Raw genomic sequence first — 57,671 nt, 5'->3', positions numbered from 1 at the left:
TTTTGACCGCTTCCCGGTACAGCACCTCTTCGCGGACGTATTCGTCGATCAGACCCTGCAGTTCGTCGGGACCCGGGGGACGTTGCCAGCCGCGCTCGAAGACATTCGACAGGTGCTGGATGCGGTTCTGGGTGATGACGATTTCCTGCCCATCTCCGGGGGAGACAGTCTGGAACAGTCCATGGAGGGCGAAGAGTGCGGCGCCAACCGCGGCGAATTGAAGGCTGGGATCCTTGATCCAACGCAAGTCCATTCACGAACTCCGATTTATGCTCTTTTTTTGACGACGGCTCGTTGCACACGTATTCCTATGCCCATTGAGGATAGTTCAAGAATAGGAATTTGCTGTGGTGGTCCCTGAAGCCATCATCGTGCTTGGCAGGCATTTCTTTTTTTCTGATCTGGAATCCCCGGGGAAATTTGGATACCGCCGGTGCCGTGGTTATAGTTGTCCGTCATTGGCGGGCCAGTTTGGGCCGGCGCGCCAGCGTGGGCTGCCAGACTTACACTCGATGACTTACGCTCGATAGTGATTACCGATGGAGTAGGCGAATTTATGAAATCAATGATTCATACTGCGGTGTGCGGCATTTTTACGGCGTGTGTGGCGGGTTTTTCTGCCGTTGCCGTGTCGGAGACCATTGAGGAGAAGTATCAGCGGGCCTGTCATGTCTGCCACGCCAGTGGCGTTGCCAATGCACCCAAGGTACATGACCCCGAGGCGTGGAAGCCCCGTCTCGACAAGGGCATGGATGCGCTGGTGAGTTCCATTAAAAATGGGATGAATGCCATGCCTCCGGGCGGCCTGTGTGCGGACTGCACGGACGAGGAGTACAAGGCGCTGATCAAGTTTATGTCCGAGCCCAAACAGTAAGTGGGCACAGGCGGCCGCATTGGGGCTTCAGTGGTCCTGTAGCCCGAGCGCGGCCGGGCGTTTGAAAAGCTTGCAGGAACCTGTCTACAGACAAGGTGGTGACTGGGCTATTCGCCTGCAGAGCAGGTCCTGCAAGACTCAGTGTGGCCCAAGTGGCAGTGTTTGGCTTGCGTAAATCTAAAAAAATCTGACGGATTTTTACACTTCCTATTTACCCTTTCTTTTCATCCATCTCTTTCTCTACCTTCACACCCATCTCTTCACTCACGCAGGGTTTGCCCCGCTTTTGTATTCGACGCAACGGGTCGCTGGCGCGATGGCTGCTTCACTCGGGTAACTGTGCTCGCCGAAACTCGGTGGGCGTCTGGTTATGGCGGCGCTTGAAGGCCGCATTGAACGGGCTCAGTGAGCGATAACCAATATCCAGTGCAATCGAGAGTACCGGCAGGTGCGCCTCATTGGGGTCGCACAGGCGGCGGCTGGCTTCATCGATGCGGAATTGATTCAGGTACTCGTTGAAGTTGCGGAACCCCAGGTGCTGGTTGATCAGTGCGCGCAACGCATGTTCGCGGGTTGCCAGTTGATCCGCCAGCTCGCGGATGGTCAGGCCGGTATGGCGATAACCGCCCGCTTGCATGTGCTGTTGTAATTTTGTCAGCAAAACTTGCTGGTTTGCGTCCAGCGGCTCTGGCCGGGTGGGTGACTCCGCCGGTGCGGTTGGCTCCGAGTCCTCTGTGATGCTGGGAAGTGATTCTTCCAGGGCCCTGGGAGACAGGGCGAGCAACCACAAGCAGGCGGCGAAGGCGAGAGCGCTGGCCATGATAGCGTGCAGGGTGGCAACACCCGCTGGAATGGGAAAATAGGAAAATACAAATTCCGCGCACACCACAATCACCATGTAACTGCCGATCGCGATCAGCAGGCCAATGCGCAATTGCCGGCGCTCATTCACCAGGTCGGACTGCAGCTGTTGCATCAGTGTCGCAAGTCCCGCGCCGATCAGTCCCAATTTACAGGGCTGTGCCAGTAGATAAAAAAATGGGTGTAGGTGTAGTTGGCTGGCAAGGTCAATCGCAATTTCCACCCCGATCACGACCCAGCCCCAGCGGGGAAATGGTTCTTTGTCGTTGCACAGCTGGTAGGTAAAAACCCAGAAAGCACCGGGAATCAGGAGAGTGGGCAGGTTGATGAGCAGGCCTGTCAGCGCGCTTTGGTTATCCAGCAGTGGGCGCAGCAAATACAGGCTCGCGCCGAACATCAGAATCAGAAGCCACCAGCTGCCAACCCGGTGTCGGTGCCCGATCGCAATGCGTGCCGCGGCGAGCAGCAGCAGGCCGCAAGCAGCGCCGGTAAAAAAACGATAATCCATCGGCGACCTCGGGCTTATCTTGTATTACGTTTCCACGCTGTACAGACTCTAACGGACTGCGCACTCAGCGCCAGCGATCGACCCAGGCATCGAGCACCTTGCGGCTGTAAGTATGACGGCCGTAGCTGCCGTTGTAATAGGCCAGGGCGTTGGGCATGTTGCCTTTCGCTTTCTTGATGTAGTGCTTGAGGATGGTGCACCCGTAGCGGAGATTGGTGTCCATGTCGATCAGGTTGTCTTCGGGTCGACCGATTTCATTTTTCCAGAAGGGCATCACCTGCATCATGCCCTGGGCACCCACACGGGACACTGCGTAGGGGTTAAATGCGCTTTCGATCTGTATCACGGCCAGCACAATTTCCGGCTGCAGTCCCGCGCGTGTGGCTTCCCGGTGTATGGCCTTGAGCACCCGCATGCGTTCTTCCGGTTCCTTGATGTAGCGGGCCAGGGGTTGGGACTTTGACATCAGCCACACTTCGGCATCGAAGCGGTCGACGAAGGAGTCGGCTTCGGTCACGGCACCTTTGAGCGCGGCCAGTAGCTGGGGGTCCACCTGCTTGACCTGGGCGTAGCCCGCGGTGCTGAGCAGGCACAGCAGCAATGTGGAGAGAACTTTTCTTATCATGGGGTGAGATTTTACGGGAATGGGCTGGGGAAGGGCAGGGCCTTCCCCCAGTGCTTGGCCGCCACCGGGCTCGCTTACGAAGTCCCAAAGAACCTCGAAGCCGGCAGCTTAGTGGGCAATCTTCTCCAGCAGAATATCCAGAATCTGATCCGCAGAAAATTCCTGGTTCTCAGAATCGCGACGGCCCTTGTACTCGATATTGCCTTTTTCCAGTCCGCGGTCGCCGACGACGATGCGGTGGGGGATGCCCATCAGCTCGGTATCCGCCAGCATGCCGCCGAGACGGGCTTTCGGCTCGTCCATCAGCAGTACATCAATGCCTTTCGCCGAGAGCGCCTCGTAGATGTGCTCACACTTCTGCTGCACCGCCTCACTCTTATGCATGTTGATCGGCACAATCGCCAGCTGGAACGGCGCGATGGCTTCCGGCCAGATGATGCCCGCATCGTCGTGGTTCTGCTCGATGGCTGCGGCCACCACGCGGGAAACGCCGATACCGTAACAGCCCATGGCCATCACCTGCTCCTTGCCGTTCTCGTCCAGTACCGTGGCATTCATCGCCTCACTGTACTTGGTGCCCAGCTGGAAAATATGGCCAACCTCGATGCCGCGCTTGATCTCCAAAGTGCCTTTGCCATCCGGGCTGGCATCGCCCGGCACCACGTTGCGCAGGTCTTCGACCCGGCCCAGCGCCACATCGCGCTCCCAGTTCACACCGGTCAGGTGGTAGTCATCTTTGTTGGCACCACACACGAAATCCGCCAGGTGGGCCGCTGCACGGTCGACGACCACGTCAATGTTCATACCCACCGGGCCCAGGGAGCCGATACCACAGCCCAGCTCCGCGGCAATGCGCGCTTCCGGGGCAAATTGCAGCGGGCTGGCAATGCCCGGGAGTTTCTCTGCCTTCAGCTCGTTCAGGTCGTGGTCACCGCGCAGCACCAGCGCCACCAGTGGCGCCTCGTCGCCTTCTTCCGCAGTTTCACCCAATACAATCAGGGTTTTGACCGAGGTATTGGCGGCGATGCCGAATGCTTCCTCAAGCGCCGCAATGGTTTTGTGCCCCGGAGTGTGCAGTTCCTGCATGTCTTTGCTGGGCGCCGGGCGCTCGCCAGTGGGGGCCACGGCTTCGGCCAGTTCCACGTTCGCGGCGTAGCGGCTCTCGGAGGAAAACGCGATATCGTCCTCACCGCTTTGGGCCAGCACATGAAATTCGTGGGAGTGGGAACCGCCGATGGAGCCGGTATCTGCCAGTACCGGGCGGTAGTCGAGGCCGATGCGGTCGAAAATGCGGCAGTAGGCATCGTGCATGACGTCGTAGGTTTCCTGCAGGGAGTCCGCGTTCACATGGAAGGAGTAGGCGTCCTTCATGGTGAACTCGCGGGCGCGCATCACGCCGAAGCGGGGGCGGATCTCATCGCGGAACTTGGTCTGGATCTGGTAGAAGTTGGCCGGCAGCTGCTTGTAGCTGTTGACCTCGTTGCGAATCAGGTCGGTGATCACTTCTTCGTGGGTGGGGCCCAGGCAGAAGGGATTGTTGTGGCGGTCCTGAATGCGCAGCAGCTCCGGGCCGTATTGCTGCCAGCGGCCGGATTCTTCCCACAGCTCGGCCGGCTGCACCACCGGCATCAGTACTTCCAGTGCGCCGGCGTTGTTCATCTCCTCGCGCACAATGTTCTCGACCTTGCGCAGTACCCGCAGACCCGTGGGCAGCCAGGTATAGAGTCCGGAGGACAGGCGGCGGATCATGCCGGCGCGCAGCATCAGCTGGTGGCTGATGACCACTGCGTCATTAGGAGTTTCTTTCTGGGTGGCGATCAGATAGCGGGATGCGCGCATAGTGCTTTCTTTTTCTGTCGGTGGAATTTAGGGCAAGGTTAGAGGGCGGCCATTTTACGCCGGTGGGGGCGGGTTTTGGTAGGGGCCACCGAACTCGATGCGAAGGTGCAGGTGCCGCCAAGGAGCGCAATTCGCACAAAACTCGTGTTCCAAAAACAGAAAACCCCGCAAAAGCGGGGTTTTCGGGGCTGAACGCAGTGGGGATCAGGACTCGGCCATTTCCTTCAGCTTCTTCAGCGGGCGAATCTTCACCTGGATGCTCGCGGGCTTGGCCTTGAACACGGTCTCTTCACCGGTGAACGGGTTGATACCCTTACGAGCCTTTTTGGCCGGCTTTTTCACGGTGGTGATCTTCATCAGGCCGGGCAGGGCGAACTCGCCTACAGCGCGCTTCTTCACGTGGCCTTCGATCACGTCGGTCAGTTCGTCGAGTACAGACTGTACCTGCTTGCGGGACAGCTCGGTTTTCTCGGCGATCTGGTTCAGAATCTGGGTTTTGGTGTACTTCTCTTTGATCGCAGTCACTTTCTTCTTGGCCGGAGCGGCCTTGGCTGCGGCTTTCTTGGCTGGAGCCTTTTTGGCTGCAGTCTTCTTGGCGGGGGCTTTCTTAGCTGCGGCTTTCTTCTTTGCGGCCATCGTTAGCTTCCTTCTTTATATACGTGTTTTTCCAGTGAAAGTGTGTGTACAACAAGGCTTGCCGGGCTGCTGGGCCAGGGCTTACCCAAGTACTGAGCTGAAGTATATCCAGTTTTTGTCCGCGCGCACGGGGTAAAAACAGAAAAAAAGTGCTTTTTTACAGGGTTTTGCTCGAAAAATGGCCCTCAAATCCCGCTGCGCGCACGGCACCTGGACGGCGGGCGCCCTCAAATTACAGGCTTCTTCTTCCCTCGCAGGTGCTCATGTATAATCTGCGCCCCTTTATATTCAGTGAGATCCGGGTACATCACGATGCCTATCTACGAATACCAGTGCAAGGCCTGTGGCCACCATCTGGAAGCCCTGCAGCGTATGAGCGATGCTCCGCTGAAAGACTGCCCCGCCTGCAACAAGGCGGAACTGAGCAAACAGATCAGCGCGGCCGGCTTTCGCCTGAAGGGCGGCGGCTGGTACGAAACCGACTTCAAAACCGGCAGCAAGAAGAACCTTGCCGGTGATGCCGCCAAATCCAGCAGCGGAAGTGGCACCGAATCCAAAGCCAGCTGAGACATCTGGGCCAAGCTAAGACAGGCGGCATTCAGAACAACCAGCAGAATTGAAACATTACTAAGGGAATAAGACTCCATGCGCACCGACTACTGTGGCGCCCTGCGATCCGCCGATATTGACCGCGAAGTAACCCTGTGTGGCTGGGTAGACCGCCGCCGCGATCACGGGGGAGTCATTTTCATCGACCTGCGCGACCGTGATGGCATCGCACAGGTGGTATTCGATCCGGATGCCGCAGAGCATTTCGAGCTTGCCGACCGTGTGCGCAGTGAGTACGTCCTCAAGGTAACCGGCCGTGTGCGCGCCCGCGCACCGGAAGCGGTGAACCCCAACATGGTGACCGGCGAAATCGAGGTGTACGGCCTGCAGCTGGAAATCCTCAACAGTGCGGAAACCCCTCCTTTCCAGCTGGATGAGCACACCGCGGTGGGCGAAGACGTACGCCTCAAGTACCGCTACCTGGACCTGCGTCGCAACGAGATGCAGCACAACCTGCGCTTCCGCTCGCAGCTCACCACCGCTATCCGCAACTACCTCGATGGTGAAGGTTTCCTCGACATCGAGACCCCGATCCTCACCCGAGCCACCCCGGAAGGCGCGCGCGACTACCTGGTGCCGAGCCGCACCCACGGAGGCAAGTTCTTTGCCCTGCCGCAGTCGCCCCAGCTATTTAAACAGCTGCTGATGGTGTCTGGCTTTGATCGCTACTACCAGATCGCCAAGTGTTTCCGCGACGAAGACCTGCGTGCCGACCGCCAGCCGGAATTTACCCAGATCGATATCGAGACCGCATTCCTCGATGAAAACGCCATCATGTCCATCACTGAGAACATGATTCGCAAGCTGTTCAAAGAGCTGAAAGGGGTGGAGCTGGGTGAATTCCCGCGTATGCCATTCTCCGAAGCCATGGCCAAGTTTGGCTCCGACAAGCCGGACCTGCGTATTCCGCTGGAACTGGTGGACATCAAGGACCTGATGACGGAAGTGGACTTCAAGGTCTTCTCCGGCCCGGCCAACGACCCGAAAGGCCGTGTCACCGCCCTGAAGGTGCCCGGTGGCAACGACAAGCTGACCCGCAAGCAGATCGACGACTACACCAAGTATGTCTCCATCTACGGCGCCAAGGGTCTGGCGTATATCAAGGTGAACGACAAGGCGGATCTGGAAAACGGCCTGCAATCGCCGATCGTCAAGTTCCTGCCGAATGACGTGCGCGGGGCGATTCTCGACCGCCTGCAGGCGGAAAACGGCGACCTGATCTTCTTCGGCGCCGATAAAGGCAAGGTTGTTTCCGAAGCACTGGGCGCGCTGCGCTGCAAGCTGGGTGAAGACCTCAACCTGTACGTGGCCGAGTGGGCGCCGCTGTGGGTGGTGGACTTCCCGATGTTCGAAGAGAACGACGACGGCAGTATCACCGCACTGCACCACCCGTTTACCGCGCCCTCCTGTGCACCGGAAGAGCTGGAGAAAAACCCGCTGGAAGCCCTGTCCCGAGCCTATGACATGGTGCTGAACGGCACCGAGCTGGGTGGCGGCTCCATCCGTATTCACAATCAGGACATGCAGCAGACCGTATTCCGCGCACTGGGTATCAGTGCGGAAGAGCAGCGGGAGAAGTTTGGCTTCCTGCTGGATGCGCTGAAATACGGTGCGCCGCCCCACGGTGGCCTGGCCTTCGGTCTCGACCGGCTGGTGATGCTGATGACCGGCACCGATTCCATTCGCGACGTCATCGCCTTCCCGAAAACGCAGAGCGCGGCCTGTGTAATGACCGACGCACCGGGCGCCGTGGACGCCAGGCAGCTGCGTGAGCTGAGCATCCGTCTGCGCCAGAAAGAAGAGCAAGTGGGCTAAAGTTTCTGAACGTAAACCCCGGCGCGCGCCGGGGTGACCGTGAATTAAAGTAAGCCACCTTTAAGCCAACTTATTGGAGAAAGACCGGAGATTCATCGATGGCGGGACACAGTAAATGGGCCAACATCAAGCACCGCAAGGCGGCCCAGGACGCCAAGCGCGGTAAGATTTTCACCAAGATCATTCGCGAGCTGACCGTGGCCGCGAAGTCCGGGGGCAACCCGGATGACAACCCGACCCTGCGCGCCACCATTGACAAGGCCCTGGGCGCGAACATGAAGCGCGACACCATCGACAAGGCCATTGCCCGCGGCGCTGGTAATGCCGACGGTGACAACTACGAGGCGGTGACCTACGAGGGTTACGGTGTGGGCGGCGTGGCGGTACTGGTGGAGTGCCTGACCGACAACCGCAACCGTACCGTGGCCGAGGTACGCCACGCGTTCACCAAGCGTGGAGGCAACCTGGGCACCGATGGCTCCGTTGCTTATCTGTTTGCGCGCAAGGGCCAGATGTACTTTGAGCCGGGTACCGATGAAGACGCGCTGATGGAAGCCGCCCTGGAAGCCGGCGCCGAGGACATCGAAACCAACGACGATGGCAGCATCGAAGTCACCACCGAGTTTACCGACTACATGCCGGTGAAAGACGCGCTCACCGAAGCCGGTTTCAAGCCGGACAATGCGGAAATCGCCATGATTCCGGCCACCACCATCCCGCTGGACAAAGATGGCGCGGAGAAAGTAATGGCACTGGTGGATATGCTGGAAGATCTGGATGATGTGCAGAATGTGTACACCAATGCTGACATTCCGGAAGAGGTGATGGCGGAGCTCGCGTAGATTCGCCAGATGCCACCACCCAATGCCCCGAATTTCGGGGCATTTTTGTATCTGCCGCCGATATACCCGGCGGTCAGCCTTGACGCCCCGGCGTCGCCTTGGGACACTTCCGCAAACAATTGTATAAATGTACAGGGGGTGGCCCGTCGTGACCCGAATTCTGGGAATTGATCCCGGCTCGCGCAAAACCGGTTACGGCCTCATCGATGTCGAGCGCTCCAGCGCCCGCTATGTGGCGAGTGGGGTGATCAAACTCCCCGATGGCCCACTCCCGGAGCGCCTGAAGCTCATATTTGATGCCGTCAGCCAGATTGCCCAGCAGTATCAGCCGCAGCAGATGGCGATTGAGAATGTGTTTATGTCCAAGAGTGCCGGTTCGGCGCTTAAGCTGGGGCAGGCGAGGGGGGCGGCCATCGTTGCTGCCACCCATGCGGATCTGGCTGTCTCGGAGTACGAAGCACGCAAGGTGAAACAGGCAGTGGTGGGTAACGGTGGTGCGGACAAGCTGCAGGTGCAGCATATGGTCAAAACCCTTTTGAAACTGCCGGCTTCTCCACAGGAAGATGCTGCGGATGCGTTGGCCGTAGCGCTTTGTCATATGCATACGATGCAGACGTTGATTCAAACCTCTGCCGGGAGTCGCACTCGGTTTCGTCGGGGGCGGCTCAGTGTTACTTGAGTTTGGCTTCGGCGGTCCCGCGAAGGTGTCCCCGGTATCGAAGCCTTAGCACTTTAGCGCTGCTTGCTTGGCAATCACCGGGTGTGCTCGGTGGTGTGTGATGGCGAATGACCATGACTCGAAGGCGCTGCTGCCGGTAAAGGTTTGCCAGACCTTCTGCGAGAGGGACCTCGCAGAAGAGCCCCCATGGATGGGTTTACGGCGTGTCTGGCAAACCTTTACCGGCAGTGGCGCCGCCACAAGACTAAGAAAATAGGTGCCACTGGATTCAACCGTGTCATCAAGCCTGGAAAAAGAATGATAGGAAGACTCACCGGAAAACTGGCCGCCGTACAGCCCCCACAATTACTGGTAGACGTACAGGGCGTGGGCTACGAAGTGCTGGCCCCCATGACCACCATCTTTGAATTGCCGCAGTTGGGCGGTAGCGTGCAGCTGCATACTCATCTGGCAGTGTCGGAAACCTCCCAGCAATTGTTCGGGTTTATTCGTGAATCCGACCGGCAGCTGTTCCGTACCCTGATCAAGGTCAACGGCGTTGGTCCGAAAATGGCCCTGGCCATCCTGTCCGGCCTCGATGGCGCCGCACTGGCGCGCTGTGTGGCAGACGACAATATTGGCGCGCTGGTGAAAGTACCCGGCGTGGGCAAGAAGACCGCCGAGCGACTGATCATCGAGCTGCGTGGCAAGCTGACCCCGCAGAGCGGTGACCTGGGTGATATCCCGCTGATGGCTGCCAGCGCCGAGCCACAGGTCGACCATGCCGGTGAAGCGGAGAGCGCGCTGGCCGCGCTGGGTTACAAGCCCACCGACGCCAGCAAGATGGTCGCCCGCGCCGCCAAGGCGCAGCCCGAAGCCGATAGCGCGACCCTGATACGCCTCGCCCTGAAAAGCATGGCCCCTGCATAACGTATTGAGATGACCCTGTGATTGAAGCCGACCGCCTGATCGCCCCCGAACCCATCGGCCCTTCCGGGCAAGAGGAACAGTACGACCGCGCCGTGCGCCCGAAAACCCTGGCCGATTATGTGGGCCAGCCGGTGGTGCGCGAGCAGATGGAAATTTTTATCCAGGCCGCCAAGCTTCGGAAGGAAGCGCTGGACCACACGCTGGTATTTGGTCCGCCCGGGCTCGGTAAAACGACCCTGGCCAACATCATTGCGGCAGAAATGGGCGTGGCGATCAAGACCACGTCCGGGCCGGTGCTGGAGAAAGCCGGCGACCTCGCCGCCATTATGACCAACCTCGAGCCCGGCGATGTGTTGTTCATCGATGAGATCCACCGCCTCAGTCCCCATGTGGAAGAGGTGCTGTATCCGGCGATGGAGGACTACCAGCTGGATATCATGATTGGTGAAGGCCCGGCAGCGCGCTCCATCAAGCTGGATTTGCCGCCGTTTACCCTCGTGGGGGCCACCACCAGGGCGGGACTGCTCACTTCACCGCTGCGGGATCGCTTCGGTATCGTGCAGCGCCTGGAGTTCTACTCGGTAGAAGATCTCACCAGCATCGTCGCCCGCTCTGCCGGGTTGATGGGGGTGGCCATGGACCAGGGCGGGGCCCATGAGGTGGCGCGCCGCGCCCGCGGCACCCCGCGTATTGCCAACCGCCTGCTGCGTCGTGTACGGGATTACGCGGAAGTGAAGGGCAATGGCCACGTGTGCACCGAGACTGCTGACCGCGCACTGAACATGCTCAATGTGGATGCCAGTGGCTTCGATCAGCTCGACCGGCGCGTATTGCTGACCATGATCGAGAAATTCGATGGTGGTCCGGTGGGCGTGGACAGCCTGGCGGCGGCGGTCAGTGAAGAGCGGGATACCATTGAAGATGTACTGGAGCCCTATCTGATCCAGCAGGGTTACCTGGCGCGCACTCCCCGCGGGCGCGTGGTGACGGCACTGGCCTACGCGCATTTCGGTATTCCCGCCCCGGACCGTACCTGACGAACCGGTCGCGATCCTGTAGCATGTCCTGTTGTCGCCGCTGTGTGCCCTTGAAATTGCACCGGCGGCCCCCAAACCGCTATCAACAACAAAAACGCGTCTGCGGTCGGTCATTTAAGGACGGTGTGTGTCAGAACCTTTCTCTATTCCCATTCGCGTCTATATCGAGGATACGGACGCTGGCGGAATCGTCTATTACGTCAATTATTTAAAGTATATGGAGCGCGCGCGCACAGAATTGGTCCGCGCCCTCGGCTATGATAAGCCCGCCATGCCGCAGCAGGGGTTGCTGCTGGTGGTGCATTCCGCTGAGGTACAGTACCGCCGGTCTGCAATACTGGATGATGCGCTGAGAGCCTCTGCCCGTATTGGCAAGCTCGGCCGTGCTGCGATTACCTTCGAGCAGAAAATCTGGCGCGGCGATGAAATTATTTGCGAGGGCGTGGTCAAAGTGGCTTGTGTGGACGATGCCAGCCGCAAACCCTGTGCACTACCTGAAACCATCTATCAAGCATTGAAGGCAGCGAGTTAAGACATGAATGCCGGTGAACAACTTTCTCTTTGGGGCCTGATTTCCAGCGCCAGCCTGCTGGTGCAACTGGTGATGCTGATGCTGTTGCTGGCCTCAGTGATCTCCTGGGTGATGATCATCCAGCGGGGCAGCTATCTGTCGCGGGCGCGCAAGTCCATGATCAACTTCGAGCGCAAGTTCTGGTCGGGTGCAGACCTGAACCAGCTGTTTCGCGATGGCAACGCCGCCGCGGAGAAGGGCAGTATCGACGGGGTCGAGTCGCTATTCCGCGCCGGTTTCACCGAATTCACACGTCTGCGTCAGCAGGGCAAAAGCAGCCCTGCGGCCGTGATGGAGGGTACCGAGCGGGCGATGCGGGTTGCCATGTCGCGCGAGCAGGAGAAGGTAGAAATGAACCTGCCGTTCCTCGCCACTGTGGGTTCCGTCAGCCCCTATATCGGCCTGTTTGGCACCGTATGGGGCATCATGAACTCTTTCCGCGGTCTTGCCACTATGCACCAGGCCACTATTGCGACTGTCGCGCCGGGTATTTCCGAGGCGTTGGTGGCAACCGCCATGGGCCTGTTTGCCGCTATCCCTGCGGTCATGGCGTACAACCGTTACTCCGCCAGGGCGGAGTGGCTGCTGTCCAGCTATGAGACCTTCGCTGAGGAGTTTTCCTCCATCCTTCATCGCAAAGTACACGCTAGCTGAGGCGCGAGGACAGCGAAACCATGAGCAATTTTCGCAAGGCTCCGAAGCGCAAACTGGTCTCCGAGATCAACGTGGTGCCCTACATCGACGTGATGCTGGTGCTGTTGATCGTCTTTATGGTGACCGCGCCCCTGCTGATGCAGGGTGTGAAGGTTGACCTGCCGGATGCCCCCTCCGCACCAATTGAAGATACCGATGACGAGCCTCTGATCGTGTCGGTGAAAGCGGATGGCACCTATTACCTGAATCTCGGTGAGGACGAAAAAGTCGCCAAACCGCTGAAAGAGATCAAGGATACCGTGGCCAAAGTGTTGCGCCAGAAGCCGAAAACGCCGGTGCTGGTGTGGGGCGATACGGACGCCAAATACGGTTTGATCGTGGGGGCCATGACCCATCTCCAGCAGGCCGGGGCGCCAAGCGTCGGGCTGGTTACCGAACCGCCGTCAGAGTGATCCGGGGCAAGAGGCAAGTATGAAAGGCTCCTACGGCCCGGCTATCGTTATCAGTGTGGCTTTGCATGCGCTTTTGATCGCAGTGCTGACGTTTGGCTGGGAGGCGGAGCACAAGCGTGAGCTGAAGCCCATGCCAAAGTTCGTGCAGGCCAAGCTGGTGCAGCTGGAATCCAAATCGGACAAACCCAAAGCGCCGCCCAAGGTCGATTTGCGCGAGAAGCGCCGCCAGCAGGAGCTGGAGCGCCAGCGCAGGGCCGAGGCCGAGAAAAAACGCAAAGCCGCGGCCGAGCGCAAAAAGAAGCAGGAAGCAGAGAAAAAACGCAAGGCCGAAGCCGCCCGCAAGAAGCGTGAGGCAGAGGAAAAGGCCCGCAAAGAAAAAGAGCGCAAGGAGCGGTTGGAGCAGGAGCGCAAGAGTGCATTTGAGGACGCGCTGGAAGATGAAGAGGCGCTGCAGGAAGCCAGTGATGATTCCGCAGCAGTGATGTCCGTCGCCCAGGCCATTCAACAGCGCATCGAGGCAGTCTGGAGTCGGCCACCCAGTGCCCGCAATGGCATGGTGGTGGAAGTGCAGATCAATTTTGTGCCCACCGGCCGGGTAATTGCCTCAACCATTACCAAAGGCAGTGGCAATGCTGCCGTGGACAGATCGGTGCTCACCGCGGTCAAGAAGGTCGAGGTATTCCCCGAGGTGGCTGAGGTAGCCCGTGAGGAGCCATCGCTGTTTGAGCGCCAGATACGAACCACCAAACTGATATTCAGAGTCGAAGGCCTGCGCCAATGATGAAAAAAACAGTCTCACTTCTGCTCACCACGTTACTCGGCTGTGTGCTGGCGGTTTCCGCCCGGGCCCAGCTGGTGGTTGAAATTGTCGACGGTAACGATAATCCCACACCGGTTGCGGTAGTGCCGTTTGACTGGTCCGGCAGCGGCGTTCTGGCCGAGGATGTGTCGGCGATCATTGCGGCCGACCTGCGCCGCAGCGGCCTGATCGCACCGGTACCCCGCGAGGACATGCTCTCTTTTCCGAAGACCCCGGAGCAGGTGAGCTTTCGCGACTGGCGTATGCTGGGCACCGAGTATGTGGTGACCGGCCGCATGCAGCCCCAGGCCAATGGCTACCTGCTGAGCTTTGACCTGGTCAATATTTTTGGCCAGCGCAAGGTGTTCACCAAGCAGGTCACCGGTGGCGCACAACAGCTGCGGGATATTGCCCACCGCGCAGCGGATGAGGTTTTCGAGGCGATTACCGGTATTCGCGGGGCCTTTGGTACCCAGATGGTCTACGTGCAGGAGACCCAGCGCGGCGGTCAGCCCAGCTATGCGCTGATGCTGTCGGATATCGACGGCGCGCGCGCACGCCAGATCCGCCGCTTCAGTGCACCGGTGATGTCGCCGAGCTGGTCGCCCAATGGTCAGGAAGTGGCTTACGTGTCTTTCGAGACAGGACGTCCGGCGATTTTTCGCGAAAACCTGCGCACTGGTGCGCGTCAGCAGCTCACCAACTTCAAGGGACTGAACAGCTCGCCCACCTGGTCGCCGGATGGCTCCAAGTTGGCGATGGTGCTTTCCAAGGACGGCAACCCGGAAATTTACGTGCTGGATCTGGCCAGCGGTCGCTTTACCCGGCTGACCCGTCACTTCTCCATCGACACCGAACCAAACTGGATGCCCGATGGGAAATCGCTGGTTTTTACCTCGGATAGGGGAGGTAAGCCACAAATTTATCAATTGACTCTTGCCACGGGTCAAGTAGACCGCTTAACCTTCGACGGCGACTACAACGCGCGTCCGCGGGTATCCCCCGATGGCAAAACACTGGTTATGGTGCATCGTAGCAGGGGGGTTTTTACGATCGCTACGATGGACATCGTATCCGGACGAATGCGTGTCCTTACGGAGACGCGCCTGGACGAATCCCCGAGTATTGCGCCCAATGGCGCGATGCTGATGTACGCCACCAAGCGGGGGAGCAAGGGTATTCTAGCTGCGGTGTCGCTGGATGCCGGGGTGAAATACAGCCTGCCTTCTCAGCAGGGAAATGTCCGCGAGCCGGCGTGGTCGCCTTACTTTGATTGATGCAGTACCTGTCGTATATATTATCTTTTTGCGACAAGTGTGAGATCAAACAAATAAGAAGAAGCGAAACCCTGATTTAATACCGGGTTTTACCCCTTACAGGATTTCTCGATAACACTAAAGCGGAGTTGTTTATGTTCAAATCAGTTAAAACCGGCTTGGGCCTGGCTTGCGTACTGGCAGTAATGGCCGGTTGTTCCAGCACCGATACCGACGACAGCGCCAACCAGATGGTTGAGCAAACCCCACCTCCGGTAGTGGAAGATACCACTGCTACCGAAACTGTAGTGCCGCTGGACAACGTCGTTTACTTCGACTTCGACCAGAGCCTGCTGAAGCCTTCTACCCGTGAGCTGCTGATCAAGCACGCTGACCGTATGCGCGGCGCCACCACTGGTACCGTACGCCTGGAAGGCCACGCCGACGAGCTGGGCACCCGTGAATACAACCTGGCTCTGGGCGAGCGTCGTGCCAACGCCGTACGCGACTTCCTGGTGCTCCAGGGCGTAAACGCCGCTAACCTGGAAGTCATCAGCTACGGCGAAGAGCGTCCGGCTGTTGAAGGTTCCAGCGAGAGCGCTCGCGCTATGAACCGCCGCGTGGTAATCAACTAATCTGGAAGCATGACATTGTCTTTTCTGATTAGAAGTATCGCGGTAGCCGCAGCCTTTATGGCTGCGGTTCCGCCCGCATTCTCGCAGGCCCCGATTGTTGATCTGTCCAGTGACAGCAACGTCAATCGTGGTGCTGCAACCCCTCCTCCCCCCAGCTATCCGCAGCTCGCCAGCCGGACCGATACCTCGGCCGGAAACCTGCAGGCAAACCCGCAGGCGGATGCCTACTACCAGATGCAGCTTCTGCAGCAGGAAGTCCAGGAATTGCGCGGTTCGGTGGAGGAGCTTCGGCACGAGGTCAAGCGGTTGCGTCAACAGCGCACCGAAGACTATATGGATCTCGATCGCCGTATATCCAAGCTGACTGGTGATGCCCCCGCAACCGATGCTCCGGCGTCCGGTGGTGCCGGTGGGGCCAATTCCGCTGCCCAGGCGCCGGCCAATGATGCTGACGCCCCTGCAGCCAGTGAAAATGAGCGCGATCGCTACCAGGCCAGCTTCGGTTTGGCCCGAAATGGCGATTACGACGGTGCCAGCAAGGCCTTCAAAAGCCTGCTTGACGACTACCCCAACGGCCAGTATGCACCCAACGCCAACTATTGGCTGGGCGAGATTGCTCTGGTGCAGGGGAACATCGAAGAGGCGCGCACCTGGTTTGTGGCGCTGCTCGACGGCTACCCCAATTCCGGTAAGGTGTGGGATGGCCGTTACAAGCTGGGTACCGTGTACTACCAGCTGGGTGACAAAGCCAAGGCTAAAGAGCTATTGGAGCAGGTTGCGGCCAGTGACGCCCGTGCCTCTGGGCTCGCGAAGCAATACTTGAAGGAAAACTTCCAGTAAGCCCGCCGCCGCACCGCTCAAGTGCTGGTTTTGTGATCAAAAAAATTCTATGATCCCGCGCCCGGGTGGCATTGGCCTCCCGGGCGTTTTTATATGTGGTGTCCGGCTTTTGCCGCCGGGGTGACCTCCGATACTGTTGCAACGAACATATGGGCGAGATGAAAACCGTGCAAACCGGCACAGCGCAGCCTGCGGGTGATTTGACTGGTGAGTCGCTAAGAATCAGCGAGCTTTTTTATTCCCTGCAGGGGGAGGCGCGGGACTCTGGGCTGCCCACGGTGTTCGTCCGTCTGACCGGTTGCCCGCTGCGCTGCACCTACTGCGACTCCGAGTACGCCTTTTACGGCGGCGAGCGGATGACACTGGCGGAAATCTTGCAGAAGATTGAGCACTACCCGGCTCGCCACGTGTGTGTGACCGGGGGGGAACCCCTGGCACAACCCAACTGCCTGCCTCTTTTAACGCTGTTGTGCGACGCGGGCTACCGGGTCTCCCTGGAAACCAGTGGCGCTATGCCGGTGGATGCGGTCGATGAACGGGTGTCCCGGGTTGTGGACCTGAAAACACCGGCTTCCGGTGAGCAGGCGCGCAATCGCATGGAAAATATCCCACTGCTTGGCCGCCATGACCAAATCAAGTTCGTGATTTGCGACCGGGGGGATTACGACTGGGCCCGATTTACCCTGGACCAGTACCGGCTAACCGATCGAGTCGGTGAGGTACTCTTCTCCCCCAGTTACGAGCAGCTGGCGCCCCGACAGTTGGCCGAGTGGATACTGGAGGATGGATTGCCGGTGCGCATGCAGATGCAACTGCACAAATTGCTGTGGGGTGATGTGCCCGGCGTGTGATGGTTCGGGTAGCCGCCACCGAGACTGACTATGGATTGTGTTATGAGTGACAAGAAAGCCGTCGTTTTGCTATCTGGGGGGCTGGATTCTGCCACCGTGCTCGCCATGGCGCGCGCTGAGGGCTACCAGTGTTTCGCGCTGGGCTTTGACTATGGGCAGCGGCACAGTGCGGAGCTCATGGCCGCGCAGCGCGTGGCGGCAGACCTGGAAGCGCTCGAGCACAAGGTGGTGAAGCTCGACCTGCGGGTCATTGGTGGCTCCGCGCTCACCGACGACAGTATCGACGTACCGGAAGTAGAGACCTCCGGGATACCGGTGACTTATGTGCCGGCCCGTAACACCGTATTTCTGTCAATTGCCCTCGGCTGGGCCGAAGTGCTGGGTGCGCAGGATATTTTTGTGGGTGTGAATGCTGTTGACTACTCTGGTTACCCGGATTGTCGGCCCGAATACATTGATGCTTTCGAGAAAATGGCGAATCTGGCCACCCGCGCTGGTGTCGAAGGTAACAAGCTGCGCATCCGGGCGCCGCTGATGCGCATGAGCAAGGCGGATATCGTCAAGCGTGGCACTGAGCTGGGCGTTGATTACAGCCTAACCGTGAGCTGCTACCAGGCGCAGGCCGATGGTGCCGCCTGCGGCCGCTGCGACAGCTGTCGCCTGCGCGCTGCCGGCTTCGCCGAGGCAGGGCTGGACGACCCCACGGTGTATGCGTAACGCCTGGGTGTGAGGGCTTTCTTGCCTCGGCTGGAAGGCCCGGCTGTCCGGGATTGGGAGCCTCTAAGCCCTTATATTTTCAGGTAATTTTTTTTGTAATCGGGTCTTGTGTTTTCGGATTAGATCCGTAAGATACGCAGCTCCTCAGGTTGAGGGGTCAAGGGTCGTTAGCTCAGTTGGTAGAGCAGTTGGCTTTTAACCAATTGGTCGCTGGTTCGAATCCAGCACGACCCACCATCTTCCCTCCTGTTACTGGCTTTCCGAAGCGCTTCTTCGAGCCAGTAGCCATAAAAAACCCGCCGCAAGTCGGGTTATACAAGCAGTTAGCCAAGCGTCCGCTCAGCGAGTTGATGTCCGGCAGTCTTAAGGGTCGTTAGCTCAGTTGGTAGAGCAGTTGGCTTTTAACCAATTGGTCGCTGGTTCGAATCCAGCACGACCCACCATTTCCTCAAGATTTCCCAAGTCCAAAGTGTTTTAAAGCCTTTTCTCGGCGGCAGTGCGTGTAGACCCTAGACTGTCCTTTGATAATCTTCTGTGGTCAGTGGCAGCGGGCGCGGGGCACTCCTATGCTTAGCCCGGCGAAATTTTTCCGGATCGGTATAATGCGGGCTTTTCCCGGCAGTATCAGAGACTCATGACAGACAGCAGCGAAAAAATTGCCACCACTCCGGCACCCAATGCGATTGATGCGCGGGACTTTATCCAGGACCACCTGGCGCACCCGACCTTGCACCAATACAGCGAAGAGGAATTGAACCTCTGGCGCGAGCGCATCAAGCGCTTGCTGAAAGAGCAAAACGCCGTCTTGGTTGCCCATTACTATACCGACCCTTTGATTCAACAGCTGGCGGAAGAGACCGGCGGCTGTGTTTCTGATTCCCTGGAGATGGCGCGGTTTGGCGCGCAGCATCAGGCCGATACCCTGATCGTTGCCGGGGTGAAGTTTATGGGCGAAACGGCGAAAATCCTGACGCCCAACAAGCGCGTGCTGATGCCGACCCTGGAGGCGACCTGCTCCCTTGACCTGGGTTGTCCCATTGAAGAATTCTCCGCATTCTGTGACCAGCATCCCGACCGTACTGTGGTGGTTTATGCCAACACGTCCGCGGCCGTGAAGGCGCGTGCGGATTGGGTGGTGACATCGAGTATTGCGTTGGATGTGGTGGATTACCTGGATTCCCAGGGCGAGAAAATTCTATGGGCGCCGGATAAACACCTCGGTGGCTACGTGCAGAAGCAGACCGGCGCGGATGTATTGTTGTGGGACGGTGCCTGCATCGTGCATGAAGAGTTCAAGGCTAAGGGGGTTGCCGACCTGAAGGCGCTCTATCCCGAGGCGCTCGTGCTGGTACACCCGGAGTCGCCGGCGGCGGTGGTAGAGTTGGCGGATGTTGTGGGTTCTACCTCGCAGATCATCAACGCTGCGAAGACCCGCCCGAACAAGCAATTTATTGTGGCCACGGATCAGGGCATTTTCTACAAGATGCAACAGCAGTGCCCGGACAAGGAGCTGATTGTTGCTCCCACCGCGGGTTCCGGTGCCACTTGCCGTAGCTGTGCCAACTGCCCCTGGATGGCGATGAACTCTCTGGAGAATCTTTGTGGCGTACTGGAGCGGGGCGATAATGAAATCCTTGTCGACCCGAAGCTGGGCAAGCGGGCCATGATGCCCTTGCAGCGGATGCTGGACTTCCGCAAACCTCTGGACTGAACACAAAAAAAAAGAGCGGCAATTGCCGCTCTTTTTTTTGTCTGGCCTGATGCTGGTGTCAGAGCTCTCGGGCTTTTTCCTGCATCTTGATCACATCCTTCATGCGCTGCTGAAGAATCGCGTGGATCTGGTAATCGTTCTTGGCCAGGCGTACACCGTGGCGCAGATGCTGCAGTGCCTTGTCGAACACGCCGTTCAAAATGTAATACTCCGCACGCGCCTCATGTACGCCGACAATATCACCGGCGAGTCCATGGGTCTCTGCCAGCAGGTACCAAACCGCGGGATCCTTGCGGCGCACACGGCTGTGTTTTTTCAGAATGCGCTCCGCCGCAAGATAATTTCCGGCCTTGAAGTGCGCGTTTGCCAAACCCATGATCAGCGCATGATTTTTCGGGTTTTTGTTCACGGCATTCTGCAGGCGGCGCGTGGCGCTGCTGTAGTCCTGCCGCACCAGGTCTACATCGGCCCGGGCGAGGATAAAGGCATCTTTGTCGGGCTCTTTGTCCAGTAGTGGCTGCAGGGTCTCCAGGGCAGTGTCCGGCTTGCCCGCAGCGGTTTGTGCCAATGCAAGGCCGTAGCGGGCGGCGTCTTCGTTGTCATTGATGCCGCGCAGTTCGGCCTGAAAGCGCTTCACCGCCTGCTGCGGGGTAGCCTCGGCATTGACGCGAATACGGGCGCGCATCAAGTGGTATTCACGGCTGTCGCGTAGGGGAACCTTGTCCATACGACTCGCGCGCAGTTTGGCATCCGCGATGCGCTTTTCGGTCACCGGGTGCGTGAGCAGGAACTCCGGTGGGCGTCGGTAATAACGGGTAGCCTTGAGCATCTGTTCGAACATTTCACCGGCCGCCTGGGGGCTCAAACCTGCCTTGGCCAGGGTCTCGATGCCGACTCGATCCGCTTCCTGTTCATTCTGGCGGGAGAAGCGCAGCTGGTTGTCCAGTGCCGCCGCCTGGGTTGCGGTCATCGCGGCAAGCCCGGCATCGCCACCGGCGGTGGCGGCCAGCACCAGGGCACCGAGCATGCCCGCCAGGGTGGGGATAGTGCTGTTGCGTTGGGCTTCGAGGGAGCGAGCGTAGTGGCGCTGGCTGAGGTGCGCCAGTTCGTGCGCGAGTACCGAGGCGAACTGGTCTTCATTCTCTGCAAACAGGAACAGGCCTGTGTGCACCCCGACCACGCCACCGGGCACGGCGAAGGCGTTCATGGTGTCGTTATTGACCACCACCACGTCGAGGGCTTTGTCTTCCAGGGGGCTGTATTCGGCGAGGGCCTTGAGGGAGTTTTCTACATACTGCTGCAGTAGTGCGTCGCTGGAGGTGCGCACCTGGCTGCGGAACATACGCAGCCACATTTCACCCAGCTCTTTTTCCCGCACCCGGGACACGAGACCGCTGCTGGTATCACCCAGCTGCGGTAGTTGGATATGGTGACCATCCTGGGCGGTGGCGGCGATCGGCGTGGTGCCCAGCAGCAGGCCGGCGGTGAGGCCCACTGCGCCCCGGCGGAGCCGCTGCCAGCAGCGCTTCCAGGGTTGGCTGAATAATGTAAGGATCTCGGTCATATTCTCTACTGCGCCTGCCGGGTTGCCTACCGTTAACACTATACGTAACCCTGTGAGAGTGTCGAGGTTTTGATCAGCTCAGCGGTAAAAGGTTCGATGTGGTGACCCATTGACCCGGTAGCGCCGTTATAATTCGCGGCATTTACGGTTCTTTACCGCGGAACGATGACTGACTCGTCCTTCAACGCCACACCGCCCCCGGATTTTGATTGGGATTCTGCTTATAGGGTAGATGCCCGCGGGCTTCCCTGCCCGCAGCCTTTGCTGGCCATGCGGCGAGCCATGAAGCAGGTGGCGCCGGGGGCACTGCTGCACCTGATCGCCACAGACCCTGCCTCCGAGCGGGATATTCGCAGCTTTTGTGCGCTCGCTAGTGTACCGTTACGGCGGGTCGAAATCCGCGGCAGCGAGTTTCACTATTGGCTGCAGTCATCGAACGACGCGCGGTGACCACAGGCCGTGCCTGTGGCGTTGAACTGCCAATAACCATTCAGAGTCTTGAGAGAACAGGGTTTATGCTTGCGATTATTAGGGGTTGGATAAATCGCTATTTCAGCCAGGAAGAGGTGGTGCTGCTGGTGCTGCTGTTGCTGGCCGCGATTATCGTGCTGGCAACACTGGGGCCGGTTCTGGCGCCCGTGCTGGCGGCCCTGGTGATTGCCTTCCTGATGCAGGGCATGGTGCAGCGGCTGCAGTCGTGGAAGGCGCCGCACTGGCTGGCGGTCAGCATTGCCTGCCTGGTCCTGGTGGGCACCATTGTTGGCTTGCTATTCGTGGTGATGCCAATTATCTCCCGCCAGACCGTGCGTTTGTTCTCGGAACTGCCGAACATGATGGACCGCGGTCAGGAGCTGCTGCTGTTGCTGCCGGAGCAGTACCCGCGCCTGGTGACGGCACAGCAGATTGATGAAATCGTGGATACCCTGGGCAGTGAGCTGGGAAGCTTGGGGCAGACGGTGCTGACATTTTCCCTGGCCAATCTACCGGTACTGGCGGGAGTGCTGATTTACCTGGTGGTGGTACCGATTCTGGTATTTTTCTTTCTCAAGGATTCCGGCAAGCTGCTGGGCTGGTGCGCATCCTTCCTGCCAAACAAGCGGCCCATGTTGCGCCAGATCTGGTACGAAATGAATGACCAGGTGGCCAACTATGTGCGTGGCAAGGTCATCGAGATCGCCATCGTGGCGGTCACAAGTTACGCCGCTTTCCTGCTGCTTGGGGTTAACTATGCGTTGCTGCTGGCGGTGGCGGTTGGCCTGTCGGTACTGATTCCATACATTGGCGCGGCGGTGGTGACGATCCCGGTGGCAGCTATTGGCCTGTTTCAGTGGGGCTGGAGTAGCGAGTTCTTCTGGCTGATGTTTGCTTACGGAATGATTCAGCTACTCGACGGCAACGTACTGGTGCCTATTCTTTTTTCAGAAGCGGTGAACCTGCACCCGGTGGCCATTATTCTGGCGGTATTGGTATTCGGTGGGATCTGGGGATTCTGGGGCGTGTTTTTTGCGATCCCGCTGGCAACCCTGGCCAAGGCTATCCTGAATGCCTGGCCCACCTCGGAGCATCAGGCTGCCTGGCAGGCCCGTGAGGTGGAGGATTTGCCGCAGGAAACCGCGGAATAACCCTGTCTCGCTTTCCGGGGATTTGCTAGAGTTCGCCGCCTGATTCCGGCCCCGGTTAACCAACTAGGACAATCCATGAGCCATGCCGATACCGTACTGGCAGTCAATAACGACCTGCCAATTCGCACTGACAAGCCCGTCCACAGTGGCAAAGTCCGTTCCGTCTACTGGCTGACCGAAGAGGACAGCCGCCGCCTGATCCAGGAGAAAGGCTACCCGGTGGCACCCGATGCGCCGCTGGCAGTGATGGTGATCTCCGACCGGATCTCTGCGTTTGATTGTATCTGGCATGGGGAAGGCGGCCTGCGCGGGGTACCGGGAAAAGGTGCGGCGCTCAATGCCATTGCCAACCACTGGTTCAAACGGTTCAAGGAGCAGGGGCTGGCGGATAGCCATATCCTGGATATCCCGCACCCGGCGGTGTGGATTGTGCAGAAGGCGCGCCCGGTCATGATCGAGGCGATTGCCAGACAGTACATTACCGGTTCTATGTGGCGGGCCTACAGCAAGGGTGAGCGGGAGTTCTGCGGCATCGAACTCCCGGATGGACTGAGCAAAGACCAGAAACTTCCCGAGCTGCTGATCACCCCGTCTACCAAGGGGATTCTCAAGGGCGTTCCCGGCGTCCCCGAAGCCGACGATGTGAACATCACCCGCCAGAATATCGAAGACAATTTTGCCGCATTCAACTTCCGCAGTGCAGAAGACATTGGCCGCTACGAGCAGTTGCTGAAGGAAGGCTTCGATGTGATTTCTGCGGAGCTGGCCAGGCTGGATCAGGTGTTTGTGGACACTAAATTTGAATTTGGCTACGTAACGGATGCGCAGGGCAAGCAAAAACTGATCTATATGGACGAAGTGGGTACGCCCGACTCATCACGCATCTGGGATGGCGAGCGTTACCGCAATGGCGAGATCGTGGAAAACTCCAAAGAGGGCTTTCGTCAGGCGTTGCTGCATCACTTCCCGGACCCGGACATTCTGCTGAACAAGGACCGTATGGGTGAGCGCGAGGCCCTGGCCCGCGACAACGCGCTACCGGAGGCCATGCTGATGCAGGTGTCGGCCACTTACGTGGGGATCGCGGAGAAAATTATCGGCGAGAAGCTGAACCTGCCCGACAACCCCAAGGCGGAAATTGTCCAGGTGCTACGGGATGACTATGGTCTGATTGACTGAGCCCGTCGCAAGCGAGCCCTGCAGGCACACAAAAAACCCGGCCAGTTGGCCGGGTTTTTTTATGCGCGTACGTGTGTATTTGTCGGCAGGTCAGGCCGCTTGCAGTGCCTTGCGCACACTGGCCAGTTTCACACATAGCACAAACACCGACATCGCCGTGTCCAGCTCCTCCAGCGGCGGGAAGCTGGGCGCGATACGGATGTTGGTGTTTTCCGGGTCTTTGCCATAGGGGAAGGTGGCGCCGGCGGGGGTGAGCTTAACCCCAGCTTCGGCGGACAGGCGAATCACTTCAGACGCGACACCCGGGCGTGTGTTGAACGACACAAAGTAACCACCCTGCGGTGTTTCCCACGCGCCCAGGTCGGAGTCGGCAAAGTTCTTATCCAGGTGGTCCAGTACGCACGCAAACTTCGGGCGCAGGATTTCCGCGTGCTTGTGCATGTGCTCCTTTAGCTGGCTCAGCTCCGGGAACAGTCGCACGTGCCGCAGCTGGTTGACTTTGTCCGGGCCAATGGTCATGGCCGACATTTGCTGTTTCAGCGATGCGAGGTTGTCGGGGCTGGCACTGACGAAGGCCACACCGGAACCGGCGTGGGTCACCTTGGAGGTAGAGGCAAATTGCAACACAGAGTCAGCGGTTTCATTGCCCAGGGTGGCCTCACGAATATTCGGCAGGGCTACCTGGTGATCCAGATCATGAATCGCATAGGCGTTATCCCAGAAAATGCGAAAACCCGGGTTGGCAAATTTACCCAGCTGCGCGAGGCGATCAACGGTATCGGTGTCATAGGTGACCCCGGTGGGGTTGGAGAACTTTGGCACACACCAGAGGCCGATGATCTGATCGTCTTCGCGAATTTTCTGCTCGAGCACATCCATGTCCGGGCCGGTGGCGGTCATGGGCACCGTGTCCATAGCAATCCCCAGCTGTTCGCAAATGGCGAAGTGACGGTCGTAGCCGGGCACAGGGCACAGGAATTTGGGGGCACGCATTTCCCTCCAGGGCTGATTGCCGGCAAAGCCGAACAGGTAGCCGGTGAGCACCGCGTGATACATCAGTGTCAGAGAACTGTTGCCGCCGGCAAGCACCTCTTCAAACGGTACCTGCAGAATGTCGGCGCCCAGCTCACGTGCCGCGGGGATACCTTCCAGGCCGCCATAGTTGCGGGTGTCTGTACCATCTGGCGCACGGTAGTCGCCATTGAGAATCCCGTCGAGACTATCAGCAAGGCTCAGCTGATCTGCGGCCGGTTTACCACGGGTAATGTCCAGGCTCAGGTTATGCTGGCAAATACGCTGGTACTGCTGCTCCAGCTCTGCTTCCCACTGTTGCAATTGTTCGCGTTGGGCGGTCTCGATACGCACGGAAATCCTCTCCTGTTGAAGGGTAATGGGCGGTTTAACTTGCGGGGCAGGAGCTTATCAGTCGCAGGCGGATTGCGTCATGCTTTCTGGCATTTTTTTGCAGTAATTCCCGGTGAAAGTCGGGGTTTTCGGCAGAAAATTTGTTTCGTTTGAAACGGTCTGGTGGCGAGTGCCCGCTCGTGTCTTTTAGTGTTCCTGGGCAGCGAGAATGCGAAAGTCAGCGGCGAATTTCAGCAGGCTCGATTTGAGGTGCGCGCGCTGCTCCGGCGTGATGCTTGCCAGTATGTCGGCGGTCAGGGTACGAGCCTGCTGGCGCAGTTGATCCTGCATTTGCTGATAGTCGGGCGACCACAGGGACTGGGGGTTAACCAGCAGATCCCGCAGCTTTTTTTCATAGCCCGCAGGTTTGTTGCGCAGGGTGGTAATGAATGTGTTGCTCCAAAGCTGGCGCTGCGCATCGCGCCGCTTTGGGTCGAAGGTTGTACTCGCTACCTGGTGGTCGATCATCGCATCCTGTTCCGGAGTGAGGTCCCCCAGCCAGCGCTCCGCCTGCTTGCGCATTTCTTTTTCCCGCTTGCGTTTGGACTTCTCCCATTTCTCCAGGGATTTCTCGCGCTCTTCGCGCACATTTTCTGCCAGCCGGTCAATCTGCTGGTCATCCAGCTGAATCACAATAGGGAGTATCAGGTCACTGAGCATGGTGGCCGAGGCGTGCCAAAAGGTGTCGACCTGTTGCTCTATTTCTGCAAGTTTTTTCGCGCTGGCGTCCGGTGCATCCACATCCGCAGCCAGAGATTCCAGGTAGTTTGCGTAGCGGGGAAGCTGGGTCTGGCGGTGCCAGCGGTGGAACTCGTCGACGCGTTGGGAGAGGAGGTCTTCCTCGGCGCCCTCCAGATCCAGATATTTATTCAGGTTGCGGTCCATCCACCAGTCCAGGTGGCCGTATACCAGGCGCACACTGGAACATCCGGTGCCGAACAAAAACAGCAGCAGGATAAAGGCGCCAAGTAGCCGGGGGAGCGGCGCTGCAGTGAGCGAAAGCGAGTTCGAGGCATTCATGGCGTTAAATATAGATCCTGCCAGATGCCCCCGCGACCCGCTTCAGGTCAATTTATCCAGACTTCCACGCGACTGTTTTTTACCGGGCCTTGCTCGCTGTCTCCGGTGAGCGGTGCAAAGGCACCCACAGACATGATCCGGCTGTCGCCCATCTGGTGGTCTCGCAGTAGCGCACCCTGCACCTTCAGCGCGCGAAAGCGGGAAATCAGATCGGAAATATTGCGGTTTGCTTTGTAGTCGGAGAATCCCACCAGAGTCAGCGAAAGGTCGTGGTTTTCCTCTCGTGTCATAAAGTCCTGCAGCCGTTGCAGGTCCCGCAGGGCCCGGTTGTCCAGCTCGGCACTGCCGTCCGCAAAGCGGAACGAAATGCTCAGGCGCGACCCGGTTTCCATCAGCTGGCGGTAGTTGTCCGGTGCATTGGCATAAGCAGGCACCTGGAGCGCCACCGGTGTGAGATTGATAAAACCGACATCGGCCACTATCTGTTGACCGGCATGAGATTCGACGAAGTGGATAAAAGCATCTACATGGGCGTTGTAGCGCCCGGGGTTGCGATACAGGTACAGGCGGCGGGTGAGCGGGAAATCCTCGGTGGCGATGATGCCGCGGTCGGGCACAATGGCCGCCAGCTCGCCGGCCTTGACCGCCACTTTCTGCAGGCCTTCGGCATCGGCGTAGGGCAGGTAGCCAATCGCGGCCGGGTCCCGTTGCACCAGTGCGCGGGTTTCGTGGTTGCCGGAGACTTCATACACAAACGTTTCTGCAGGACGGCTGGCGCCGAACACTTCACTGTCAAAGGTGGCGCGGGTGCCGGATTCGATATCCCGGTGCAGTGGCCGAATTGGCAAGTCTGGGCCGCCCAGTTGTGCCCAGTTGCGAATCTCACCGCGATAAATTTGTGCCAGCTGGTCCAGGCTCAGCTGGGACACCGGGTTGCGCTTGTGTACGGTCACGATCAGCGCATCAAGCCCGATCACGTGCTCCGCCTGGGGGCCGGTAAAGTCGCCAAAGCGCTTGAGCATGCCGATTTCCCGGGGCTTGATCCGACGCGATGCCATACCGATATCGGCACTGTTTTCGTTGAGGGCTTTAAATCCCGTACTCGAACCGAGCGCAATGATGGGGACCACTACCGGGTCGCCGTGGAGCGTGGCGTTGACCCAGTGCTTTTCACCCTCGCTGCGCTGAGTGATGTTTGTTGCGCCAATTGCGCGCAGGTAACCTTTTACCTGCGCCGGGGCGAGATCCGCGCCGATGGTGTTGGAGCCGGTGAGGCGGAAGAGCGTCGTGTCGCCTGGCTCAGACGCTATGCCGCTGGTGCTCAGCAGGTAAAGTGCTGCGGCCACCAGTGTGCGTGATACATATTTAAAGGCTCGGCAGCGTCCCATCCCTATCTCCTGTTGCTTCTGATTCCTTGGGTTGCCTGGTGCAGGCAGTGCGTCGGGCTGTGCCCGGGCACTTCTTTGTCAGACTGAGATGTCTGGTTGCCCTGCGCTGGGCGCGCGCTTTATCGCAGAAAAATGTGACAGATTTGTTTCAGTCGCACTTGAGCTGGCTGGCGGCACGCTGGAGGCCGTGCCAGTCGGGCGTTGTTCGTGTCTAATGCTGATTTGCCTGGGGCGCTCAAAGCCCCTCAGCGGCGGCTGATTCGACTCTATTGCCTTCAGGTAGGGCAGAGAGGGGGCCTATAATTCGATGCTTGAGGGATTTTTTTTGAAAAAGGGCATGACAACGCTGTCATTTGTCTTGTAGTATTTCTCCCATATTGGCACAGACGTCAATCAAGGCGTCGCGCCGGATCCTCTGGGGAGCAAGTGATTGCTGTGGGGAATCCGGTGAAGACAGATAACAATAGAAATCTTAGGGGCCGCTTCAGATGGTTGCTTTGAGAGACAGTAGGGACATTCTTTACGTTGGCATCGATGGCGGTGGCAGCAAGTGCCGCGCCTCCATTTTTGACGCCGACAATCGTCTGCTGGGCACCGGTGTTTCCGGGCCTGCGAACCCCCTTCATGGCTACGCACAGACCATTGACTCCATAGTCCGCTCGGCCGCTCTGGCCGTGGCCGATGCCGGCATGCCAGCGGAAACGCTTGGGGAGCTGGTGGCGGGTGTTGGTCTGGCGGGCGTCAACATGCCCCGCCTTTTCAACGAAATGAGTGCCTGGGCACACCCCTTCAAGCAGATGTTCCTCACCACCGACCAGCACTCCGCGTGCCTCGGCGCCCACCGTGGTGGCGACGGCGCAGTCATTATTGCGGGCACCGGTTCCGTCGGTTATTCCTGGGTCAACGGCCACAGCGAGATCGTCGGTGGCCACGGATTCCCGCACGGCGATAAAGGCAGTGGTGCCTGGCTGGGGATGGAAGCGGTGAAGTATCTGCTCATGGCCATGGAAGGGCTGTCGGCGAAGTCCATGCTGCAGCGTGAATTGCAAAAGGCCCTGGGTACCGACGATCCCTACGATGTGATCGAAATGATGGCGGGCAAACCTTCCAGTCAGTACGCCAAGCTGGCGGTGCCGGTGGTGGAGTGCGCAGAGGCCGACTGCCCGGTTGCTGTGTCCATCATGCGCGATGGTGCGGCCTACATCAGTGATCTCGCGGAAAAATTAATGGAAAGCAAGCCGCCGCGGCTTGCCATGATCGGCGGTCTGGCACCCCGGCTGAAGCCCTGGCTGAAACCGCGGGTTGCCGAGCGGGTATCCGACCCGCTGGACCCGCCGGAACTGGGCTGTGTCTACTTCGCGCAGCACTCACTGGCTGCGCTGGGCGAGGGTGAAACCCGGCCCGCGGAGAAGGGCGATGCAAAAGCGCTCTTTGGATAAGGGCGCGAACGAGTTAGAACACCTAGGTTGCCGGGCTGCAGTTTGTTAACTGTGCAGCCTGGTGACCGGAGCCATACGCATTTTACGGACGGATTTTATGAGCGCAGTGACTTCTGCTGAAGCCAGCAAGGCGGAAACCTCTATGACAATGACAGTAATGGAAACCGAGGCTCGTGAGGCCCCGAGCCGGATTGCCGAGCAGCTGAAAAACAATGCGCCGATCATGGAAGCGCTGGGTGAGCGCCTGCGCAGCAAGCCGCCGCGATTTGTCATGATCGTCGGGCGCGGTTCCTCCGATCACGCCGGCGTATTTGCCAAGTATCTGATTGAAATCGAAACCGGCACGCCTACGTTCGCCGCGGCGCCGTCCGTGTCCAGCGTTTATGGCAAGAAGCTCAAGCTGGAAGACGCGCTGGTCATCGTAATTTCCCAGTCCGGGCGCAGTCCGGACATCCTGGCACAGGCGCAGATGGCGAAAGATGCCGGCGCCTACACCGTGGCGCTGGTGAATGATGAGACTGCGCCGATCAAGGATATTGTGGATCAGGTGGTGCCGCTGAAGGCCGGCCCCGAACTGGCGGTTGCGGCCACCAAGAGCTACCTGTGCACCCTGTCTGCGGTTCTCCAGCTGGTGGCCAACTGGACCCAGGACGCCGATCTCAAGGCCGGTGTGGAACAACTGCCGCAAACCCTCAGCGACGCGATTGAATCCGACGTGCAGCTGCGCCCGGAAGACCTTGCCGCAGTGAAAAACCTGGTGGTCTTGGGGCGTGGTCCCGGTTACGGCATTACCCGTGAATTGGCACTCAAGCTGAAAGAAGTGTGCAGCGTGCACGCGGAGTCCTTCTCTAGCGCGGAATTCCTGCACGGCCCGGTCACCCTGGTAGAGCAGAAGCTCACGGTGGTGAATGTGCCTATCGAAGATGAGTCTTATCAGGCGCACAGCGAGCAGATCGCCGACATCATTCGTCGCGGCGGTACCCTGATTAACCTGCACGTGCCGAGCAAAGGTGTACACCCGCGTGTTGCACCGCTGGCCCTGTTGCAGCGCTTTTACCTCGACGTGGCGCATGTGGCGGTCAGCCGCGGGATTAATCCGGACGAGCCGGCGGGTCTGAAAAAAGTCACTCAGACCGTGTGATGGCGCAGTGTGATGCTGCAGCTAGTTTGACGAACGGGTGACGGAGCGCAGGAGCGGGCAAGTGGTACAGACATTTATCGCAGACCAGTTATTTGACGGCGAGCAGCTGCATGCCAATGCGGTGGTGTCTGTCGAGGGCGGTAAAGTGCTTGCCCTCGGTGGTGAGCCGGCGGCCGGTGCGGTGCGCCTGAAGGGCATGCTGGCCCCCGGATTGATTGACGTTCAGGTCAATGGGGGCGGCGGTGCGCTGTTCAACAACGACACCACCGTCAACGCGCTAGGCAAAATGTCTGCGGCGCATGCCCGTTACGGCACCACTGGATTTATGCCCACCTTGATCACCGATCAGGTGGATGTGATGCAAAGGGCGGCCGATGCCGTCAGTGCTGCGCTCAAGGAAGGCGTACCCGGGGTGCTCGGTGTGCACTTTGAAGGGCCGCACCTGAGCACGCCCAAAAAAGGCACCCACGAAGAACGATTTATTCGCCCGCTGAGCGCAGAAGAGCTGGCAATCTATGGCCGCGATGACCTGGGTCTGAAAATGGTCACTCTGGCACCGGAAAACGTCTCGCCAGAGGATATTCGCAAGCTGGTCGATCTCGAAGTCAGGGTTTGCCTCGGGCACTCCAATGCCGATGGCAAAACCGCTGCCGCTGCGGTTGCGGCGGGAGCCACAGGGTTTACGCACCTGTACAACGCCATGTCGCCGTTGCATTCCCGCGACCCGGGTATGGTGGGGACGGCACTGATCAGTGATGGTTGCTGGTGTGGCCTGATCGCCGATGGCCACCATGTCAGTGCCGAAGCGATGACCCTCGCTCTCAAGGCCAAACCGCGTGGCAAGATCATGCTGGTAACCGATGCCATGTCGCTGGTGGGGAGTGAAGAGAAAAGTTTTCCGCTGTTTGACCGCGTCGTGACGCGCGATGGCGACAAGCTGACATCTACGACCGGTGAACTGGCTGGTTCGCATCTCGACATGATCGGTGCAGTGCGCAACATCCGCGATTGGTGTGGTGTGGAATTGACCGAAGCCCTGCGCATGGCTGCGCTTTACCCGGCACAGTACCTGGGCTCTGAAGGCGGCCGTATTGCCGAGGGCGCCAGCGCGGACCTGATTTTACTGAGCGACGATTTGCAGGTGCAGAAAACCTGGATCGGCGGGCAGGAAGTGTTCTCTGCGGGCTGATACCCGTGTATTCAATAACGACTGATGACGATTTTTAACGACGCTCAATAACGATAATTAAAGGTGAATTTATGACTACCGCAGCGATTACTCCGAGCGAAACGCGCAGCAGTGTTTTGCCGATGGCCATCATCGGTCTGCTGTTCTTTATCTTTGGTTTTGTGACCTGGTTGAACGGGGCGTTAATTCCCTTCCTGCAGACCATCTGTGAACTCAGTGCCTTCCAGGCCATGCTCGTGGCGTCGGCGTTCTATATTGCCTATACCGTGATGGCGCTGCCGATGGCGGCCATTATCGAACGCACCGGCTACAAAACCGGCATGGCGTTGGGGCTGGCGCTGGTTGCCGTCGGGGCCCTGATTTTTATTCCCGCCGCTTACAGCCGTATGTTCGGTATTTTCCTGTTGGCCCAGTTTGTGGTGGGTTCCGGCCTGACTATTCTGCAGACGGCCTCCAACCCCTACGTAGTGCGTGTCGGCTCTCCGGAAACCGCAGCGGTGCGGATCTGTGTCATGGGGCTCCTGAACAAGGGCGCCGGTATTGTGGCGCCGCTGGTATTCGCTGCACTGGTGATGTCTGGCATCAGCGGTGTCAGCGATGCTGAGCTGGCCGTACTGTCGTCCACCGCTAAAGACGCCAAGCTGGACGAGCTGGCGGGGCAGCTGGTTTCCCCCTATATCGGCATGGCGATTCTCGGGGTTGTGCTGGCCGTCGCGATGATGTTCGCACCACTGCCGGATATTGAAGATGAAGTGGTGGAAGGTCAGGAAGAGATGGAGGTAAACCTGCCCGCGCTGCTGAAGTTTCCGCAGCTGATTCTCGGCTCCATTGCGCTGTTCTTCTACGTGGGCGTGGAGGTGATCGCCGGTGACGCTATTGGCTTGCTGGGCAAGCAGGCCGGGCTGGATACGGCGGTCGCGTCCGTGCTGACGTCCTACACGATGGTGTTCATGGTGCTGGGTTATATCTGGGGCACCATCGCTATTCCCCGCTTTATCAGCCAGCAGACTGCGCTGTTGATCTCTGCGGTCATGGGAATTGTGTTCACGTTCGCGGTAATGACAGGATCCATGGAAAGCACCGTAATGTCCTCCGCGACCCTGGCGCTGTTCGGCCTGCCCGAGATTCCCAATGCGGTCTACTTCGTTGCACTGTTGGGCTTCGCCAACGCCATGTGCTGGCCCGCAATCTGGCCGCTGGCGCTGGAAGGTTTGGGCAAGTTCACCTCCAAAGGTGCCGCCCTTCTGATCATGGGCATCTCCGGCGGTGCGGTGCTGCCGCCGCTGTACGGTCACTTTGCCGATACCGGCGACGGTCAGCTGGCCTACGTGATCTCAATCCCGGCTTACCTGTTTATTCTGTTTTACGCGCTGAAGGGCCACAAGATGCGCAGCTGGAAGTAAGTTGCCAGTAGGTGCTGCTGAATTCCAGGCGCAACGTAATTCGTCAGTTTTGAAAGTGTATTGGATGTTGTTTTGAAAAGGATTTTTTTGCTATCAACTTCTTCATGAAGTTTCTCTCTTTGGTTCTCGTCATCTTTGCCCTCCTCGTGAGGGCTTTTTTTTGCCCAAAAAAAGCCATCGCTAAACAGAGGGTTTGCGGGTGTTCGTGAGGGGGGGACGCAACGGTGGCGTGCAGGACGCCACCAAAATACAGGGTAGGGGAGAGGATTGGATAAGCGGCGCAAAAGCCGCTTTCCGGTTTATCCTGCGGGCGAGTCGCCGGTGGAGTCGCGCACCAGTAATTCGGGCACGAATTTTTTGATGATGCCCGCATCTTTATTGGCGGCAGCGCTTTCCGCCGCGCCCTTGCTGCGCGCCTTGTTCAGTACCAGTGCTGCAGCACACCGGGCGATTTCATTGTTGGGCTGGTGTGCAGTGGTCAGCTTGGGCCACGTCTGGCGGGAGAACGGGCTGTCCTCGAAGCCGACGATGGAAAGCTGTGCGGGAATTTCGATGTGCATCAGCCGCGCGGCAAACAGCGCACCCGCCGCCATCTCATCGTTACTGGCAAAAATGGCGGTGGGCGGGTTGTCCCGCTCCAGCAGTTTCTTCGCGCCGGATACACCGGAGTCGAACGAGTATTCGCCGGCAACAATAAGCTCTGGCTCGACGGTGATTCCCGCTTGCCGCAGCGCTTCCTTATAGCCGTTCAGTCGCCCGTGGGTGGAAATGTGCTCTTCGCCACCACACAGAAAACCAATACGTTTGTGGCCGTGCTCAATCAGGTGTTTGGTGATATCGAAGGCGGCTGCGGTATCGTCGACCTGAATGCAGTTTTCTTCGTCGCCCTCGGCGGCGCCGCTGGAAACAATGCGCACATAGTCGAGGCCGAGCTTTTTCACTTCATCGATGACGGCCTGGGTCTCGGAGAAGGGCGGCGTGAGCACTACCCCGGCCACCTTGGAATGCTCCACCAGCGCTCGCAATTCGTCGTTTACGGTGTCGGACTTGGAGTTGCTGGGGTGAATGAGCAGCTCGTAACCGCGGGCCTTGCAGGCCTCGAGGATGCCGTTCTGCATGTCGATCACATAGTAGGCATTCGGGTTGTCGTAGATTAGCGCAATGGTATAGCTGCGCGTACCGGCCAGGTTGCGCGCCGCCAGGTTGGGCTGGTAATGGAGTTCCTCCACCGCATCCATCACTTTTTTGCGGGTGGCGGGCCGGACCGATGGCTCGTTGTTGATGACCCGGGAAACGGTCTTGATCGACACGCCGGCGAGTGCCGCAACGTCGTTGATGGTGCTCTTCATGGTCGGCAATCTTCCTTATTCGTACCCAGCCGCGCAGTTTACCTGTTTGCGGGCTGCACGACGACGGCTTTGTAGTCATTTATTCTCGGTGCGGCGATACCCGCGTGAAAAACCGGATTTTCCCGGTAGATCCCATCAATCTTAGCGTTTTTTCGTGGCTGTTACCGTGTTCGGCAGGATCGCCGAGGAGTAATAGAAGATTTGTGAAACAAAACTACAAACGCGATTGACAGGGTGTGAGCGCTGTGTGAACCTTCGGTCTTATGACAGCGTTGTCATTTTCCTTTGGTGACGTGACACCTGGCAGGCCAAAGCGCTGTCTATCCGACCAACAAGAATAACCGGTGCCCGCCATCGACCGGCGGGGACCACTTTCAGGGGGCTCACCATGCATAACGCACCTTCCTTTTCCGCCATTTCCCAGTCTGAGATCTGGCGGGCGCTGCAGGCGCAGGCGAAGCAGCTCAAGCAGCGCCGTCTCACCGACCTGTTTGCTGATGGTCCACTGCGGGCCAGGGATTTTTCCCTGGAGCTGCCCCGGTTTTTGCTGGATTACTCGAAAAACCCTGTCGACCGTCCGGTTTTTGTAAATTTATTACGCTTGGCGCAAGAAGCCGGAGTGGAGCAGTGGCGGGACGATTTCTTCGCCGGTAAACCCATCAATGTCACCGAGGGGCGGCCTGTTCTCCATCCCGCGCTACGTGGAGGTTTGGATGCCGATGTCGAAGTTGACGGGGTATCCGTCAGCGAGGCGGTCGAGGTCGAGCTGCAGCGCTTGAAAGAGCTTGTAGTTTTACTACATAATGGCGACCTGACGGGCTGCAGCGGTAAAAGGATCACCAATGTGGTCAATCTTGGCGTCGGTGGCTCCCATCTCGGACCACAGACCGTCATCGAAGCGCTGCGTACCCATCGGAAGGGTGATGTCGCCGTGCACTTTGTCTCCAATGTGGATGGAGCCCAGCTCACGGATGTGCTGGCCGGCCTGGATGCCGAATCGACCCTGTTTATCGTTTCGTCAAAGACATTTACCACCGGCGAAACAATGACCAACGCACGCAGTGCCCTTAGCTGGTTGCAGCGTGCGATGCCGGAGAGGCCGGCGGAAGCGCTGCTGCAGCAACACTTTATTGGTGTGACTGCGAGCCCGGACAAGGCGCAGCAATTTGGCATCCTGCCAGAGCGGATTTATCGCTTCTGGGATTGGGTTGGCGGTCGCTACTCGCTGTGGTCGTCGATTGGCCTGCCCATCGCCATTGCCTGTGGCTTTGACCATTTTCGCGCGCTGCTGGATGGCGCTGCAGAGATGGATCGCCACTTCCGGGAAGCGCCACTTGCGCAGAATGCGCCGGTAATTCTGGCGCTGCTGAGTGTGTGGAACTGCTCGTTCATGGGCTATCCGGCGCACGCGGTTTTGCCTTACAACCAGGCGCTGCACATGTTGCCCGCTTATCTGCAGCAGGCAGATATGGAGAGCAACGGCAAGTCGACCAATCGCGCTGGAGTGGAGGTGGATTACGCCACTGGCCCACTGATCTGGGGGCAGACCGGGATCAACGGGCAGCATGCGTTCTATCAGTATCTGCACCAGAGCCCAGAGGTGGTGCCGGCCGACTTTATCGGCACCGTGGCCCCCGGACATGAGCTGAGCGGGCATCACGAGGTGCTGCTGGCCAATATGTTCGCCCAGAGTCAGGCTTTGATGAATGGTGTGGATGCGGAGTCAGTGGCGCGGGAACTGACAGCCAAGGGGCTGTCGCAAGAAGAAATAAAAAGGCTTACCCCATTCAAAGTGCATAGGGGTGGAAAGCCCAGTAACACAATACTCTTGAAAGAGTTGGACCCCCGATCGCTGGGAGCGTTGATTGCACTCTACGAGCACAAAATCTTTGTTCAGGGTGTGATTCTGCAAATTTATTCCTTTGATCAGTGGGGCGTGGAACTTGGTAAAGGTCTGGCCAGCAAGCTGGAGTCAAAATTGGCTGCCGGTGACCTGACGGGCGAAGACGGTTCCACGGCCCAGCTGATCGACTACTACCGCCGGGTAAACGGCGCGGTTACGTCCACGGAGCTGCCTGAGGTTGGGGTGGCTGAGTCTGCTGGAGAACAGGCTTAACGACAGCGTGTGACGGGCTGATAAAAAACGAAGAGTTAGACAAATGGCAAACAAAACAGTGGTAAACAGTCGTATCCAGGCGGTTACCGACCGGATCATCCACCGCAGCGAAGACACCAGGGCCAGCTACCTGGCCCAGGTGGAGCGAGCCCAAGGCAAGGGGCGCGCGCGCCACAAGCTGTCCTGTGGCAACCTCGCGCACGCCATGGCGGCGTCCAGTGACCACGACAAGAATCTCATTGCATCCGGGCAGGGCCCCAACCTCGCCATCATCAATGCCTACAACGACATGTTGTCGGCCCACCAGCCCTACGGCACCTATCCGGAAATGCTCAAGGCGGAAGCGCTCCGCAACGGCGCCACCGCGCAGGTGGCCGGCGGCGTGCCCGCCATGTGTGACGGCGTCACCCAGGGGCAGCCGGGGATGGAGTTGTCCCTGTTTTCCCGCGATGTGATTGCCATGGCCACGGCCATCTCCCTGTCCCACGATATGTTCGATGGCGGCATGTACCTGGGCATTTGTGACAAGATCGTGCCCGGCCTGGTGATCGGTGCGCTGTCTTTTGGCCACCTGCCTGCGGTATTCGTTCCCGCCGGCCCGATGCCCACCGGTTTGGCGAACGCGGAAAAAGTACGTATTCGTCAGCTGTACGCGGAAGGTAAGGTTGGCCGCAAGGAGTTGCTGGAGGCGGAGAGTGCTTCCTATCACAGCCCGGGCACTTGCACCTTTTACGGCACCGCCAACAGCAACCAGATGCTGGTGGAAATCATGGGCCTGCAACTGCCGGGTAGCTCTTTTATCAATCCCGCCACCGAGCTGCGAGATGCGATGAACAAAGAGGCGGTCAAGCAGCTGGTGCAGATTTCCGAGCCCAGCAACTACACGCCCATCGCCAAAATTCTCTCCGAAAAAGCGTTCGTGAACGGCATCGTCGGCCTGCACGCCACCGGTGGTTCCACCAACCACACTATGCACCTGATCGCCATGGCGCGAGCTGCGGGTATCCAGATCACCTGGCAAGACATGGCCGAGCTGTCTGAAGTGGTACCACTGCTGTGCCACGTGTATCCGAACGGCACCGCGGACATCAACCACTTCGCCGCCGCCGGTGGCATGCAATACCTGATTCGCGAATTGTTGGGCGCGGGTCTGCTGCACAACGATGTGGCGACCGTTCTCGGCGATTCCGGTATGGAGCCCTACACCTACGATCCGTTCCTGAATGAAGACAAGGACGGACTGGTGTGGCGGCCAACCGCGGAAGAGTCCGGCAATCCGGACATCATCCGTCCCGCCGCAGATCCTTTCTCCAGCCACGGTGGCCTGCAACTGCTGAAAGGCAACCTTGGCAACAGCGTGATCAAGGTGTCCGCGCTGAAGACCCCGCAGCTGAAAGTGAAAGCGCCGGCGGTGGTATTCAACAGCCAGGACGACATGCTCGATGCGTTCAAGGCGGGTGAGCTGGAAAAAGATTTTGTGGCGGTGGTGCGATTCCAGGGGCCGCAGGCTAATGGTATGCCGGAGCTACACAAGCTGACGCCGTCCCTCGGCGTACTGCAGGACCGCGGTTTTAAGGTGGCACTGGTTACTGACGGCCGTATGTCTGGCGCCTCCGGTAAAGTGCCGGCGGCCATCCACCTCTCCCCGGAAGCACTGGAAGGTGGCGTAATCGCAAAGATCCAGGACGGAGACATTGTAGAGCTGGATGCGGAAGCCGGCGTTCTCAAAGTGCATGTGAGTGATGAAGAGCTGGCGGCACGCGCGCCAGCGGAGTGCGACCTGTCCGCCAATGCCACAGGCATGGGGCGCGACCTGTTTACCAATATGCGCAAGCTCGCCAGCGGCGCAGAAACCGGTGGCAGCATTCTTTTTTAACTGAATTCAGCAGCGCTCGCCGATAGGCGCGCGCTGAAATGGCTTGAGAGCAAAAACAATGGCTAACGCATTCGACATGGTACTTTTTGGCGGTGGCGGCGATCTGTCACTGCGCAAACTGATCCCGGCCCTGTACCGGGCATATATTGAGGGCGGCCTAAATGCGGAATCCCGCATCCTGCCGGTGTGTCGTCGCCAGGAAGACGCGGACGTCTATCTGAAAACCGCGCAACAGGCATTGAAAACCCATCTGCGCGACGGCGAGTACAGCGATAAAAACTGGAAAGGCTTTAGCGCACAGCTGCGCGCGGTAGCGCTGGATATTTCCAAGCCGGATGAACAGTGGGATAGCCTTGTAGATATCCTCGGCAAGGATACCGAGCGCACGCGTCTGTTTTACCTCGCCATTCCTCCCGCGGTATTCGGTCCCTGTTGCGAAAATCTGTCGGTAAAAGGCTTGATCCACGAGAACTCTCGGGTAGTGGTAGAGAAGCCCTTGGGTTACAACGCCAAAACTTCCGACGAAATCAACAGCAAGATTGCCGAGTTCTTCCCGGAAGAAAGCATTTTCCGCATCGATCATTACCTGGGTAAGGAAACTGTTCAAAACCTGCTGGCACTGCGTTTCAGCAATGTCCTGTTTGAGCACCTGTGGGATGCAAAAACCATCGACCACATTCAGATCAGTATTTCCGAAACCGTGGGCCTCGAGGGGCGCGCGGGTTTTTACGATGACACCGGTGCAATGCGCGATATGGTGCAGAACCACCTGCTGCAGTTGCTGTGCCTGATTGCGATGGAGTCGCCTAACAGTATGTCTGCGCGGAACATCCGCTCGGAAAAAATCAAAGTTCTGGAAGCGCTGCGCCCGCTGACCGATCAGGAAGTAGACCGGAATATTGTACGTGGTCAATACGTTGCCGGTGGCCTGGGGACTGAGCTGGTGCCGGGCTACCTGGAAGAGCTCAAGGCGCCCAACAGCACCACCGAGACCTTTGTGGCCATTCGCGCGCACATTGATAACTGGCGCTGGACCGGTGTGCCTTTCTATCTGCGTACCGGTAAGCGTATGGAAAAGCGCTGTGCGGAAATTGTTATCCAGTACAAGAATGTATCCCACAGTGTGTATCAGCCTGAAGCGGGCAAAGTACTGCCCAATCGGCTGGTCATCCGCCTGCAGCCGGAAGAGAGCATCAAGCTGGTTTTGATGGCCAAAAAAATGGACAGCCTCACCATGGAGCTACAGCCGGTGGAGTTGAACCTCACTCTGTCGGATACCTACGACAGCTTCAAGAGTGATGCCTACAAGCGCCTGATGCTGGATGCAGCGGCCAATAATTCTGCTCTGTTTATTCATCGTGAAGAGGTTGCTGCAGCCTGGGCCTGGGTTGACCCGATTATCGATCACTGGCGCGAAACCGCCAATCAGCCGCAGTTATATCGCGCTGGCACCTGGGGGCCGCAGGCATCCAATCAGCTACTCGCTGAAAACGGTCACCACTGGTTCAACCCCTGAGTGGTTACAGAAACCATTAACAAGGTCTGAATGACATGGTTGAAGAGAAATTTTTTGCGGATCGAGAGCGACTCACTCTGGCACTGGCGAATGAGTGTGCTGCGGCATTGCACGCGGGTATCAAGGAAAATGGCCAGGCCACGTTTCTGGTTAGCGGTGGGAGCTCTCCCGAGCCGGTATACCGCGAGCTCTCCCGTCGCCCATTGCCATGGAACAACGTTAACGTGGCGCTGGTGGATGAGCGTTGGGTAGAGAAAGATGAGCCTGGAAGTAACCTGGCGTTTATCAGCAACAGCCTGTTGCAAAACGAAGCGGCCAAAGCGCCTTGTCTCGGAATGAAAAACGCTGCTCCGACCCCGGCAGAGGGCGAGGCCGACTGCGAGCGTGTCTATCAAGAGTTGCCGAGGCCTTTCGATGTCTGTGTTCTGGGGATGGGCAACGATGGACACACGGCGTCTTTCTTCCCGTTCGCCGAAGGGTTGGCCGAAGCGCTGGATGTGAAATCGCAGAAGCTGTGCAAGGCCATTACCGCGAAACAGAGTGCGGTAACCGGTGCGCACACCGAGCGAATGACTCTGACGCTTGCAGCGATTTTGCAGGCAAAGGAAATCAAGCTGCTGATTACCGGCGAAGAAAAATTGAAAGTCTATCGCCAGGCCTTGTTGGGCGATGACGAGCAAGAAATGCCAGTGCGCAGCATCCTCAAGCAGGGGCTGAAGCCAGTGACTGTGTACTGGGCCCCCTGAAGTAATAAGCAGAAAAATTAAAGTTTTAGGAAGTGATGATGCAACAGACTCTGGTACCCGTATTGGAACAAGCTGGCGTAGTGCCGGTGATCGTAGTCGAAAAGGTGAGCGACGCCCTGCCGCTGGCGCAGGCGCTGGTTGAAGGCGGTCTGAATGTGCTGGAAGTGACTCTGCGCACTGAAGCCGCACTGGCTGCCGTAGAGGAAATCGCCAAGCACTTGCCGGATGCCCACGTGGGGACCGGCACTGTGTTGAACGGTGATGATATTCGTCGCTCGGTAAATGCTGGTGCGACCTTTATGGTCAGTCCCGGCGCAACCGAAGCACTGCTGGGTGCGGCCGAAGACACCAGCGTTCCTCTGCTGCCCGGTGCTGCAAATCCATCCGAGGTGATGCGTTTGCTGGAGCGCGGTTATCACTACCAGAAGTTTTTCCCCGCTGAAGCAGCGGGTGGCATCCCTATGCTGAAATCTATTGGCGGCCCTCTGGGGAAAGTGAAGTTCTGCCCAACGGGTGGTGTTAGCCCTCAGAATGCCAAGGATTACCTCAATCTGGCCAACGTCGTGTGTGTGGGTGGCTCATGGATGGCTGCACCGAAACTGGTGGCGGAAAAGAACTGGGCGGAAATTACTCGCCTGGCAAAAGAGGCCTCCTTGCTGAAAGGCTAAGGCCGCGCCTGGATTTGTTACCGAATAGAACTGCGTGCCGGGGGGGGTATACCCGGTGCCACGATAAAAAATCATAAATTTTCTAGATACAGAGGGTGTAGCGATATGAAACTCAGAATTGCTATCAATGGTTATGGTCGAATTGGCCGCAATGTAACGCGTGCGATTTATGAATCCGGATACAACGATCGCATCCAGCTGGTTGCCATCAATGATCTTGCGCCGGTGGAAGCCAATGCTCATCTTACCCGGTTCGACACCGTACACGGCCGCTTCACCACCGAAGTTGCTGTGGAAGGCGAAAACCTGGTTATCGGTGGTGATATGGTCAAGGTGTGCCAGGAGCGCAATCCTGCTGCGCTGCCTTGGGGCGAGTTGGAAGTAGATCTGGTGCTCGAATGTACCGGTCTGTTTACCGGTAAAGAAGCGGCTTCCCAGCACATGCAGGCCGGTGCCAAGGCGGTGCTGATTTCTGCCCCCTCCGGCGATGCCGACCTTACTGTGGTCTACGGTGTGAATGACGACAAACTTACTGCAGAGCACAAAGTCGTTTCCAATGCGTCCTGTACCACCAACTGCCTGGCGCCGGTGGCCAAAGTGCTGAACGAAGCCATTGGCATCGAGCGCGGTTTCATGACCACCGTACATGCGTATACCAATGACCAGAATACCCAAGACGCGGTGCACAAGGATATTTACCGTGCACGCGCTGCCGCAGACAACATGATCCCGACCAAGACCGGCGCTGCCGCCGCTGTGGGCCTGGTGCTACCAGAGCTGAAAGGCAAGCTGGATGGCATGGCGGTACGCGTACCCGTCAACAATGTCTCCCTGGTGGACTGCCAGTTTATCGCCAGCCGCGAAACCACGGTGGACGAGATCAATGCGATCATGAGCGACGCTGCGGGCACCATCAAAGGCGGTGTTCTGTCGTTCTGCGAGCAGCCGCTGGTATCTGTGGATTTCAACCACACCTCTGCTTCCAGCCACTTTGACGCCAATCACACCCGTGTAAACGGCAACCTCGTGAAAGTCATGGCCTGGTACGACAACGAGTGGGGATTCTCTCACCGTATGCTCGACACCAGCCTGGCAATGGCCAAAGCGCTGGGCCTGTAATCTGGCTCAGTTCCCGTGGCTGCGGTAGCAGTCAGATAGCGGAAAAGCTATCGCACCGGGGTGGGTGCAATACCCGCCCCGGTTTTGTTTTCTACAGTCTGCGTTGGCTGCCATAAGAACAAAGTCCGTCTCACTCCCAATCGATTAACGAATACCACCACTATGATTCGCCATACAAAAATTGTTGCCACACTTGGCCCGGGTACCGACAAGCCTCGTGTCATTGACGAGATTATCCGCGCCGGCGTCAATGTCGTACGCCTGAACTTTTCCCACGGCAGTGCCGACGATCACCGCAAGCGTGTGGAAGAGGTGCGTCGTGCATCCGCTGAGCAAAACCGCCTGGTCGCCGTGCTGGGTGATCTGCAGGGCCCCAAGATACGAATTGCGCGCTTCGCCGAAGGCAGCATTTTTCTTGAGAACAATGCTGAGTTCACCCTCGACGCCGACTGCCCGAAGGAGGGCGGAAACCAGCAGCGTGTCGGTGTGGACTATCCGTCCCTGATCGCCGACTGCAAGCCGGGCAATATCCTGCTACTGGACGACGGCAAGATTCGTTTGGAAGTAACAGGCGGCACCCAAAGCAAGTTGTTCTGTCGGGTATTGCAGGGTGGCAAGCTCTCCAATAACAAAGGGATCAACTTGCTAGGTGGTGGGCTGTCGGCACCGGCACTGACCGAAAAAGACTACGAGGACATCAAGCTCGCCGCTGAACTGGATGTAGATTTCTTGGCAGTAAGCTTTCCGCGCAGTGGCGAAGACCTGGAAATAGCACGCAAGGCCATGCGCGAAGCCGGTAGTAACGCCGCAATTGTCGCCAAAGTAGAGCGCGCGGAGGCCGTTGGCAACGACGAGCAGATGGACGATATTATCCTCGCGTCGGACGTCATTATGGTCGCGCGTGGTGACCTCGGTGTGGAGATCGGCGATGCCGCGCTGGTGGGTGTGCAGAAAAAGCTGATCAATCGGGCCAATGCACTGAACCGCGGTGTAATCACCGCGACGCAGATGATGGAGTCGATGATTACCAATCCTACCCCAACACGCGCCGAGGTGATGGACGTGGCTAACGCCGTGCTCGACGGCACCGATGCGGTCATGTTGTCAGCGGAAACTGCCGCGGGCGACTTCCCGGTTGCCGCCGTCGAATCCATGGCTGAGGTGGTGGTCGGTGCCGAACAGTATCTGGGCACTACCTCACGCCCGGCGGCCGACCGCTCCGCATCGGAAACCATTGATACCGTGATTGCCCAGGCTGCAATCGAATCGGCGGCGCGGGTGGAAAACCTGTGTGCCGTAGCTGCCCTGACCGAGTCCGGTCGCACCCCGCGCATCATGTCCCGGGCCACTTCGCAGCTCCCGATTTACGCCCTGACCCGTCACCCGCGGGTTGCTCGCCAGCTGGTACTGCTGCGCGGAGTGGACCCCATCGAGTTTGATCCCGCTTCCGTACCCCTTGGCCACCTGACCGATGCCATCGTTGAAGTGCTTGGTTCCCGCATTACCCTGCAGAAAGGCCAGCGCATCCTGATTACCCAGGGTGAGCGCCTGAATATGGGCGGAGGCACCAGCTCCATGCGCATCAAGGAAATTGAATAGCGCACCCTCACAAGTTGGCGGGCCGCCCCGGCATGGAAGCCGGGGTAGGTGTTTCCGGTGAGAAATACTGCGTGAGTAAAACATTGGGTGGCCGACTGGTCACTCATTTTGAGTGATTTTTGTTCTATTCCCCCGGGGGACCCTGTACCGGTGGCGCGTCAGTTGTCATAAATGGCAGGTTGAAATCGCATTAAGCGACAAATTACCCGGATTTTTTCTCCCCGTAGCGGTAGCTTTTTTATTGCATTGTGTGTATTGTCGATCTTGAGAATGACAGCGCTATCATAAAAACGAATGACAGCGCTATCATTTGGCGGTACAAGGTGAATAAAAAGTTTCTAGCCAAACCTTTATATCTATAAAAAAGGAAGGGGAAATCGATGCTTAAGCGCAACAAACTCGCTCTCTCGATCAGCGCAGCTGTACTGAGTGGAGGCCTGATGGCTCCACTGGCAGTTGCTCAAGAAGCAGCTCTGGAAGAGATTACCGTTACCGGTATTCGTGGTTCTCTGCAGGATGCTCTCAGCACCAAACGTGACTCTTACTCTATTGTCGATGCTATTTCTTCCGAAGATATCGGCAAATTCCCAGACAAAAACGTTGCTGAGTCTCTGCAGCGTGTACCTGGTGTAACCATCCAGCGCCAATTTGGTGAGGGCGCTGCGGTGTCTATTCGCGGTGCAGGTAATGATCTGACTCTGACCACACTGAACGGCCAAAACGTTGCTTCTACCGGCTGGTTTGTACTCGAGCCCGCCAAACGTAGCTTCAACTATGAGCTGCTGCCCTCCGAACTGGTTGGTGACATTGAAGTATACAAAGCTTCCCAGGCCGACCTCGCTGAAGGTGGTGTGGGTGGTACTGTAATCATTAACACTCGTAAGCCGTTGGATTTGGATGGCCTGACACTGCGCGCGTCTGTTGAAGCTTCCCAGCAGTCAGACTCTGATTCTACCGACCCTCAGTTCTCTGGCCTGGCCAGCTGGAAGAACGATTCAGAAACCTTTGGTGTGCTGGTTTCCGCTGTTTCGCAAGAGCGTCTGCTGCAGCGGCAGGGCAACGAAGCATTCTGGGAGTGGGGTGCTGGTCCGGTTGCTTTCGAGCAAGAGCGTAAGCGCTCTGCGGTCAATGCTACTTTCCAGTACCAGCCTACCGAAAATCTCGATATCGTGTTCAACGCTATCGATATGCAGATGGAGGCTGATAACACCAACTACGCGCTGTGGCTGACTCAGGGCAACTGTGGCTGGTGTGGCGTTGATGTTGATCCTGCAGACCAGATCAATGGTACTACTGCGCGTGGTCCGTTGAACGTGGCCTACTTGCAGGCGCGCCCGCGTGAAGCGACCATGAATTCCGACGTGTTTGACCTGTCCGTGACGTACTCTGGTGAGGGCTACGAAGCAAGCTTCCAGGCTGGCTCTACCTCTTCTACCGGCGGTACCGACTTCGAAATGGTTGTAGATGATGGCTCCGGCGGCTTTGCGCTGGACGGTGCTACCTATGACTTCTTCGGCGGCGGTCAGTCTTGGGACCTGAATGGATTTGATCTGGGCAGCTATGATCCGGGCTCTCTGGCCATGGGTACTGGCCCTAACTTCAACGCGACCCCGAAAACCGACGACGAGACTTATTTCCAAGCGGATCTTGAGTTTGACGTTGAGTTTGGTGCGATCAATTCAATCAAGACCGGTATCAAAACAGCCGATCACAACTCCACTAGTCGACGCTTTGAGTTTACTCAGGCAGATGGTTTCAATCCGGTAATCTCTACTGACGGTATCATCAAGGGTGCTATCGATGCTGGTGCCGGCAGCTATCAAATTCCGCGCCTGGATGATAAAGCGCTTAAGGCATGGGCCAAGGCTTCAATCACCGGTAAAGTCGAGGATCTCGGATCCTACAGCGAGATTGATGAGACCAACTCAGCAATCTATGCGATGGCCACCTACGAGATGGGTGATGTGCGTGGTAACTTCGGTCTGCGCTACGTAACAACCGATGCTACCTCTACTTACTACATCGACGGTGTCCGCTCTGAAACCAATGCTGACTACTCTGTCGTGTTGCCGAGCTTTAACCTGGCTTACAACCTCAGCGAAGACGTTATTGTCCGCGCTGCAGCTGCCAAGGTAATGGCTCGCCCGCAGTACGTGGATATGTACGTTAACCCGAGCCCCATCGGTGCTAACGACGAAATTGACAACAACCAGTTCTGGGTAGTGGGCAACGTCGGCTTGGAGCCTTTCCTCGCTAACCAGTTTGATCTGGGCGTTGAATACTACTTCGCTGAAGGCTCTCTGGTTTCTGGTGGTGTCTTCTACAAAGACGTTAGCAACTTTGTAACGATCAGTGAGTACAGTGCCTCCGCTAGTGAGATTCCGTTCGAACTGCCTGATAGTGAAGTGCCGTTCGGCTGGACTGTTCAGGAAAAAGACAACGGCGAAAGTGCTGAAATCACAGGTATCGAACTGGGTTACCAGCAAGACTTCGGTAACGGTTTTGGTGCGATCGTGAACTATACCTGGACTGACACTGAAACCGATGAAGCGACCTTCACCGATGGTAATCCGTTCCTGAGCGATAGCTCTGAGAATGTATACAACCTTACTGGCTACTACGAAAATGACATGTTCTCTGCCCGTGTTGCATACAACTGGCGTAGTGAGTACATGATTCGTGAGTCGGGTGCATACGGCAACCGCCTGCACGACGATTTCGGTAGCCTGGACCTGAGCGCAGTTTGGTATGCCTCTGAGAACCTGGATGTTAAGCTCGACGTGAACAACCTGTTGGCAGAGGAATCTGTTCAGCTGGGTAACAATGCTGAGCCCGCTCCCGGAACTGGTTTCACTGCCGGCTTCCCGCTGTATGAGTACGAAACTGCTCGTCGCATCAACATTGGAGCTTCTTACAAGTTCTAATGGCGAGGTGATTTCGTGATGTAACGGAAAAAGGGAAGTTTTTACTTCCCTTTTTTCGTATGAAAAATATACTAGGCGGGCTTTTTAGAATAACTTCCAATTGAATAAGGTGTTGTATGGCCACTGTAGAAGCCCCAAAAATCGTACCTCTTCGCAGCGACGTTCACGGTAAGCTGAAAGTCCGTGAACTGGGGACCTTTGAGCACGTTAAGAATGCCCACATGGTGCCGGTAACTGCTCACGAATTCGCCCGACTGGGTGCGGAATACCCGATTGTTTTCGTCAAGAACTCCGATACGGGCCAATTCCAGTCTGTTGCGCTGCTGAGCCTGAAAGTAGGCGAAAATTTGTTTGTTGACGGCGAAAGCTGGAAAGGCGTTTTCGTTCCCGGCGCTGTGCGCAATCATCCGTTCGTTCTGGCGCCTGCTGGTGAGAATAAAGAGCAGCTGATGGTGGGTCTGGTTGAAAACAGCCCAGTTGTGGGTGAAGAGCAGGGTGAGGCCCTGTTCACCGAATCTGGTGAAGAGTCCGAATACCTGAAGGCCAAGAAAGAGGCGCTGGTGGGCTACCTGGAAAGTGACCAGATGACCAAAGCGTTCATCACCATCCTCGCCGAAAAAGACCTGCTGACCACTCAGAACGTTGCGGTCAATGCCGGTGGTGAGAAGATCAATCTGACCGGTATTTACATGGTCGATGAAAAGAAGCTGGGTGAACTCAGTGAAGAAGATTTCGCCGATTTCCGCAAGCGTGGCTTCCTGCCACCGCTGTTCGCGCAGCTCGGCTCTATGCACCAGTTTTCCCGTCTGGCCAAGATGCAGGCCGGTGTCTGATATTCGAGCCTAATTTGATACCATGACTATCGATAGCTCTGAGCAAATAAAGCGAGTATTGGTAGTCGGGGGTGGCACGGCCGGCTGGTTGTCGGCCTGCCACCTCGCCAAGAAGCTTGCTTCCTCCTCTCCCGCTGGCGTCCAAGTGACGTTGGTCGAGTCCGAGAATATTCCCTCCATTGGTGTCGGTGAGGGAACCGTACCCGCGATCAGGGATTCCTTGCGCTATCTAGGCATTAGCGAAACCGAATTTGTTCGCGAATGCGATGCCACTTTCAAGCAGGGAATCAAGTTTGTGAACTGGGTTCGCTCCCCTGGCACTATAGGCCCTGATTACTACCATCACGTATTCGATTATCCCGATAGTGGGGCCGGAGATTTGACGCCTTATTGGCTGCAAAACGGCAATAGTCGCAGTTTCGTGGATGCGGTATCTGTCCAGGGAGTTATCTGTGATAAGGGGCTTGGCCCCAAAGATATGACGGTGCCGGAGTATGAGGGGATTGTTAGTTATGCCTACCATCTTGATGCTGCCAAGTTTGCCCGACTGCTAACCCGGCACGGTGTGGATAAACTTGGGGTCAAGCACGTCCTTGCGGATGTACAGCGAGTGAATCTCGGTGAATCTGGAGATATTTCTTCAGTTACGATTGACTCAGGTGAAAACTTGGAAGCGGATATCTTTATTGATTGCACCGGGTTTGCTTCTCTGCTGCTTGGGCAGTCTCTCGGGGTTGAATTTGTTGACAAGCGTGATGTGCTGTTTGCGGATTACGCGTTGGCAGCACAGCTACCTTATTCCGATTCCAGCACTCCAATCCCTAGCTTTACTATCTCCACTGCCCAAGAGAGCGGCTGGACCTGGGATATCGGCCTGTCCGAAAGGCGCGGCACCGGTTACGTATATTCGAGTGCACACACGGATCATGATCGTGCGGAGGCCGTATTTCGAGGCTATCTCGGCGACGATGAAGGCCGGATATCGGTGCGCAGAATTCCCATGCGCGTGGGGCATCGGGAAACTTATTGGAAAAATAATTGCGTTGCAATTGGCTTATCACAGGGTTTTGTGGAACCGCTCGAAGCCACCGGAATTCTAGTATATGACGCGACGGCCAGAATGCTGGCGGATACTTTTCCTGCGCGTCGCTCCGTGATGCCGCTAGTTGCCAAACAATTCAACCGCGCGGTTCACTATGCCTGGGACAGAGTGATTGATTTCGTAAAGCTGCACTACTGCATCAGTCAGCGCAGGGATCACCCGTTTTGGATAGAGAATTGCGACCCTTCCTCCATTCCGGAATCACTGCAGGAAAAGCTGCAACTTTGGCAGTCGCAGCCGCCCAGTGTTTATGAGTTTCCCAGTAAGTTGGAAATTTTCAATCTCGCGAATTATCAATACGTCCTTTATGGGATGGAGTTTGCTACCGATGTTGGTCCCCATGTATTGGGGCGCCATCCGATGATGGCGGACGCGGTTAGCCGGATGGATGAAATCTCGAATTTTTCTTCTCGGCTGCTCGGCAGTTTGCCAGAGCACCGAACCTTGATTGAAAGAATAAAAAAATACGGGTTACAAAAAATATAGCCGCCTATGCAGTCTCGTACCATGAAAACATTGAATATTGTGGGCGGGGGAAGTGCCGGCTGGATGGCCGCCATCTACCTCAATCGTTATTTCAATCGAGAAGTAAAAAACTTCCAGGTTAACGTCATAGAGAGCCCTGACATCGGTATTATTGGTGTCGGTGAAGCAACCGTCCACAGTATTCGTTTTTTCTTCGGCGCTATGGGTTTGGATGAAGCCGAATTGATGGCTGAAACAAATGCCACTATCAAGTCGGGCATAATGTTCCGTAATTGGAAGAAGCCGATTGCAGGGCAGACCCATGAGTACTTCCATCCCTTTGATCAGCAGCAGCCTGGTGGCTCTGTGGATATCTCGAGCGCGTGGTTTGTCGGCGGACGTAAGTCGCAAGAGCGTTACGACGAAGGCGTCAGTGTAAATTCTCATCTAATAAAGTGGGGGCATTGCCCGAAGGGAGCGTCCTCCTCAAATTATCAGGGGGCGGTGCCATACGGTTATCACCTAGATGCGACGCTTTTAGCCCGGTTCCTGAGGCGCAAGGCCGTGGAGCAGGGGGTGAGGCACATTGAGGCCACTGTCACAGATGTGGAGGTCGCCGCCGGAAAAATTTTGTCGGTGCAGACCGACCAAGGGGCCTTTGCCGGTGACTTCTTTTTGGACTGTACGGGATTTCGTGGACTTTTGCTTGAAAAGCTCCAGTCGGATAACTGGGAGTCGTTTGCCGATGTTCTTCCCTGCGATAAGGCGGTGGCGATTCAGCGTGAGTTCCCAATGGGGACGAATCCGCGGTCCTATACCGTTGCAACGGCCCTATCTTCTGGTTGGGCTTGGCAGATTGACCTGGTAAATCGCCAGGGTAGTGGATACGTGTACGACAGTGGGCGAATTTCGCCGGAAGATGCTGAAAGAGAACTGAGGGATTTTCTGGGCCCTGAAGCTGGCGTGCTCAAGTGTACCCACCTTGACATGAAGGTCGGGTGTCGCAGAAATACTTGGGTTGGGAATTGCGCGGCTATTGGGCTTTCTAGCGGCTTTATTGAGCCCTTGGAGTCGACTGGCTTACATATGATTCATCTGGGGGTGAGCCTGTTGGCAACTCATCTGGCCGGTGATGATGGTAGTGGTGTACTGCGTGACTCCTACAACGAGAAAATGCGGGGCTTTTATCAGGATCTAAAGCAGTTCATCGTGCTTCATTATTGCTTGTCTGATCGGGATGATAGTGAGTTTTGGCGGGCAGCGCCCGCGACTGTCGAAGGGTGTGCTTGGTTGAAGTCGAAGTTGCCTCTCTGGAAGCGCAAAATTTGTGAGTATCAGGACTTTGCCGGCAGTTACGCGAGTATTTTCACTGACGCCAATTATCGCTATGTGCTGTACGGCATGCAGCACTACCCTGAGCTCCGCTTCGCAATGTCAGAAGGTGAGTTAGAAGGTATATTCCAGCGGTTTTCACAGCTGTTGGTGCGCGCGAAAGCTGGAACTCTCGATCACGCGCAATTCCTTCAGGCGATGCATGCCAAAAAGGTAAGTCTGACAGGGCCATGAGATTTTTATTTTTGCGTCAAACCCTGAGTTGGATTTCGCCCTGGCTAATCTGGTTGGGGGGATTCTATGGCCTGTGGGCACTGTTCGTATCCAGTCAGGGCCTATGGGCTGTGGTTGCCGAACACTGGCCGATGGCGCTGTCCATGGCTATTGGCAGTTACGCCGCGGGCTCTACCCCTATGGGGGGCGGCACCGTCGGTTTTCCGGTGTTGGTGCTGCTGTTTGATATGCCTGCCAGTCTCGGCCGGGATTTCAGTTTTGCGGTGCAGTCCATCGGTATGGTGAGCGCCAGTATTTTCATTTTCTGCCGTCGTCAGCTGCTGGCCTGGTCCATGCTGCGTGGCGCGCTTCTCGGCAGCCTGCTGGCGACGCCGTTGGGTATTCTCTATTTCGCGCCCCTGATTCCCGAGTTGTGGGTCAAGCTCTCGTTTGCGGTGATCTGGGGCAGCTTCGGCATATTGCACCTGTATCGCCTGCGTGAAATCACCGCGCACGACCATGCCGGTGATCCGCGCTGTCCCAAGGATTTTCGCGTGGGGTTGTTACTGGGGGCGGTTTCTGGTTTCGCGGCGGTATCAGTGACCGGGGTGGGAATTGATATGGTGATCTACGCTGCCCTGGTGTTGCTCAGCAGGGTGGATTTGAAGGTGGCCATCCCTACATCCGTGGTCATCATGGCGTTTTCTTCGGTGGTGGGTGTTGTCGTGAAGAGTGTGACCGGCGACTGGCAACCGGGGGTGTTGGGCAACTGGCTTGCGGCGGCGCCGGTGGTGGCGCTCGGAGCGCCACTCGGGGTGTTTGTGGTTGGTTTGATTGGCCGCAAGCCCACCTTGCTGGTGGTAGCCCTGTTGTGCATTGTGCAGCTTATCTGGACCTGTGTGTCGGAGAGGGCGACGCTGGGGCTGGCGGGTACGCTCATCGCGTTGTGTTCAGTGCTGGTGTGTCTCGCCGGCTTTGAGGCGTTGCGGCTGCTTGGCCTGCGCAGGGCGGGCAATCGTAATGCGATAGTAGCTGAAGACGACGCGCTTCCGGTGAGTCATCTGGCAGCGGGTTCTTGATTGCGCATACTGCGCGTAATGGAATTCGCGTGAAAATAAAAAAGGCGATCTCATGCGAGATCGCCTTTTTCGTAAATGGCTGGGGTGGAAGGATTCGAACCTTCGCATGACGGGATCAAAACCCGCTGCCTTACCGCTTGGCTACACCCCAGTAAAGGTGCTGTGAGTCTGGTTTCTCACAGAGGGAAAATGGTAGCAAGGGGGAGACTTGAACTCCCGACCTCAGCATTATGAGTGCTGCGCTCTAACCAGCTGAGCTACCTTGCCACTGAAAGTCTCGGCTAACCGAGGGCGCGCATTATCGGGCGACCTCGGGGAGCTGTCAATACTTTTTTAGTAAATTAATCAGTAGCTTAGCGCGTAAACTACTTTTCACCGGGGATGGCCCGCGGAGATCAGCGGCCGCGGCCGATGGCGGCGAGCAGAGAGCCCATTACGACGGTAATTGCGCCAACCCAGCTGATCCAGTTCATGGGCTCTACCGCAATGTACTCGGGCCACGCAGTGCCGATAAGGGCACTCAGCGCCAGGGTCATTAGTGGAACCAGCGCCAGTGTGGCGCTTACCCGTGACGCCTCCCAGGCACTCATGGCTTTGGCGAAGGCGCCATAGGCAATCAGGGTATTGGCGGTCAGGAACAGCAGCAGTGCCCAGCCGAGGGCGTCCAGCTGCAGGGCGCTGGTGGGCTGAGCGATGGGGAGAAAGCACAGCGTCCCGGCGATGTAGATCAGCATCAGCAGGTTTTGCGGCCGTGACTGGGCGACAATCTTTTTCTGAAACAGGCCATACACCGCCCAGGTGACTGCGGCGATGACCACCAGTCCTACGCCAATCAGGTACTCGCGATCTTCCCCTGCCATGAGTTCCTGAATACGCAGGTTGAAAAACAGCGGCAGGCCGAGACATACCAATCCCACGCCCATCCACTGGCGCGGGGAGAAGCGCTCCCCCAGGAAAGCCACACTGAAAATGAGCAGAAGTAGCGGTGCCAGCTGAATTAGCACCTGCAAAGCGCCGGGGGTGATGTAGTTGAGTCCCGTGGCATAGGCGATGTAGTTACCGAGCAGGCCGCCCACCGCCAGCAGGGAATAGGGCAGCAGTTTTCCCTTGAGTAGGCTGCGCAAGTCCAGGTCCCTGCGCCAGCCATACCAGATACCCGCAAACACCGCGGCGCCAAAGAAGCGAAACCAGGTGACGGTGGTGGAGTCCATGTCGGCGATCAGGCCTTTCATGGCGATGGGCAGCAGCGCCCACAGAAAGGCGGTGGTCAGGGCCAGTGGCAGGCCGACTCTCCAGTTGGATTGGTACATGGCAACCTTTGATGGTGCTGGGATGGGTGTGGGGCGCGAAATAGCGGGCGCGTGTTCCGGCGCCCACTGGGGGCGCCGGATTTGCCGAATGGCTGGTGGAAGGGGGTTAGACGTTGAAGCGGAAGTGAATCACGTCGCCGTCAACGACCACATAGTCCTTGCCTTCCAGGCGCCATTTGCCGGCTTCCTTGGCCCCGGCCTCACCATTGTGCGCCACGAAGTCGTCATAGCTCACAACTTCTGCACGGATAAAGCCTTTTTCAAAGTCGGTATGGATCTTGCCTGCGGCCTGCGGCGCGGTGGCGCCCTGAGGGATGGTCCACGCCCTTACTTCCTTGACGCCGGCGGTGAAGTAGGTGTGCAGGCTTAGCAGGTTGTAACCGGCGCGGATGACGCGGTTCAGGCCCGGCTCATCCATGCCCAGCTCTTCGAGAAATTCGGCTTTCTCGTCATCGTCCAGCTCGGCGATTTCCGATTCCAGCTTGTTGCAGATGGGCACCAGTACGGCATTCTCTTCCGCGGCGATTGCGGATACCGCATCCAGGTGCGGGTTGTTCTCAAAGCCGTCTTCATCCACGTTGGCGATGTACATGGTGGGCTTGACGGTCAGCAGGCTCAGCTCGCGCAGGCCCTCCAGTTCATCGTCGGTGAGACCGAAGGAGCGCAGCGGCTTGGCTTCGTTGAGGTGCGGTTGCACCTTTTCGAGCAGCGCCTTCATTTTAATGGCGTGCTTGTCCTGGCCTTTGGCTGCACGGGTGTAGCGCAGCAGGGCTTTATCTACGGTGTCGAGGTCCGCCAGCGCCAGTTCTGTGTTGATCACCTCGATGTCGGCAACCGGGTCTACCTGGTTGGCCACGTGGATGACGTTGTCGTTTTCAAAGCAGCGCACCACGTGGGCAATGGCATCGGTCTCGCGAATGTTGGCGAGGAACTTGTTGCCAAGGCCTTCACCCTTGGACGCGCCCGCTACCAGGCCCGCAATGTCCGTGAATTCCATGGTGGTTGGAATGACTTTTTGCGGTTTGACAATCTCGGTGAGCTTGTCGAGGCGCGGGTCTGGTACCGGTACGATGCCGGCGTTCGGTTCAATGGTGCAGAAGGGAAAATTCTCTGCGTCGATCCCCGCTTTGGTCAGGGCATTGAACAGAGTGGATTTGCCCACGTTGGGCAGGCCGACGATGCCGCAAGTAAAACCCATGGTGTGAATCCTGTTGTGAATCTTGTGGTGCGTTGAGACAGGGTGCGCCGGTGGCAGACACTGTCTACTTGGATTTGGTGTGCAGTGCTTTCATGGCTCCGCTCCAGTCGCCGCTGGCGGCGGTGGGGAGCGCATCTACAGCGCGATCGATGGCCTCGGCCAGTTGGTCCTGTTCCACTCGGGGCGCACGCTGGAGTACGTAATTGACCACGTCCCGGGCGTTGCCCGGATGGCCAACCCCAAGGCGCAGGCGCATGAAATCCCGATTATTTCCCAGGGCGGCGATGATATCGCGCAGGCCGTTATGTCCCCCGTGACCGCCGCCACTTTTCAGGCGTGCAGTGCCGCAGGGTAGGTCCAGCTCATCGTGAGCGACCAGAATAGCCTCTACGGGAATCTTGAAGAAATTCGCCAGCGGGCCCACTGCCTGGCCGCTGCGGTTCATAAAGGTGGTGGGAATCAGCAGGCGGATATCCTGCCCGCCGATTCGCACACGGCCGGTGAGGCCGTGGTACTTGCTGTCTGGCGCGAGCTGGGCACCGTGGATACGGGCCAGCTCGGAGACGAAGTCGGCCCCGGCGTTGTGTCGCGTCCGGTCGTATTCGGGGCCTGGATTTCCCAGGCCCACAATCAACTGGATGGGCGTGTCCGGAGCCTTGCTCAAGGTGCTTTACCTATAGTTAGGAGACCTGAACGAGAGTCGACTTAGGCTTCGCCGGACTCTTCGCCTTCACCTTCGCCTTCTTCGGCGTCGGCTTCAACAGCACCGCGCGGCTTGTGCACAGAAGCGACAACCAGGTCGTGGTCTTCGCCGTGCGCCAGGTCCACAGACTCAACGCCAGCCGGCAGTTTGATGTCGGAGATGTGAACAGTGCCGTCCAGCTCCAGGTCCGCCAGGTCTACTTCGATGAACTCAGGCAGCTTGGAGGCCGGCGCTTGGATGTCCAGCTCGGTCAGGGTGTGCGATACGATACCGCCAGCCTTAACACCTTTACACTTGTCTTCGTTCAGGAAGTGCAGCGGTACCTTAACGTGTACTTTGGTGTTGGCAGATACGCGCTGGAAGTCAGCGTGCAGCAGGATGGCCTTGGCCGGGTGACGCTGCAGATCGCGCAGGATCACGGTCTCTTCTTTGCCGTCGACGCTCAGGGTCAGAACGGAAGAGAAAACCGCTTCGTTTTCCAGCGCCTTGAACATATCTTTCTGCAGCAGGGCGATGGATTGCGGCTCGGACTCGCCACCGTAGATGATGGCCGGAACTTTTGCTTCCAGGCGACGCAGGCGGCGGCTCGCACCTTTCCCTTCGTCGCTACGGACGCTGGCATTCAGTTTAAAATCAGACATGGGGTAAACCTCAGGTTGTCTGTCCAGAAGGACCTGCGACCGGAACCTTCTGGCATTGCTATAAAAGGGGCAGAATCTATTGAAACGCCCAATAGTAAACGCCCGGCAGTGCCGGGCGGGCGCGTATTCTAAGGGGAAGCGCCGGCGAATGCCAGCGCTTCACGAGAGAAGATTCAGGCCGGGTATTACGACCGGAACATCGCGGACAGGGATTCTTCGTTGCTGATGCGGCGCATGGATTCGGCCAGCATGGCCGAGAGGGTCAGCTGGCGGATCTTCGGCGCTTTCTCCATCTTGTCACCCAGTGGGATGGAGTCAGTGACGACCAGCTCATCCATGACCGAGTTGTTCAGGTTCTCGATGGCCTTGCCCGACAGCACCGGGTGGGTGCAGTAGGCCACGACTTTCGTGGCACCGTGGTCTTTCAGCGCGCTGGCAGCGTTGCACAGGGTGCCGGCGGTATCCACCATGTCGTCCACCAGCAGGCAGGTGCGGCCGCTGACTTCACCGATGATGTTCATGACTTCGGCCACATTGGCCGCCGGACGACGTTTGTCGATGATGGCCAGGTCGCAGTCCAGGCTCTTTGCCACTGCGCGGGCGCGAACCACGCCGCCGATATCCGGGGAGACGACCACCAGGTCCTGGTATCCCTGGCGCTCGATATCGTCCAGCAGTACGGAGGAGCCGTACACGTTATCCACCGGTACGTCGAAGAAGCCCTGGATCTGCTCCGCGTGCAGGTCGACGGTGAGTACGCGGTCGATGCCCACGCTGACCATCATGTCTGCGACCACCTTGGCGGAAATCGGTACGCGCTGAGACCGCACCCGGCGATCCTGGCGGGCGTAACCAAAGTAGGGCACGACGGCGGTGATGCGGCCCGCCGATGCGCGGCGCAGCGCGTCCACCAGCAGGATCAGTTCCATCAGGTTGCGGTTGGTGGGCTGGCAGGTGGACTGCACCACGAACACATCCCGGCCGCGCACATTGTCGGTGATTTCTACCGCAATCTCCCCATCGGAGAAGCGTTTGACCACCGCCTCGCCCAGCGGTATCGCCATATGCTCAACAATCTTTTGTGCGAGTTCCGGGTTTGCGTTGCCGGTGAAGACCATTAAGTCAGCCACTGCGAGTACCTTTTTCGTTGGGGATAGAAGATAGTAGTGAAATTCAGCTGGATTGCGGAGCGGGAACTGCTTGCAGGATAGTGTGATGCCGTTTCATTGGGCGACCATTTGGTGCAAGGGTAGAAGAGTGGCTTTGCTTGCCGATAATCGGGGCTGGGCCCGAAGCTCCGTGCGAGCCAAGGATGGCTCGGCCGCAAATCAGCTCTGCTGATTTGGCGGAAGCTAAACTCGGACATGCGCCGGGTTTAGCGTTTTTCATCAATTCAAGGATGAATTGATGAAAACTTAAAGAGTGGCTGGGGTGGAAGGATTCGAACCTTCGCATGACGGGATCAAAACCCGCTGCCTTACCGCTTGGCTACACCCCAACAATGTTGCAGTTAGTCAATCTAGACGCTTGCTGCAAATTTCGCGAGTTGCCGGTGCGTGATGGACTCATCCGCGCCGCGCGCAACGAAGCCTTCCCATCCCGCAGGTCGCTCAGCAAACACGCTGTGTGCCGCTGCTTCCGAATCGAAGCCGGCAAACACGCAGGCGCCGGTTCCGGTCAGATAAGCCTTTGCGTACTGTGCAAGCCACGCTCTGGCCTCGCCCACCTCGGGGTAGAGGTCTTCCACCAGGGGCTGAAAATCATTGCCAGCGTATTCATCCAGCCAGTGCGTATTCAGCCGCCTGTCGCGAAG

At 57.8% G+C, this 57,671-nt stretch carries 52 protein-coding genes and 5 tRNA genes (2 of these 57 only partly in view); 38 read left to right on the top strand and 19 right to left on the bottom strand.

All coding sequences use genetic code 11. From position 1 onward, the window contains the following. Positions 1-253 carry the 5' end (the start) of a peptidyl-prolyl cis-trans isomerase gene (locus JF535_RS16240; RefSeq protein WP_207004172.1) on the bottom strand. Its footprint begins 599 nt before the window's first position, so only the first 253 of its 852 coding nucleotides appear in the window; it begins with the start codon at positions 251-253; its stop codon lies off the left edge, out of view. A 303-nt stretch (positions 254-556) separates the two neighbouring features. Here JF535_RS16240 and JF535_RS16235 point away from each other — a divergent pair, with 303 nt between their 5' ends. Continuing rightward, the gene (locus JF535_RS16235) at positions 557-874 is read left to right on the top strand and encodes a c-type cytochrome (RefSeq protein WP_277987272.1); all 318 of its coding nucleotides are present in this window, start codon (positions 557-559) and stop codon (positions 872-874) included. Positions 875-1,199: 325 nt separating this feature from the next. On the opposite strand, the gene JF535_RS16230 is transcribed toward JF535_RS16235, so the two are convergent. The 4 genes from JF535_RS16230 to JF535_RS16215 form a co-directional block, all read right to left on the bottom strand. After that, a complete protein-coding gene (locus JF535_RS16230) occupies positions 1,200-2,243 on the bottom strand; it encodes a helix-turn-helix transcriptional regulator (RefSeq protein ID WP_207004171.1) in 1,044 nt (347 codons plus the stop codon). Positions 2,244-2,307: 64 nt separating this feature from the next. Further along, positions 2,308-2,868: a lytic transglycosylase domain-containing protein gene (locus JF535_RS16225; protein WP_066962473.1), complete on the bottom strand. Its 561-nt coding sequence runs from the start codon at positions 2,866-2,868 to the stop codon at positions 2,308-2,310. 108 nt (positions 2,869-2,976) lie between these two features. After that, a complete protein-coding gene (locus JF535_RS16220) occupies positions 2,977-4,707 on the bottom strand; it encodes a proline--tRNA ligase (RefSeq protein ID WP_207004170.1) in 1,731 nt (576 codons plus the stop codon). 204 nt (positions 4,708-4,911) lie between these two features. Then, positions 4,912-5,343, bottom strand: a complete 432-nt coding sequence (locus tag JF535_RS16215; protein ID WP_207004169.1) for an HU family DNA-binding protein — start codon at positions 5,341-5,343, stop codon at positions 4,912-4,914. 312 nt (positions 5,344-5,655) lie between these two features. On the opposite strand from JF535_RS16215, the gene JF535_RS16210 reads away from it, so the two are divergent. The 18 genes from JF535_RS16210 to nadA all read left to right on the top strand — a co-directional run bounded on the left by JF535_RS16210 (position 5,656) and on the right by nadA (position 19,720). Next, a complete protein-coding gene (locus tag JF535_RS16210) occupies positions 5,656-5,910 on the top strand; it encodes an FmdB family zinc ribbon protein (RefSeq protein ID WP_066967590.1) in 255 nt (84 codons plus the stop codon). Between the two features lie 78 nt (positions 5,911-5,988). After that, positions 5,989-7,767 (top strand): aspartate--tRNA ligase, encoded by a 1,779-nt coding sequence (gene aspS, locus JF535_RS16205; RefSeq protein WP_207004168.1) that lies wholly within the window; start codon positions 5,989-5,991, stop codon positions 7,765-7,767. A 98-nt stretch (positions 7,768-7,865) separates the two neighbouring features. Then, positions 7,866-8,609, top strand: a complete 744-nt coding sequence (locus JF535_RS16200) for a YebC/PmpR family DNA-binding transcriptional regulator (protein WP_207004166.1) — start codon at positions 7,866-7,868, stop codon at positions 8,607-8,609. A gap of 148 nt (positions 8,610-8,757) precedes the next feature. Further along, positions 8,758-9,288, top strand: a complete 531-nt coding sequence (ruvC, locus tag JF535_RS16195) for a crossover junction endodeoxyribonuclease RuvC (protein WP_207004164.1) — start codon at positions 8,758-8,760, stop codon at positions 9,286-9,288. A 297-nt stretch (positions 9,289-9,585) separates the two neighbouring features. Further along, positions 9,586-10,197 carry a Holliday junction branch migration protein RuvA gene (gene ruvA / locus JF535_RS16190; protein WP_207004162.1) on the top strand — a complete coding sequence of 204 codons (612 nt, stop codon included), beginning with the start codon at positions 9,586-9,588 and terminating at the stop codon, positions 10,195-10,197. A 17-nt stretch (positions 10,198-10,214) separates the two neighbouring features. Beyond that, positions 10,215-11,234 (top strand): Holliday junction branch migration DNA helicase RuvB, encoded by a 1,020-nt coding sequence (gene ruvB / locus JF535_RS16185; protein WP_066962496.1) that lies wholly within the window; start codon positions 10,215-10,217, stop codon positions 11,232-11,234. Positions 11,235-11,361: 127 nt separating this feature from the next. Continuing rightward, on the top strand, positions 11,362-11,766 hold the full coding sequence (ybgC, locus tag JF535_RS16180; RefSeq protein WP_066962499.1) for a tol-pal system-associated acyl-CoA thioesterase: 405 nt from the start codon (positions 11,362-11,364) through the stop codon (positions 11,764-11,766). Positions 11,767-11,769: 3 nt separating this feature from the next. Beyond that, positions 11,770-12,459: a protein TolQ gene (tolQ, locus tag JF535_RS16175; RefSeq protein ID WP_207004161.1), complete on the top strand. Its 690-nt coding sequence runs from the start codon at positions 11,770-11,772 to the stop codon at positions 12,457-12,459. Positions 12,460-12,479: 20 nt separating this feature from the next. Next, complete coding sequence (gene tolR / locus JF535_RS16170) at positions 12,480-12,911, top strand: protein TolR (RefSeq protein ID WP_066962504.1); 432 nt, start codon at positions 12,480-12,482, stop codon at positions 12,909-12,911. Positions 12,912-12,930: 19 nt separating this feature from the next. Beyond that, a complete protein-coding gene (gene tolA, locus JF535_RS16165; RefSeq protein ID WP_207004160.1) occupies positions 12,931-13,692 on the top strand; it encodes a cell envelope integrity protein TolA in 762 nt (253 codons plus the stop codon). Next, on the top strand, positions 13,692-14,987 hold the full coding sequence (gene tolB, locus JF535_RS16160; RefSeq protein ID WP_242524084.1) for a Tol-Pal system beta propeller repeat protein TolB: 1,296 nt from the start codon (positions 13,692-13,694) through the stop codon (positions 14,985-14,987). Before tolA ends, tolB begins: the two co-directional genes overlap by 1 nt. Before the next feature lie 134 nt (positions 14,988-15,121). Further along, positions 15,122-15,601 (top strand): OmpA family protein, encoded by a 480-nt coding sequence (locus JF535_RS16155; protein WP_207004158.1) that lies wholly within the window; start codon positions 15,122-15,124, stop codon positions 15,599-15,601. A gap of 15 nt (positions 15,602-15,616) precedes the next feature. Beyond that, a complete protein-coding gene (gene ybgF, locus JF535_RS16150; protein WP_242524060.1) occupies positions 15,617-16,441 on the top strand; it encodes a tol-pal system protein YbgF in 825 nt (274 codons plus the stop codon). 158 nt (positions 16,442-16,599) lie between these two features. Next, complete coding sequence (gene queE, locus JF535_RS16145; RefSeq protein WP_207004157.1) at positions 16,600-17,292, top strand: 7-carboxy-7-deazaguanine synthase QueE; 693 nt, start codon at positions 16,600-16,602, stop codon at positions 17,290-17,292. A gap of 42 nt (positions 17,293-17,334) precedes the next feature. Then, positions 17,335-18,009 (top strand): 7-cyano-7-deazaguanine synthase QueC, encoded by a 675-nt coding sequence (gene queC / locus JF535_RS16140; protein ID WP_207004156.1) that lies wholly within the window; start codon positions 17,335-17,337, stop codon positions 18,007-18,009. Between the two features lie 161 nt (positions 18,010-18,170). Next, positions 18,171-18,246, top strand: a tRNA-Lys gene (locus tag JF535_RS16135). 130 nt (positions 18,247-18,376) lie between these two features. Next, positions 18,377-18,452 (top strand) — tRNA-Lys (locus JF535_RS16130). A gap of 191 nt (positions 18,453-18,643) precedes the next feature. After that, positions 18,644-19,720: a quinolinate synthase NadA gene (gene nadA / locus JF535_RS16125; protein WP_207004154.1), complete on the top strand. Its 1,077-nt coding sequence runs from the start codon at positions 18,644-18,646 to the stop codon at positions 19,718-19,720. Positions 19,721-19,778: 58 nt separating this feature from the next. Here the strand turns inward: nadA and JF535_RS16120 are convergent, their stop codons facing one another. Then, a complete protein-coding gene (locus tag JF535_RS16120; RefSeq protein WP_242524059.1) occupies positions 19,779-21,284 on the bottom strand; it encodes a M48 family metalloprotease in 1,506 nt (501 codons plus the stop codon). A 165-nt stretch (positions 21,285-21,449) separates the two neighbouring features. On the opposite strand from JF535_RS16120, the gene JF535_RS16115 reads away from it, so the two are divergent. From JF535_RS16115 to JF535_RS16105, 3 genes are all read left to right on the top strand, one after another. Continuing rightward, positions 21,450-21,734, top strand: a complete 285-nt coding sequence (locus tag JF535_RS16115) for a sulfurtransferase TusA family protein (protein ID WP_207004153.1) — start codon at positions 21,450-21,452, stop codon at positions 21,732-21,734. Positions 21,735-21,799: 65 nt separating this feature from the next. Continuing rightward, on the top strand, positions 21,800-22,906 hold the full coding sequence (locus JF535_RS16110; protein WP_207004152.1) for an AI-2E family transporter: 1,107 nt from the start codon (positions 21,800-21,802) through the stop codon (positions 22,904-22,906). 75 nt (positions 22,907-22,981) lie between these two features. Further along, entirely contained in the window at positions 22,982-24,085 is a 1,104-nt protein-coding gene (locus tag JF535_RS16105) for a phosphoribosylaminoimidazolesuccinocarboxamide synthase (RefSeq protein WP_207004151.1), read from the top strand. A 90-nt stretch (positions 24,086-24,175) separates the two neighbouring features. Here JF535_RS16105 and JF535_RS16100 read toward each other — a convergent pair whose 3' ends face one another. The 3 genes from JF535_RS16100 to JF535_RS16090 form a co-directional block, all read right to left on the bottom strand. Then, complete coding sequence (locus JF535_RS16100; RefSeq protein WP_207004150.1) at positions 24,176-25,450, bottom strand: aspartate aminotransferase type Ic; 1,275 nt, start codon at positions 25,448-25,450, stop codon at positions 24,176-24,178. A 186-nt stretch (positions 25,451-25,636) separates the two neighbouring features. Continuing rightward, positions 25,637-26,509 carry a DUF6279 family lipoprotein gene (locus JF535_RS16095; protein WP_207004148.1) on the bottom strand — a complete coding sequence of 291 codons (873 nt, stop codon included), beginning with the start codon at positions 26,507-26,509 and terminating at the stop codon, positions 25,637-25,639. A 47-nt stretch (positions 26,510-26,556) separates the two neighbouring features. Next, positions 26,557-27,897 carry a PstS family phosphate ABC transporter substrate-binding protein gene (locus JF535_RS16090; protein ID WP_207004146.1) on the bottom strand — a complete coding sequence of 447 codons (1,341 nt, stop codon included), beginning with the start codon at positions 27,895-27,897 and terminating at the stop codon, positions 26,557-26,559. A gap of 488 nt (positions 27,898-28,385) precedes the next feature. On the opposite strand from JF535_RS16090, the gene nagK reads away from it, so the two are divergent. The 4 genes from nagK to JF535_RS16070 all read left to right on the top strand — a co-directional run bounded on the left by nagK (position 28,386) and on the right by JF535_RS16070 (position 33,069). Continuing rightward, positions 28,386-29,336, top strand: coding sequence for an N-acetylglucosamine kinase (gene nagK, locus JF535_RS16085; RefSeq protein ID WP_207004144.1), 951 nt, complete (start codon positions 28,386-28,388; stop codon positions 29,334-29,336). Positions 29,337-29,478: 142 nt separating this feature from the next. Next, the gene (gene nagB-II, locus JF535_RS16080; RefSeq protein WP_207004143.1) at positions 29,479-30,477 is read left to right on the top strand and encodes a glucosamine-6-phosphate deaminase NagB-II; all 999 of its coding nucleotides are present in this window, start codon (positions 29,479-29,481) and stop codon (positions 30,475-30,477) included. A 61-nt stretch (positions 30,478-30,538) separates the two neighbouring features. Continuing rightward, positions 30,539-31,666 carry an N-acetylglucosamine-6-phosphate deacetylase gene (nagA, locus tag JF535_RS16075; protein ID WP_207004142.1) on the top strand — a complete coding sequence of 376 codons (1,128 nt, stop codon included), beginning with the start codon at positions 30,539-30,541 and terminating at the stop codon, positions 31,664-31,666. 71 nt (positions 31,667-31,737) lie between these two features. Beyond that, the gene (locus JF535_RS16070) at positions 31,738-33,069 is read left to right on the top strand and encodes a sugar MFS transporter (RefSeq protein WP_207004141.1); all 1,332 of its coding nucleotides are present in this window, start codon (positions 31,738-31,740) and stop codon (positions 33,067-33,069) included. Between the two features lie 299 nt (positions 33,070-33,368). On the opposite strand, the gene JF535_RS16065 is transcribed toward JF535_RS16070, so the two are convergent. Further along, a complete protein-coding gene (locus JF535_RS16065; protein WP_207004140.1) occupies positions 33,369-34,418 on the bottom strand; it encodes a LacI family DNA-binding transcriptional regulator in 1,050 nt (349 codons plus the stop codon). A 388-nt stretch (positions 34,419-34,806) separates the two neighbouring features. On the opposite strand from JF535_RS16065, the gene pgi reads away from it, so the two are divergent. The 12 genes from pgi to JF535_RS16005 all read left to right on the top strand — a co-directional run bounded on the left by pgi (position 34,807) and on the right by JF535_RS16005 (position 52,006). After that, a complete protein-coding gene (gene pgi / locus JF535_RS16060) occupies positions 34,807-36,534 on the top strand; it encodes a glucose-6-phosphate isomerase (RefSeq protein ID WP_207004139.1) in 1,728 nt (575 codons plus the stop codon). A 43-nt stretch (positions 36,535-36,577) separates the two neighbouring features. Beyond that, on the top strand, positions 36,578-38,410 hold the full coding sequence (gene edd / locus JF535_RS16055) for a phosphogluconate dehydratase (protein WP_207004138.1): 1,833 nt from the start codon (positions 36,578-36,580) through the stop codon (positions 38,408-38,410). 58 nt (positions 38,411-38,468) lie between these two features. Beyond that, positions 38,469-39,926: a glucose-6-phosphate dehydrogenase gene (zwf, locus tag JF535_RS16050; protein WP_207004137.1), complete on the top strand. Its 1,458-nt coding sequence runs from the start codon at positions 38,469-38,471 to the stop codon at positions 39,924-39,926. A gap of 35 nt (positions 39,927-39,961) precedes the next feature. After that, on the top strand, positions 39,962-40,672 hold the full coding sequence (gene pgl / locus JF535_RS16045; RefSeq protein ID WP_207004135.1) for a 6-phosphogluconolactonase: 711 nt from the start codon (positions 39,962-39,964) through the stop codon (positions 40,670-40,672). Positions 40,673-40,710: 38 nt separating this feature from the next. Further along, positions 40,711-41,340: a bifunctional 4-hydroxy-2-oxoglutarate aldolase/2-dehydro-3-deoxy-phosphogluconate aldolase gene (gene eda, locus JF535_RS16040; RefSeq protein ID WP_207004133.1), complete on the top strand. Its 630-nt coding sequence runs from the start codon at positions 40,711-40,713 to the stop codon at positions 41,338-41,340. A 105-nt stretch (positions 41,341-41,445) separates the two neighbouring features. After that, positions 41,446-42,459 (top strand): type I glyceraldehyde-3-phosphate dehydrogenase, encoded by a 1,014-nt coding sequence (gap, locus tag JF535_RS16035; RefSeq protein WP_066962567.1) that lies wholly within the window; start codon positions 41,446-41,448, stop codon positions 42,457-42,459. Between the two features lie 162 nt (positions 42,460-42,621). Further along, positions 42,622-44,058 (top strand): pyruvate kinase, encoded by a 1,437-nt coding sequence (pyk, locus tag JF535_RS16030; protein WP_207004130.1) that lies wholly within the window; start codon positions 42,622-42,624, stop codon positions 44,056-44,058. A 380-nt stretch (positions 44,059-44,438) separates the two neighbouring features. Then, a complete protein-coding gene (locus JF535_RS16025) occupies positions 44,439-46,982 on the top strand; it encodes a TonB-dependent receptor (RefSeq protein ID WP_207004128.1) in 2,544 nt (847 codons plus the stop codon). 116 nt (positions 46,983-47,098) lie between these two features. Next, on the top strand, positions 47,099-47,815 hold the full coding sequence (locus JF535_RS16020) for a SapC family protein (RefSeq protein ID WP_207004127.1): 717 nt from the start codon (positions 47,099-47,101) through the stop codon (positions 47,813-47,815). A 22-nt stretch (positions 47,816-47,837) separates the two neighbouring features. Then, a complete protein-coding gene (locus JF535_RS16015; protein ID WP_207004125.1) occupies positions 47,838-49,403 on the top strand; it encodes a tryptophan halogenase family protein in 1,566 nt (521 codons plus the stop codon). A 21-nt stretch (positions 49,404-49,424) separates the two neighbouring features. Beyond that, the gene (locus tag JF535_RS16010; protein ID WP_207004124.1) at positions 49,425-50,948 is read left to right on the top strand and encodes a tryptophan halogenase family protein; all 1,524 of its coding nucleotides are present in this window, start codon (positions 49,425-49,427) and stop codon (positions 50,946-50,948) included. Then, a complete protein-coding gene (locus tag JF535_RS16005) occupies positions 50,945-52,006 on the top strand; it encodes a sulfite exporter TauE/SafE family protein (RefSeq protein ID WP_207004123.1) in 1,062 nt (353 codons plus the stop codon). Before JF535_RS16010 ends, JF535_RS16005 begins: the two co-directional genes overlap by 4 nt. A 76-nt stretch (positions 52,007-52,082) precedes the next feature. Here JF535_RS16005 and JF535_RS16000 read toward each other — a convergent pair. The 9 genes from JF535_RS16000 to ispE form a co-directional block, all read right to left on the bottom strand. After that, positions 52,083-52,157 (bottom strand) — tRNA-Gln (locus JF535_RS16000). Between the two features lie 39 nt (positions 52,158-52,196). Further along, positions 52,197-52,273 (bottom strand) — tRNA-Met (locus JF535_RS15995). Positions 52,274-52,401: 128 nt separating this feature from the next. After that, complete coding sequence (locus JF535_RS15990) at positions 52,402-53,316, bottom strand: DMT family transporter (protein WP_207004122.1); 915 nt, start codon at positions 53,314-53,316, stop codon at positions 52,402-52,404. 106 nt (positions 53,317-53,422) lie between these two features. Further along, positions 53,423-54,514, bottom strand: coding sequence for a redox-regulated ATPase YchF (gene ychF, locus JF535_RS15985; RefSeq protein ID WP_207004121.1), 1,092 nt, complete (start codon positions 54,512-54,514; stop codon positions 53,423-53,425). Positions 54,515-54,578: 64 nt separating this feature from the next. After that, positions 54,579-55,178: an aminoacyl-tRNA hydrolase gene (gene pth / locus JF535_RS15980; protein ID WP_066962591.1), complete on the bottom strand. Its 600-nt coding sequence runs from the start codon at positions 55,176-55,178 to the stop codon at positions 54,579-54,581. A gap of 41 nt (positions 55,179-55,219) precedes the next feature. After that, positions 55,220-55,858: a 50S ribosomal protein L25/general stress protein Ctc gene (locus JF535_RS15975; protein ID WP_207004120.1), complete on the bottom strand. Its 639-nt coding sequence runs from the start codon at positions 55,856-55,858 to the stop codon at positions 55,220-55,222. A 185-nt stretch (positions 55,859-56,043) separates the two neighbouring features. Continuing rightward, positions 56,044-56,976: a ribose-phosphate pyrophosphokinase gene (locus JF535_RS15970; protein WP_242524081.1), complete on the bottom strand. Its 933-nt coding sequence runs from the start codon at positions 56,974-56,976 to the stop codon at positions 56,044-56,046. A 305-nt stretch (positions 56,977-57,281) separates the two neighbouring features. Next, positions 57,282-57,356 (bottom strand) — tRNA-Gln (locus tag JF535_RS15965). Between the two features lie 21 nt (positions 57,357-57,377). Next, positions 57,378-57,671, bottom strand: the final stretch of a protein-coding gene (gene ispE / locus JF535_RS15960; RefSeq protein ID WP_207004118.1) for a 4-(cytidine 5'-diphospho)-2-C-methyl-D-erythritol kinase. Its footprint extends 603 nt past the window's final position; only the last 294 of its 897 coding nucleotides appear in the window; its start codon lies off the right edge, out of view; its stop codon occupies positions 57,378-57,380.

Origin of the sequence: Microbulbifer salipaludis (genome assembly GCF_017303155.1) — a bacterium.
Classification (GTDB): domain Bacteria; phylum Pseudomonadota; class Gammaproteobacteria; order Pseudomonadales; family Cellvibrionaceae; genus Microbulbifer; species Microbulbifer salipaludis.
Note: the sequence above shows the minus strand (reverse complement) of the source record. Positions and strands in the feature narration are given on the sequence as shown.

Coding starts and splice junctions, on each gene's coding strand:
- queE (WP_207004157.1), top strand. CDS start 16,600: ATGAAAACCGTGCAAACCGGCACAGCGCAGCCTGCGGGTGATTTGACT.
- JF535_RS16220 (WP_207004170.1), bottom strand. CDS start 4,707: ATGCGCGCATCCCGCTATCTGATCGCCACCCAGAAAGAAACTCCTAAT.
- ruvA (WP_207004162.1), top strand. CDS start 9,586: ATGATAGGAAGACTCACCGGAAAACTGGCCGCCGTACAGCCCCCACAA.
- nadA (WP_207004154.1), top strand. CDS start 18,644: ATGACAGACAGCAGCGAAAAAATTGCCACCACTCCGGCACCCAATGCG.
- gap (WP_066962567.1), top strand. CDS start 41,446: ATGAAACTCAGAATTGCTATCAATGGTTATGGTCGAATTGGCCGCAAT.
- nagK (WP_207004144.1), top strand. CDS start 28,386: ATGGTTGCTTTGAGAGACAGTAGGGACATTCTTTACGTTGGCATCGAT.
- JF535_RS16110 (WP_207004152.1), top strand. CDS start 21,800: ATGCTTGCGATTATTAGGGGTTGGATAAATCGCTATTTCAGCCAGGAA.
- pgi (WP_207004139.1), top strand. CDS start 34,807: ATGCATAACGCACCTTCCTTTTCCGCCATTTCCCAGTCTGAGATCTGG.
- pyk (WP_207004130.1), top strand. CDS start 42,622: ATGATTCGCCATACAAAAATTGTTGCCACACTTGGCCCGGGTACCGAC.
- JF535_RS16225 (WP_066962473.1), bottom strand. CDS start 2,868: ATGATAAGAAAAGTTCTCTCCACATTGCTGCTGTGCCTGCTCAGCACC.
- JF535_RS15970 (WP_242524081.1), bottom strand. CDS start 56,976: ATGGTCTTCACCGGCAACGCAAACCCGGAACTCGCACAAAAGATTGTT.
- ychF (WP_207004121.1), bottom strand. CDS start 54,514: ATGGGTTTTACTTGCGGCATCGTCGGCCTGCCCAACGTGGGCAAATCC.
- JF535_RS16090 (WP_207004146.1), bottom strand. CDS start 27,897: ATGGGACGCTGCCGAGCCTTTAAATATGTATCACGCACACTGGTGGCC.
- JF535_RS16230 (WP_207004171.1), bottom strand. CDS start 2,243: ATGGATTATCGTTTTTTTACCGGCGCTGCTTGCGGCCTGCTGCTGCTC.
- tolA (WP_207004160.1), top strand. CDS start 12,931: ATGAAAGGCTCCTACGGCCCGGCTATCGTTATCAGTGTGGCTTTGCAT.
- zwf (WP_207004137.1), top strand. CDS start 38,469: ATGGCTAACGCATTCGACATGGTACTTTTTGGCGGTGGCGGCGATCTG.
- JF535_RS16065 (WP_207004140.1), bottom strand. CDS start 34,418: ATGAAGAGCACCATCAACGACGTTGCGGCACTCGCCGGCGTGTCGATC.
- JF535_RS16120 (WP_242524059.1), bottom strand. CDS start 21,284: ATGACCGAGATCCTTACATTATTCAGCCAACCCTGGAAGCGCTGCTGG.
- JF535_RS16215 (WP_207004169.1), bottom strand. CDS start 5,343: ATGGCCGCAAAGAAGAAAGCCGCAGCTAAGAAAGCCCCCGCCAAGAAG.
- pgl (WP_207004135.1), top strand. CDS start 39,962: ATGGTTGAAGAGAAATTTTTTGCGGATCGAGAGCGACTCACTCTGGCA.
- JF535_RS16235 (WP_277987272.1), top strand. CDS start 557: ATGAAATCAATGATTCATACTGCGGTGTGCGGCATTTTTACGGCGTGT.
- JF535_RS16010 (WP_207004124.1), top strand. CDS start 49,425: ATGAAAACATTGAATATTGTGGGCGGGGGAAGTGCCGGCTGGATGGCC.
- JF535_RS15990 (WP_207004122.1), bottom strand. CDS start 53,316: ATGTACCAATCCAACTGGAGAGTCGGCCTGCCACTGGCCCTGACCACC.
- tolR (WP_066962504.1), top strand. CDS start 12,480: ATGAGCAATTTTCGCAAGGCTCCGAAGCGCAAACTGGTCTCCGAGATC.
- JF535_RS16095 (WP_207004148.1), bottom strand. CDS start 26,509: ATGAATGCCTCGAACTCGCTTTCGCTCACTGCAGCGCCGCTCCCCCGG.
- tolQ (WP_207004161.1), top strand. CDS start 11,770: ATGAATGCCGGTGAACAACTTTCTCTTTGGGGCCTGATTTCCAGCGCC.
- nagB-II (WP_207004143.1), top strand. CDS start 29,479: ATGACAATGACAGTAATGGAAACCGAGGCTCGTGAGGCCCCGAGCCGG.
- JF535_RS16025 (WP_207004128.1), top strand. CDS start 44,439: ATGCTTAAGCGCAACAAACTCGCTCTCTCGATCAGCGCAGCTGTACTG.
- JF535_RS15975 (WP_207004120.1), bottom strand. CDS start 55,858: ATGTCTGATTTTAAACTGAATGCCAGCGTCCGTAGCGACGAAGGGAAA.
- JF535_RS16005 (WP_207004123.1), top strand. CDS start 50,945: ATGAGATTTTTATTTTTGCGTCAAACCCTGAGTTGGATTTCGCCCTGG.
- tolB (WP_242524084.1), top strand. CDS start 13,692: ATGAAAAAAACAGTCTCACTTCTGCTCACCACGTTACTCGGCTGTGTG.
- JF535_RS16200 (WP_207004166.1), top strand. CDS start 7,866: ATGGCGGGACACAGTAAATGGGCCAACATCAAGCACCGCAAGGCGGCC.
- queC (WP_207004156.1), top strand. CDS start 17,335: ATGAGTGACAAGAAAGCCGTCGTTTTGCTATCTGGGGGGCTGGATTCT.
- JF535_RS16115 (WP_207004153.1), top strand. CDS start 21,450: ATGACTGACTCGTCCTTCAACGCCACACCGCCCCCGGATTTTGATTGG.
- JF535_RS16020 (WP_207004127.1), top strand. CDS start 47,099: ATGGCCACTGTAGAAGCCCCAAAAATCGTACCTCTTCGCAGCGACGTT.
- JF535_RS16210 (WP_066967590.1), top strand. CDS start 5,656: ATGCCTATCTACGAATACCAGTGCAAGGCCTGTGGCCACCATCTGGAA.
- JF535_RS16155 (WP_207004158.1), top strand. CDS start 15,122: ATGTTCAAATCAGTTAAAACCGGCTTGGGCCTGGCTTGCGTACTGGCA.
- edd (WP_207004138.1), top strand. CDS start 36,578: ATGGCAAACAAAACAGTGGTAAACAGTCGTATCCAGGCGGTTACCGAC.
- JF535_RS16070 (WP_207004141.1), top strand. CDS start 31,738: ATGACTACCGCAGCGATTACTCCGAGCGAAACGCGCAGCAGTGTTTTG.
- aspS (WP_207004168.1), top strand. CDS start 5,989: ATGCGCACCGACTACTGTGGCGCCCTGCGATCCGCCGATATTGACCGC.
- JF535_RS16015 (WP_207004125.1), top strand. CDS start 47,838: ATGACTATCGATAGCTCTGAGCAAATAAAGCGAGTATTGGTAGTCGGG.
- eda (WP_207004133.1), top strand. CDS start 40,711: ATGCAACAGACTCTGGTACCCGTATTGGAACAAGCTGGCGTAGTGCCG.
- JF535_RS16105 (WP_207004151.1), top strand. CDS start 22,982: ATGAGCCATGCCGATACCGTACTGGCAGTCAATAACGACCTGCCAATT.